Here is a 55956-nt window from a genome sequence, read left to right on the forward strand (position 1 = left end):
GGCACCGCTGCAAGCATTACTGGATAAGGCCACAAGACTATGCCACCGACCAAAGCCTGCTCCAACGACTCGAAGACGTCTTAACCAACGTCGGCAAACAATACACGATTACTTTTGCATGACTACTTAAGTGCCGGTTGCGGGGAACAGAGCGGTGTAACCGGCTGGTGAGCGAGGCTCTACTGGCCCCGGCAAAGGAGCAGCTATGTTAGTCTGGTACACGCGCTGGGGAACGACCAGTCCATCAGATGTCATGAAGAACTTGGTTAGCAGCCCACTCAACCAGCTGGCCGCTTGATCGGGCTTTTGTAGCCACTGTTGCGTTTCAATTGGCGTAGTGACCATAAAGCGTTCCTGCAACTGTCGGATCCCGGGGTCAGCAGTAGAGGCATAATCGGCGGCGTACTTGTAGCGGGTGCTACGAGTCTGGTTACCGGAAATGGTCGTTTCCTGACTATACGGTTGATAGTGTGCACTGGAGCGGTAGAGCAGGCGCGTAGTCGTCGTGAAAGGGCGGCTACCTTCCTCGTAGCGGGTTTCTTCCGTTCGGGTCAGCGGCCACCAGCCAACGGTTGTAAAGTAGCCTTGTAGTACCGCCCCCCGGCAGGGTAGATAATAGGTTTGCGGTATTTCGCCTAAGCTTCCGCCGATGGACAGACCCGGAATCTTTTTATTCGGAATGGAATCGAGCCCGTATTCCTTTGTTAGCCGCCGTACTAGTCGGATATCAGCTGCCCGGAAGGGGTCGCCGCCATCCCGGACGACATAATCCAGGGTGAGCAGTTCCTGGCCATTTTGCTCGTGATAATCAGTAGAGATAAAGCCTTGATTTATATTTCCTTGATCACTTAGATCTATCTGCTGCGCAGCCAAGTTGTAGAAAACGGACGTCGTGCGGGTGGTTTGCTCAGCACTTCGCTGCACGACACTTACCGTGTCGTAGCCAACGGCGCTACCTTGAGCGCTGCCATTACCGGCCTCGATATCTTCCGCGAAATGCACGACGTAGTGGCACGTGTATTGACCGCCAATTCCACCATTCTGCAGCAGAAACGAACAGCCAGTACCACTACTTCCTACTTGGGGAAGAGTATTATATCTAAAAGTGGAGTGAAAGATGGGCTGATGAATAAGCTTGCCGGTGGAAACGGTATGGTCATCAGTATCATAGTAGTAGTGCTTTACTTGATCACGCCGGTGGTCGAGCCCATCGTATGTGCTGATACTTTTGATGCGGGTACCACCACCGCGCCACTTTCTGCCCGTGTACTGCCGGTGGGCGTAGCTGGCCGTAATATGGACTTGCAGGGAACGTTCCAGCGATGCGATGACCTGCAGCCGGTAACGCCCGGGAGCTAGTGAAATCCTGCGCGTTTCGGCTCCTGAAGCCTGTCCTGCCAAATACGGAATTCGGTCAATAAGCTTGCCCGTCGCGTCGAATAGGTCACCATAGCCGTCCAACTCAGTAGCGGGCCCATTATCGTCGTTAGGTAAGATAACCGATCTAAAGCTCACCTCCTGCTGGTGCGTTAGTTCGAAATCAATGGTTTCGGTTTGACTCCCGCAATCTGTGGCCCCGGCTGTCGCAACACAGGCCGTACGTTGAAGCTGGGTTTCCGTATAGGAGAGTTCATTCGCATTGCTGAAATCATGGGATTCAAACTCCAGCGTAGTCGTGCCCCCGGTTGGGTATTGAATTTGTTTAAGCAGGCCAAAAGTCACCGTAGCCGGATTCGTTTCCCGGGAGACGGCGGCCATCACCTGCCGGTTCTGATGATTATCCCGGGGGAAAGGAAACTGGTTGGGGGCGGCGTTGTAGTAGCCCCAACGATCGATAGCATGTGTTCCCCGCGCTGGGCCGGCGAAATCGATGACCGTATGATATGGTGGAACATAGCTCAGCCGGTACGGTGGCTCCGTTGTTTGGCGCCCATCGGTCTCCATGCCCAAACGCTGTACCTGATAAAGGAATAGCCGGTCTGCCGGCGCGGCGTAGTCCCCGTACTGAAAGCGCACTTCTTGGTAGCGGGCGCTGTCAAGCAGAGAATTGAAACGCACTGCCTCCAACCGGCGCATCCCAGGCTGGTCTGGCCGGTTAGAGGAACTGATTAGATCCACCCGATGCGTAGCAGAGACGATACGCCGTAAATATTTTCCTCTAATATGCGTAGTAGGACGATTAGCGGTTTGTTCATTAGGTCTGCACTCATCACACAGCAAAGGATGCTTACCCCCATCAATCACCGTCTGACTGCTCAGGGCAGGGACACCCAGGGGGTGGTTGGAATCTGTATAGAGATAGTTGATATGCGTAGTGTAATCATGGTAGAAAAAATCCACTATCTCATGTTGTGCGGTCGTTATGCGAGTCAAAAACCATGAGGAGGCACCGGACTTAGAGCCCGATGACTCACCATCATTGCCCAGGTTTGTGATCTCGCTAGCCGTGAAGGTATAGCGGGTACCATCGGGCGTAGTTAGTTCCCACCCGCCGGTAGCAGAAGTAAGCGGCGAGACAATTTTGAGCGGCTGCGATGGGGTTACGTGAGGCGTCCCGAACTGATCAAAGATGATCTTGCCGCTATAACCCATGAAGTTAAAGCTAAAAAGGTCAGGCTGCGTGTCCTGCCTGCCTTCAAACACTGCTTTCAGATATTCATAGTAGTTAAGCGGATCTTGCCCCGTCCCATCGGTCGCGTTGTTATAGCATTCCGCCCCAATGTGTATAGGCAGCGGGGCCGAATGCGTCGGATAGCCGAATGCGTCAAAGTCATCAATACCGCGGCAGGTACGGACAATGGCCCCCCCGGCGTTAAGCGTCCAGCCCATGCCCGTCCAGGGAGCTACTTGATCAGGGCGTACGCCACCACCATGGTACTGTAAAGACAGCGGCACCGAAACGTTGCGACCGGGCATGGTAAAGAGAGGAATGCTGATTGAAGGCACTCCAGTATAGAGGCTAACTGGCGTTTCACCATAACGACCCAGCGCCGCTGCTTCCGGGGAAGGGGGCAGCAGGTTGTGGTTTAACAGGTGTGGGGGCAAGGCGGCAGGCGCCACAGGCTGGGCAGCACTTACCATAGGCATCAAGCCAAGCAGACCGAGCACTGCGGCGAAGATGAGAAGGACGCGGGCACTGGTTACCCCACCGTAGAATCGGATTCCACGCTTGGCATTTCTGGGCATCATATGTGGGAGAGGAGAGGTATTAGTCAAATAATCAGCTATCAGTGAGACGGGAAGGTTGCTGGTAAGGAATGTTCAGCTTCTTTGGAACCATTGAGTTGGCGCGGCAATCACCTACCGCGTCCTGTAAGCGGAAGGGTAAGGCGCACCGGCATACCTGGTCAGGGCCCTGATTGTCGAAGGCGAGGCAATGGTCTTGTTGACTTTTGTGAATCGGCCGCTACTGATTTGTCAGTTAGCCAGTAATGCCGCGCACACACCTGGCAACAGAGCAACCGATAAGGCTGCTCGAAAACAGTGGGTTGCCGAAGCAAGCCTATTGGCAATAGAAGGGAGCGTTGGATAAGCTAATGCACAGTAGAAAACAGTTGCAGTAGCCCAAAGGCGCGGCTGAAGCGCAGTAGATAGACTGCCCGCCTAAAGCAAGCAGGAGGATAGGTAGACGTTATTGAGGTCAATATTAGAACATTGCTTTTAGTATAACAAACAAGCAAAGCAGATTTCCCGGGTGCTCTCATGGAGCTGCCTGAAGTTATTAGCGTTTAAGGCTGGCCCATAATTGCATGGTAAGGAATGTAGGGCGGGTGGTAATGCGAATGCCGCAGGAAAGCTTTCCACCGGTTTCCACTGGCTTCGGTAATGCTGTCGGGAATGGGCCGCTTATACAAGAAATCGTTGCCGTCGGGGCTGAAGGTTCCGTAACGCACTACGTACCGCTCCCCAGGTCGGGCTTTCCCATCCCAAATACTTCCTCTCGTATGCCGGACGCCTGCGACCTCATACCAGTAACCGATGTGCATTTCGCCTTTAACGCGGGTTAATTCTGTGACGTGGGCAATGCCGTAATCCCAATGGGCAAGTAGGCTGATTTCGTCCACACTGCACTTTACGAAAAAGCAGGCGAGGAATCCAATACAGAGAAGGCTCAGCAGATACTTCGTCCATTCGACCAGAGACTTGGTCGGTGGTGGCGAAAAAAAGGCCATGTCGGGGGGTAAGGCTTTGTTTTAATAGGTTGCCCTAAAGAAAAAGCATTCCACGAAAAGGGTCCGAAGGTACACGCTCTGTGTTTGAAACAGGAGGGTTTCGCGCCAAGGGCTTATTGGCACTCTTGAAAAGTAATCGCCCCGGTTTTAGCTAAGACCACACTACGGCCAGGGCCGGTGTTGCGGTGCAGGTAGAAATAGCAGGTCACCGGGCGTTGAAGGAGGTTGTTGCGCCGGATGGCGGACACGGGGTAGCTCAACGTGAGCGTGTCGTGGCGGGCCGTGATGGTGGCATAGCCTTGCAGGCCGTCGGAGAAGGTCATCCGCGGGTTGGTGCTTTGAAACTTGATGGAGACGGCAAAGCCGTGGACCGATCGCTCAGCGTCGGCCAAGCGGTAGGCCAGCTTGGCCCGAATCACCGACTGGGGAGTCAAGGTGGCGCAGGGGGGCTGGTTGAGCGTCAGCAGGGCAATGGCGTTGCCCTCGGGCGTTTGGGCGGCCAGCACGGACATAAGACTGGCCAAGGCCAGAGTGGTGCGCCCGGCACCGCGGTAGAAGCGTGTCATAAGGCGAGGCGGAGGCGTTGGGAAAGGGCGTGCGAACAACGCACGTGCAACAACCGGCGAAAGATACTCTTCCGACCGGATCCTGTTCACTGAAACAGTCCGAATAGAATAACGAGCGTAAGTTTAACATCCCTTTCTGACCCGTTTTTAGGGCGGGCTATCCTCTACATGAATGTTCTACGCCTGTTGCGGACAAAGTGGGTGCTTCGGGTGTGGCTGGCCTGCGCGGGACTCGTGGGCTTGACCCTGTTCACGCCCCTGGAGTTCGTGCCCCTGCCGCTGGAAAACGCACCCCGCTGGGGCCTTTGGGCCCTGGCTGTGCCCGCCTGTGGTCTGCTGCGGAGCCGTTGGCCCCGGCTGCGGGGGCTGTGGACGGCCGTGCCGTGGCTGTTGTGGGGACCGGTCGTGGCCGCTACCCTCCTCTGGGCGCTGGCAACGCCGGAGACACGGCCTTGGTCTCACCGCCTGCGGCCCGTGAAAACGCTCTTTGCCGACGACGGGGAGTGGCGCACGTCGCAGGTCGTGTTTCGCCGGGGGCGCCAACGCGTCGTCAACCAACGGCGCACCGCCCTGGACCAACCCGCCCCGCGTTCCTTGCCTTGGCAGACGCGGACCGTGCTGATTACGCAACTGGGCCCCGGCCTGCAGTGGGCCGGCTCCGACCCGGGCCCGCACGGGCTGGACGCGTCGTGGCGTGCGGCGGAACCCACCCAGCCCGGGGAATTTCTTCGTTGGGAGCTTTTCCGGCAGCAACTGGCCTTAAGCGGGGACTCGGCCGTGCACCGGCGCTTACGCGCCCGGCTGCAAGTCCATGCGCGCGCTGTTTGGCGGCGCCAGCGCGACGCGTGGCGGACCCGGGTGGACCCGCCGCGCCCGGACGCCCCGGAAACCGTGCCGGCCGCCTCGCACGCCGGGGCCAACACCCTGGGTTGCTGGGTCAGCGCTGACGGACCGGTCGCGACCGAGGGGGTGCGGTACCGGGCCGCCCCGCGCCGCGGGCACGACTGCCGGGCCGATTACCGCACCGATACGACGGCGACCGATGCTTCCCGGCACCGCTTGACGGTGGAAGCCACCTTGCTACTCAACGGGGTGGCCCACGAACTGCGCCTGAACTTGGCTGTTCCCTTACGGCGCGGCACGTATGCCCTGCAGGCATGCGCCGAACCCGCCAGTTGGAGTACCCTGCAGCTGTTTGACCCGTGGCACAATGTCTCCTATTGTTCCCAGTCGCAGCCCCGGGCCACGGTGGTGCTCAGCCACATCGATACCCTGCGGCGAATTGTGGCCGGCACCTTCGAAGGCGAGTTACAGACCAATGCCACACCGAGGCAGTACGTCGTGCTTCGGCAAGGACGATTTGATGTGCGCTATTAGTCACATATCTCTCTTTCGCTGCTCGTTCATTCAAAGGGTGGCAAGGTGAACGAGCGCCATTAAATCATAGGAGCATTATCACGAACTGAGCTAAGACTAGGGTTCAATGTAGAACGCGCCGCGGCTGTCGAACACGACGTATAGCCGTTGCTCAGCTGGTGCCCACACGTAGAGATAGGCCCCACCCGCGCCGTCCGTGTAGGTGGCGTACGCATTGCCGGAGTGGCTCAGGTACTCGTGGCGCGCAAATCGCCGGCTGCCGGGCCATCGCTCCAAGGCTGGGGACGTGGCCAGGCTCCGTGCCAGGGGGTGGACCGCTCCGCCGGTCGGCCGCCATCCCAGGCTATCTTTTCCCAAAACCGACCGGTCAGGTCCGGGGAACCGCAGGCGCGGCAGCGGGTTGCCCGCGCCCAGCGCCGCGTGCACTGGGGCCGTGGGCGTGTAGGCCCACAGCTCGTGGGTATCCATTAGGTCGAAGCCCAGCACGTTGTGCGACTCGACCACACGCAGGCGCAGGCCCGGTTGGCGGAAAACGGCCGCGCCGGCGCTCTCGTCCAAGGGCCGGTCGAACGCCCAGGCCCCATCAAGCGCCACGACAGCCGCGGCCACTGCGGCGAGGAGTAGAAGAGCAATGCCTAAACGTCGAAACCAGAACATGAGCGCAGGAGTCACAGAAAAAGCGAGGAGCCAAACTTACGTTCACGCAAACGGTGGGTCCGGCAAAAGGAGAGTATAATCTGATTAGGCACTCGTTTCTTTGGTGCGAAGGTGGGCCTGCAAGGTCAGGTTGAGTAAGCCCCCGACGACCAAAATAGCCCCGGCGACAAACGGAAAACCGGCTCCTACTAAGTCCGCTAGGTCGGCGGACCACAGAAAGGGGTAACAAAACAGCATCGCCGCGATGCCCACGGCCATTACTCCGTAGCTGCCCAGCCAGCTCAAGCGGAGGTGCAGGTTGGGCTGGTGGATGAGTTTCACTTCTTGGTACCGACTGAACAGACAGCTTCGAAGCTGCTGGAGTGATTGGTGCTGACACGCCTCAATGGTCAGGGTAGCAAGCGGCACACAGCGTTGTCCAGCATGATAATCTTGCCGAAACAAGCGCCAGTGCTGGGGCAAGAGCAGCAGCCCAAACAAAAAAATCAGGAAGCTGGGCAAGGTCCAGTTGCCGTTACCCAGCATAAAGGCTTGCATCCGAATTTCGCCTACCGGCTCCAACTCATACGCCAGCACCACGTGCTTTAAGTCATGGCTTTCAAAGCCGGGCACCAACGTCAAGTCCCGGGCCAGCAAGCACGCCGCCAATTCGCGGCCAACCGTGCCTTCGGGCAGTTGGCTCAACGTGGCCACCTGGCGATGGTAGCGCGCCATGTCGTGGCACTGCTCCAAACACCACACTGAAAAGAAAAAAGCGTGGCGAATGAGTTGCTCGGGGATGGAGTACTTCATAGCGAACCAAGGTCTCGTTTGGACACAACCTAGCACTATTTCAACCTTGCGGTACTAACGTGCTTGCTACCTGTTCAAATAAAGGTCAGACGGTAGACGAGGAACACCCTACACTTGTGCCTTGAACCGTCCGGTAATAGTAATGGTGTCTCCGCTTTGCATTTCTACAATGACGGCCTGCTCGGACACCGTCACGGTATTGACCGAACCACTCGGTCCCCACTCGAAATTTCTCGTTGCTGTTACAGCCGTTACTTCTCTCACCGTCAACCGAAAATCAGGGTTGTTACCGGTGCGCAGGTAAAATATAACTTCTCCATCTCCCCACGCCAGCTCAAGGCTCACCAGGGTAGCATCATGCAGGAAGGAAGAGTCAAACGGCACAGGCATTATCTCAGTGTTTACTAAAACGGTCCCAAGGTGAACGCGCTCTGTTCAATTGAAGAAGCGAATAAATCGCTGCTCATACATCGTTGGGAAGACTTACACTCGCTCGCACTACCTTCCGGCCATGCATCGTCACTTGCTGCTTTCCTTCGCCTCGTGCGGGCTGCTGTTTGCTTCCGCCTATTCGGTTCCGCCCCCCTTGCCCCAGTCGTTTGTATACGTCGGACAATTTGAGCCCTCTTTCCTGGATGACGCCACGTTTGTGGTCCGGTCCCAGCTGGGCACCGGGTGCTTGCGGTGGACCCGCTACCACCGGCCCGAACCGACGGACACGGTGCGCTACCCCGTGTTTACCGATAGCGTGGCCCTCACCCCCCAGGACCTGCAGGGTTTCTTCACGGCTTTGGACAGCGTTCCGCTGCTGAAGATGAGAACCCGGGAGCAGCTGATGACGGACGGCATTTGGGTGCACAATGCCGTCGCGCAAGACGGTGCGCGCAATGCGTTTAGTTTTCAATCGCCCCGCAAAGCCCGCGACCCGGCCGAGCACCGCTTGGTCGAGGCGGTCTTGGCCTTGGCCCGCCGCAAATACAAGACCTTGGCGCAGCGGGAATACTTCGAGCAGTTGGAAGGGTATTTCGATTTCGGGCTGCCCTGCGAAATCACCGCCACCGCGCCGTTCGAGGTGCGGGTGCACGGCGTGTTGTACGACAACTACGTGAACGATGGCTCCTTGCCCGCCTTTTTGCAGCAATTGCCCACTGGGCAACCCGTGTTGATGGACTTAACCAATTCCCAGGGCATTGCCTACGGCTGCTTCCCGACGCTACGACAGTTTCTCCGCGCTAACCCCCGTGTGTTTTGGGTGCCCTCTGCCGCCGCCGCTGAGGACTTGCAAGTTATGGGAGTGGAACGAGGGCACTTTGCCGCGACCGTAGCCCAGGGGCGGGTGTTGTGTCAGGCATCCCGCTGACGGGACTGCGTTTCGGGCCCCTACGCAGAGGCGCCGTGGTTTACTTAAACGGTCCGAAGGTAACCGCGGCCGTTTGGTGAAAGGACCTATTGGCTACATTGAAGGCTCAGTTGGCTACTTTCGACTTCATGAAGCCATCACGCACTGCCATTCAACAGGAGCCACTCACTGCTCTAAGCGTCAAGGTGATGTGCCAAACCTGACCTTTGCTTCGGTTTCTTTCTTAATGCTGCCTTGAGTGTAATATATGTTGGCAGTGCCACCAATGATGCAAGGATGAATCCTGTAAATAATGAAAAATTTCTCCCCGTGTCGTGTGTCAAATTCTTCGCTGCTTCTTCTTGTTCGATCGTAATTTCCTTGCCACTAAAGAAGCCATCTTCATCCAAATCGAAGCTATTCATCTCAATTTGATATTTTATGTCATCAAAGGTTGCTACGCCAACAATTAGCCCGTAAAGTGTAATAAACATTGCCAAGGCAATCCAAGTAGCTTTGCCATCTCGCTTCCCAAGTATCACTTTTCTCTTGGCAAATATCCATATAAGGATAAGAAAACTAAGAATTGCTGGAATAAATAGGTGAAGGGGAACAGTTACAGGACTCATAAAAACTGTTACAAAGTGTTCAAGGCAGCGGTGGCAAGGTAAACGCACTGTGTTCAGAATTGCGAGCATTACTCTGTCCTCGAGAGGAACCAGCACCAAGCTACGCGTTCCTTCAATGCATCGCCTTTATCTTCGGGCTGCGATGGAAGACCTATATCTGGACGAATTGGAGGCCGTTTGGGAAATCGAAACTGGTTTTCTCGGGTGCTTGCGCGGAGGGGTCTTTGACCATGCTCTCTACGGTGCGTTTGTGACCACCCTAATGCGGGTGCAGGTGGAGGAAGGCGCGTTGTTGCCTGCTCGTTTCGTGACGTTGCTCTGGTTTGTTCTGCCGTTTATGGAACAGCAGGCAGAACAAATAACGGCCACTTTTCCACGTGACGAGTACCAGCTCGCCCAAGCCCGCATACAGCAGCAGTTAGAGCGCATTTTGGGTTTTCCCTGAGCGTTCAAGAAAAGGGTCGTTTATGTGAACAATAAATTCCGTTGTAGCTCGGGGTTGGCTTCAGTGTTTACGCCAGTTGCCGATAGGCAAAACGTTGGTCGGACACTAAATACAACTGATGTAAGGCCGCTGGCAGAAATGCTCCGCCTGATCAACTCGTGTTAAGCTGTCTTATCCCTAGCCAAGCGTGCGAACATTCACATCCCCACTTTCTTGTTTCTCATCGATGCCGGTGCGCTACGGAACCGGCCAAAACTACTTTGCAGCTGTTAGCCATCCAATTCCAGCCACACATAGTATGACGAATTGGTGTGGGCAAAGAACTTATAGTAGTCCGCCTGCTTAGCCACTTACATCTCCTGCTCATAGTCGCGGGCGCGTTCCTGTTCACTCCGCACGTCCGTTATTTTGCTGGATGTTTTGAGTGCGCTGGCCAGCTGGTTTATCCGGCGCTCGATGGAGTCAACTGACGAGCCGACACTTGGATTCCGGGGCGGGCTCAGCCGCTCGCGGAGTCGATTGGTCAGTGGCGGCGGGGCCGGCTGTGGCTCCCAGTCTGTCAGCTGCGTACCCTTCTGCGCGCGGCCGGTTCTCAAATATTCGTAGGGCTCAATGGTGAGCTTACCAGCCTCGGCGTTACGCTCAATCAGTCCCAGCTTTCTATAAAAAACGTCGTCATATTTCCGCTCGCGGGCCACTTCTTTTACTTGCTCCACTTCGAGTTTGTAGCCGTCCGGGAGCTTACCGTTCACGCGGGCTACCAGCACGTTTAGCCGCGCATCCTTCTTGGCAATCTGCTCTGGGGTTAGCTCTTTTTTTGTCTTGGCGGCCCGCCCCTGAATGTCCTGGGCCCGCTCGCTTTCAAGTGCCTGGCGCCGGGCTTTTCCCTCCAGTCCGGTGCCGATGCTGACTCGCCCCACGGCCACTTCCATCTCGATTCCCACGGCGGCCTGGAAGGAAACCCGGTTGAATCGGTCGGCGGTACCCAGCGGGTTGAGCGTGATTTTCTGTTCGCGGTCCCGGGCACTAACGACGACGTGAATATGGGTTTGCAGGCCAGGTTTTTCTTCTCCCTGGCTCCCTTCATTGGTGCCTCGGTTCTTGCGCTCAGTGTGAATGGTAGCCGCCCGAATCAAATCCTTTTCGCCCGGCTCCCGCCCACCTTTTAGGTTGAAGTTGCCGGCGTATAGCTCCATCGCGGCGCGGGTAAACTCCTGCAACTTCTGCGGGGCGTTGCCCAGCAATGCCAGCTGCTCCTGGTCGGGACTGAGCACCAACGAGTGAAACTTTACGGCGTCTTTGCCCAGCCCTTTGTGGTTGTTGTCGAGTAGCTGCACTACGTCGTCGGCGCTGAGTTTGCCCGCCGCCTCGGTGCTAAAGAACTCGGCTCCGGGCTGGCCGGCCTGCTTGGCTTCCTGCTCCAGGTAGTTGGTAGCTCGGCGTACCGACCCAGTGTTGCCGTACACTTTTTTCCCGTTGGTGGCCGGGTTTAGAACCTTGGCGTAAAGCATGAGCTAGTGGAAGGGAATAAGAGAAAAACAGTCCGCCTCTCCGGCAAAAAGAAGTACCTAACTCAGCAGAAAACCCGTCGTTCCAGCGGCAAACCTCGGCTGGTGCTAGGTGATATTTTCGTCAGCACTGGTGGATAAGTTACGGATACGCCGGGGGCGTATCCGTTGCCGGCTTTTGCTTGGGTGGCGGCAGAGCCGAGGGCGGCGCGACTGTTACAGTTGGCCGCTTGGTTCTGACTCTCTCCGTCAGCTTTAGTCCTTCCAACAGTTCCCGCGATTGCTCTACAACTTTCCTGTCCAACATCTCCGTTAGCTCCTGATTAAATTCATTGCGAACGGAATAAGGCACCTTAGAATCCGGTACCAGTTCGCCCATAAGTTTCAGTAACTCGGCCGTCATTCTGCGGCCAATCAGTCCATTTCCCGCCCCCGCCAGCACGCGCTCCATCAGCGGCCAAAGCAGCTGCGACTCGGTGGCGGCCAACTTGCCCAGCAGGTTTTCTTCGATGGCTTCCAGGTACAAATTCGTAGCTGATTGCTGCGTGGCCAGGTGCGTGTACAGGTTCTTTTCGAGCGTGCGCCACATACCCACCACCCGGTTGCCAATGTCGGCACTTTGCTTGCGGGCCGTCTCCTGCATCCCGTCCACTTTTATCGAAAGAGACGCCAGCTTTTCCGTAACCTCCGCCAGCCCTGGAGCCTGCTCTTGCGTCGGGTCTAGGCCTTTCTCAGCGAAGTAGTGGACGGCTGCAACGACATAGGCACTCTTGCTTTTTCCGAGATTCATAGCTGCATTAGCTACCATCTGGTTGGTTTCTTCATCCACCCAAATAGCAGTTCCGCTACCGTGATTTTTCTTTCTTACTACTGCCGCATCAGCTCGCCGCTTAGCCGGCCTCTTAGAGTTTTCAGGCATCTGCATCTGTGCTATACTAAGGGTGAATGATTTGTAAATCAGTTGTCTAAGTCAATTTCTAAGGTTATATTGTAACTACATGATAAATATGATTATTTAAGACCTTTATAAATGCCTATTCTAAGGGCAAATAATTTGATAGCCAATAACTTAATATCTATTCTAATGCACTGACTCTGTTAGTGCCTGGTAATCAGCGCGGTAGCGCAGGCGGTAGCCCCTCCTCCTGCTAACTACTACTACTGCTTCGTGAATCCGGTACTAGGCTGCTACCCACCTTGATTCGTAAGGTATGGTATCGGGTCGGAATCGTTGCTATGTTGCCCGTTGTTTTGCTTCTGGGACTGCTGGGCTACTTCGGCTACTCTCTGCCCCCTCAACTTCTCTCCTACCGCTTCGTTTGCCGGCTCTCCTATCGCTGGCTATCCTCCGCACCTCTATACCAGCCTTGCCTGCTTCCAGCTACCTCTATTCGCCTGCCTACCCTTCGCCTGACCTTGCCCTCACCGTACACGTCTTAGGCTTCTGCTGCTCCTGTTTGTGGCTGCTGACTTTGACCTGACCCTACTATCCCAACCGGCCATCATCACCGACTCTCCCGCCCGGTTTCCAATCAGCAAAACGCCGGCCTGCTTTCACATTTCCTCTACTAAACTCCGCTCATCTTCCAGTTGCACAACTCACACCCAGTCGACAACCACGCGCCTTGTTTTTCAGCCTGCCTTTAAGCTCTGTCCCTCACGTTGGTTCAGGAAAATCACATGGCCAGCAGGGTAAAAAGCACCTGATTCCCACGCCTCTGATTGCGTAAAGATTGTCCTTGCCGCCCTGGCTTCTATCGAACTCTTAGGTCCAACCTCTAGCTTCTTTATGCGAAAGGATTACCTCGCCCACCTTTCGTTTTTTCACTCCCGGATAGACGTACCCAACCCGAAAATCAGCGCCGAAAATCCTGATACGGAATTCGTGATCCTGCAAAAAGTAAATCATCACAAGTGGCTGACGTTGCTTACGCTTTACCCAACTAGGCAACGCGTTTGCTGAGTTGGGTTGAAGTAGCAGAAGCATCTAAAGCCAATTGATTTCGCCCCACCTGTTAGCTCGTCCAGCCGTCAGCACACCACGCGCTCACCCCAAAGAAAGTCATCCGTAAACGATGCACCCGCCCTCGGCTGGCCGCCTGGACCAAGGCAGGAAAAATCAGGAAGTATGAGGTCAATAAGCGACTGCCCCCTCCCTCTTTTCTTGCGCCCCTCAACCACCCCAGCTACCTTCCCGACGCTGCGTAACCCCTGCTCCAACGGCGGCTGGTTATTGTCTGCTTGCCCTTCCGTGGGGAAGCACGAAGCATCGTCCACTGCCCTTTCTTTTCCCGCTCATGTAGATATACCCGACTTCTACCTTAACGTCGAACAGCTCGGTGTAGCCCTTCCGGCCCAAAACAAACGTGAGCCGCCGAAAGGGTACTTGCTTGCTACCACGTGCCCAACAAAGAGCGCAGTTCGCGCTACCTTTCTGCCCGGATGATTCGCACTCAGCGCAACCGTATTTCTGTTCATCCCTTCGTTCGCCCGGCCGTTATAACCCAACCCAACAGGCTGGATAAGCTCGCGCAATATAAGCTCGCGCAATCACTGCGCCGACCCGTCTCACTACCGGTTCTTTTCCACCACCGTATGCCCCTTTGCCCTGAGCTAGCGTAGCAGTCGCCTCCCCAAAAAGTAAAGGGGGGATGCTACTATTTCAGGCTCCCACCGCCAGCAAAGCCGCCCACCCTAAGGCAGCTGAGGCTTCCGCCCCAGCTTCGCTAAGCGCCCCCCTACGCGCGTCTGGGTTGCGCTGGTAGTTGCTTCGCTTTCTGGCTCCACCCCGCAACCGGCTAACTCTGTTTTCTCGTGGCCCGCTTCTACGGACGGCGCGCCAGGTGGCGCTGTTTGCTGGCTCACTGCCCGACTACTCACCGCGCCGACTTCAGCCATCGGCACGATTGGAGCGAGGGCGACGTTCGGCCCCACTAACGCTCCTCCGTCTGTCCAGGTCGGGTAGCTACACGACTTTGCTCAGGCACTTGAGTCTTGATAAGCGGGTTCAGCACAGGAGTCGGACAAGTGACCAAAGGTCCTGCTCTTTTTCACAAACCCGGGCACTTCGCCCCGCTCGTTCTTGCCGTGCTGAAATGGCTCGCGGCCTTCTGCCAGCCGCTACGCAAGGCGCTCAAGCTTTCGCACGGCTTACCCCTCTCACGCGGTCGCAATGGTCACGCCGCGTAGGCTACTCCGCGCTCGGCCAAGCACCTGCTTGACGACCTGGCGTTTGGCCTCCCCCGCCTGCTCGGCGACGCGTTCAATCAGCAGAATGGCTCCCGGTTCGAGCCTACAGACCACCGCTTTCTTTGGGTTATGCTCTTTGTATGGCGTGGTGCTATGCGCACAGCGCGCTTTTCTTTTTGTGCGTCGCGGGTCAATCTGAGTACGGGTTATTGCACCAACTACTGGTTCATTGCTTGGCTTTCTGCGTGGCTGCTGTCGGTCTTTTATCCCATCCGTTCTGCTAAACGCCACGTGGGCTGCACGAGACGACGGACGAGGGGAAGTGCCTGGTCGTCTCATCGGCTGCCCCACCCTTTCGTCAGGTGGCTGCTTCTCAAGCAGGGGCAGGCGGGCACTGCTTAGAACAGGACTGCAAGCAGCTCCAGCAGCGGCACCAGGCGGCCTGATGCCATGGCCCCACCCAGGCCCAGCGCATCGGCCGCGCGCAAACAAGCAAGCGAGCCCGCGTAGCGTGCCCATCAGGACCAGGGCCCGCCCGGTATCAGGCAGGCGGGTAGCGGCGTAGGTCAGGTACGCCCCGAGGCTACCCACCACACGGGCTATCACCAACTAAGTAGCGGTTCGCGCTCCCGCCTCTAATAGGCCCTCGAACAGGCCCGCTAACCTGGTAAAACGAGGCGTGGGCATGGCGGCGGGTTCAGTAATAGAGGAATCGCGCTACTCGCTGACGGGCTTCTCCCCGACCGACCAGCTCTTACTGCCTTGGCAATGGCTAATGGCCGGCTGCTTTGCCTGCCCTGCTGGCGGCTCATCAGATGGGGGGCATGGCAACGGTGACGCAACCTGTTAACCCGCCCTGAAAAGTATTTTTTCGGATGACTACCGGTGGGCTTCTGCTTCCCTGGTACGGATTGTTGCCTTCCTGCTGCTGCTCGCTACTCTTCGCTGCCTGGATGTGAGCGCAGCAGTAGTAGCCTTAGCTGAAAGGGCGGTCCACACGGCGCTTGCAGCCCATATACGCGCTTCCAAACTGGGCAATGAGGGCCGAAAACAGCTTTTCTGGCTTATCAGCGAGCGTATCGTTCGCTCAGCCGCTGATGTAGCCAGCAAGCAGTACCCGGAATGCTTCCCCCACTCACCGGACCGTTTAGGCTCTTCTACTGGCTTTCCGGTACGCAAGGGGAACCGACCAACTCTTACATGCGCCGGTTGGACCGACCTGTTAACCACCGCCCGTAAGCGAGCGCCCGCCTTATCGGCGCCTGGTTTTCAGCAGGCCCAGTTCGTTACGAAGGCTGACCTGATGAAAGATATCGGCGATGAGTTGATCAGGCGTTATGCCCAGCTTCTTGGCCAGCCCAAAAATGCTGGCCAGGGAGAGCAGCTCCGGCTTCGCCCTAGCCACCTTGATGGTTTCAGCAGCCATGCCCATGCTGCGCGCCAGTTCGCGCACGCGTACGCCCTGGCTGCCATCGGGTCGATCGAAGGAAGAGATCCATTCTTCTACCGTCCGGCCCGAAGGCTTTGGCGGGCGCTTCGTGTGGGCGACTTCGGTTGGTTTTGGGCGGTTGTCTGGGGGGATAGATGCAGAACTCATGTGGCTGAAGTGGGGAAGGTTGGCTGGTGGGTTTCGGCTGTTTGATTGGCTGTCAGGCAGTCTATGGCCCATGGGACGAACAGGGGTAGCTGCGTAAGCGGGCTGGGTAGCCGGGCATTGGCTATGGCCTGCCGGGCTACGCGGGGCCCCTGGCGGGCCGGGCAGTTTTGCCCGGCCCGCCAGGGGCCCCGCGTAGCCGGCAGATGCGGTCCATCACGGCGGGGGAGCCCGGCAGCAGCTCGACCGGCCGGGGTTCGACTCCGCTGTTCAGGGTCGCTATACTCTCCCCGAAGGCGGCCAACACGTCCTCCTCGGTCGGATGGCCGCTGGCCAGTCGGAAGATGAGCTCGCGCACCCGGCCACCGTAGGCCGTCGGCTGTTGCTCCAGCTCAGCCAGTGCCAGCACGGCCCAGCACGCATACTTAGCCAGGCGGCGGGCCATCAAGCCTGACGCCGCCGTGTGGATGGTCATTTCCAGGGGGGCCAGCTCTTCGGTGCAGGCCAGGCGCTGGAGCAGTTGCTGCAGGGCCAGTTGATCCAGCGTTACCTGTGGCGCGTCTTCGCCTTCCACCCACAACTGCGGCTGCAGGGCGTCCAGCGCCTTGGCCCAGCGCAACCACGGGAGAGTCGGAAAATAGGCGCTTAACTCCTGCTGCACGCTGACCAGGGCGCGTGAGCGTTGTGGGAACGTGGCGTCGGCATAGGCGACTGCACGACCCGGGCTGGCGGCAAAACTGGTGACGGACGGGTCCAGGTGGGGCTCACTACCCAGAGCAGATGAGCCAGCAACCACTTCTGCCTCCTCGAACAAGGCCGGAGGGAGGGCTGTTTGCGGCACCATGGCCTCGCTTGCTGCTTTGTCCGGGGACGGCCCAGGAGTAGCTGGGCGGGCACGCTGCTTGCGCGGTTTAGGGGCCGCGGGTGGGTGGGTGCTCTGGCGTTGCTGGCCGACCTGGTGAAAGACGTCGGCTACGAGTTGGCCGGGGGCTACGCCCATGCGGTTGGCCAACCCAAACAAGCTCGCCAGCGAAAGGCAATCAGGCTGAATTCGGGCCACCTTGAGCTTTTCAGTGCCGATGTGCAGGGCGGCGGTGAGCTCGCGTACGGGTAGTCCTGGTTCACCATCAGGGCGTATATGACTGGCGATTATCGCCTGTAGCGTGCGGCCCGTAGGCTTAGGCAGGCAGTGCAAAGGGACCTTTTTGCCCTCATTCTCATCGTTGTCTGGAGTCGAATTTGAACGCATATTCAAGTGTAGAATCAGGGCTCGTGGCCACGTTTTAGAGATTGTTTCTTCTAAAGAGTGGATGCTTAGGCAAGGGGATTTACAATCTTAAGGCTAAGATAATGACAAATATGTAATTGACAAGCAGACACAAGCCCCTGACCTTGCGAAAAGCATGGAGGAGGCCTCAAGTGACAGTGTTATTCGCACCTTAGTGCAACGCTTACAGCAATTAAGGTTGTCTCGTCACCTATCCCAACAAGAGGTTTACGATGCCACCGGAATACACATTGGTCGATTAGAAGCAAAGCCAGTAAACCTAACCATGCGGACACTCATCATTTTGTGCCGTTATTACGACGTACCATTGGCTCCATTATTTGCAGGTTTATAGTTCCTGCGTCAGATAGTTGGCTTTTTTAACATCCAACTGTCTGATACAAGTTTGTAGCTGTGTGTAGCCCCTTACTGTCATTTAATTTCTTCATAGAGAGGAAAAGCGCGGAATAATGTATGTACATGATTCCGCGCCTTAGTGCCAACTATACCAGAACGAGCAGTTTGGTAGCATCCAAGCTGAACTTGACACTCATTTGATCTTTACGGCTTGGATGTCCGATACTTGTCAAGGATACTCTTTGTCTTGCTGATACACTTGATAGCAATCTTTAAAAAAACTCAATTCTAAAAAAATGAATCCTATTCAATTATTAAACAATTGATCTATTAACAATTAAGGACGATTTAACTATTTGACTTTCAATAATTTACAAGCTCGAAACAGGCACGAAGTACCTTTGAGATAGGCACGAAGTACCTTTGAGATAATAATAAAAAATATCTCACATACTATCTCAAAATATCATACATTAGCGTCTGCTAAAACAGCTTGCTATGTCTGACAAACAGCTACCTGGTACTACCTTTGATAAGCGGCGTGGTAAATGGAAGGGACAGTACCGAAAGAACGGTAAGACCAAGAGCCTCGGGTACTTTGAGTCACAGCTTGATGCCTATGAGGCCGTGCGTAAGGCGAAAGCAGAGTCACAGATATCTAGTGAGGATAGTGAGATACTTTTAGAGGTACTTCCCTCCTATCTCAATAAACCTGCATCCTTGCGTCATGCTACTGATACTATTGCCCAAAGCAATGTGCTCATAGATAGCCCATGGGCAATGACACTGATGGAGGCCCGTCTCTTCGTGCTCATGTTGCGTGGACTACGGCGCGATGATCCTGGTACCAACCGTATCGTAGTACCGCTGGCCGATCTTGTTGGAGAACAACCCATCGGTGGCCGGGGCTACAAACTGCTGCATGCGGCTTTGGATGGGTTAGATGCCATTCGTATCGATTTGCCCATGCCTAACCGCCAGCAGGATTATCACAAGGTGCCGTTGGCGCATTCTTTACAGTTGGATAGTGGTGCCGGTACAGTATCGGGATACTTCTCGGCCGATGTAATGCCTTACCTGACCAGCTTGGTGGATAACTTCACACTAGGCCAGGTCGCCGACTTACTCAGTATCCGTAGTGTGAATACGCATCGCTATTACTGGCTTATGCAGATGTGGAAGTTCAAGAGTCCACATACGGTAGCAGTGGAAGAGTTGCGTCGGCTGACAACAGGTGGTTCCGCTTACCCGCAATACTCAGAGTACCGTAAAAATGTACTCAAACCTTCGTTGGCCGAACTTAACGAGCTGAACTTCGAAATATCCGTCGTGGAGAATAAGGTCGGTCGTAGCGTTGACTCTGTGGAGTTTCATATTAGCTACGTGGCTGCTAAGCTACAGTCGCGTCAGCTACAGTTGCCACTTGGTGAGCCTGCCCAGCAGTGTGAGCAACCTTCAATTACTCCGCAACACGAGCGTGTAGCCCAGCGCCTACGCAAGCTTAAGCTTACCGAGGCCCAGATCAAGCAAGTTATTCAAGTGTTGCCTACAGAAGCTGAACATCATAAGCTGTTGAAAGCCACTCACCCTTTGTTGGTGGAGTACGAAACTAAAAGTAAACCCTTCGATAATATTGGCGCTACAGCTGTTAATTTACTAAAAACGGTATTCCCCGAATATTATAAAGCAGTAAAATAGATTGTTTTCAAGAACCAGACTTCTTAGCGTAGTATATGGGGTAGCGCAAGAGTAAGAACAGAAATTCCCGTTAGGGCCGCCGGGTCGGATTCTGGCGAGTTGGGGGTGTCTCGAAAAACGGGCGTTTTTTCGGCCCAGTGACCTCGCTAGTTTGAAAGGCTCCTGAGGCTAGCAATAAATGTCTCATATGCTGTTCTCACGAATCAACGGCTCGCTATCTTTGCCCCCGTTGACTTCCTGAGAATACCGCCTATGATTTTCGGCTATGCCCGCGTCAGTACCTCTGACCAGCAGCTGCACCTGCAGACCGATGCTTTGCAGGCCTACGGGTGCGCCGAGGTGGCCCAGGAAAAAGTGTCGTCCGTGAAAGAGCGGCCAGCGCTTCAACACCTGTTGACCCGCCTGCGGCCGGGCGACACATTGGTGGTCTGGAAGCTGGACCGGTTGGGCCGCTCGCTCAAAGACTTGGTCACGTTGGTGACCGGTTTTCAGGACAAGGGCATCCACTTCGTCAGCTTGCAGGACCACCTGGACACGACCACGGCCCAGGGCCGGCTCATGTTTAATCTGTTTGCCTCGCTGGCTGAGTTTGAGCGCGACATCATCCGCGAACGGACGCGAGCAGGACTGACGGCCGCCCGCGCCCGCGGCCGGCAGGGGGGGCGGCCGAAGGGACTTTCCAAAGAGGCCTTGTCGAAAGCGCAGGCCGCGAAGACCCTTTATCTGCAGCAGGACAAGACGGTGGCCGAAATTGGGCAGCTGCTCGGCGTGGGCCGGGCCACCATTTACCGCTACCTCGCCTACCTGGGCGTCCCGACGGGCGGCAGTCCGGCCCGCCAGTAAGCGCCGCGTATGCCCGTCGAATTTCTCAGTGACGAACAAGCCGCCCGGTACAGTCAGTACCACGCCGACCCCAGCCCGGAGCAACTCACCCGGTTTTTCTACCTGAGTGCGGCCGATAAGCAGTTTCTGGCGGCGCGGCGTTTGCCGCACACCCGCCTGGGCTGCGCCGTGCAGCTGGGGACGCTGCGCTTTTTGGGCACCTTTCTGGTGGACCCGCTGCAGGTGCCCCCCGTGGTGGTGCAGACCCTGGCCAGCCAGCTCGGCCTGGCTCCCGAGCAGCTGCGGCCGTATCGGGACCGGTCCAACACCAGCTACGAGCACCAGCCGCTGATTCAGGCGTACCTGCAGTACCACTCGTTTGACGGCCGGCAGGCCTTTCGGCTTACCCGTTGGCTTTATGCCCAGGTGGCCACCAGCACCGTGCGGCCGAGCGTGCTCTTTGATTTGGCGACCGCGCACCTGGTGGCCCAGCGCGTGGTGCTGCCCGGCGTCACGGTGCTGGCCCGCCTGATTGCCCGGGTCCGCGAACGCACGGGCCGTCACCTTTACCGTCAATTGCGCGCCCGCCTGAGCCCGGTGCAGCAAGCGGCCCTCGAAGCGCTGCTGCAGGTGGGGCCGGGGGAGCGCCTCACCCAGCTGGAGGTGCTGCGCACGGGCCCCACCCGGGTGTCGGCCCCCGCGTTGGTGGCTGCCCTGCGCCGCCTGGACCAGATTCGAGCCCTGGGGGTGAGTGAAGTGCCCGTGCAGGATTTGCCCGAAGCCCGGCTGGCGCGCCTGGCCCGGCATGCCCAGTCCGCCTGGGCCCAGACCCTTTTGCGCATGAGCGAGGAGCGCCGCCAAGCCACACTGCTCGTGTTCGCGCAAACGCTCGAACGCACGGCCACCGATGACATCCTGGACCTGTTTGACGGGCTGATGGCCACGCTAGCCCTGAGCGGGGAAACGACCCGCCGTCGCGAGCGCCTGCGCTCGCTCAAGGACTTGGATCAAGCGGCCCTGGTGCTGGAACAAGCGGTGCGCCTGCTCCTCGACGAGGCCGTACCGGACGCCGAACTCCGCCAGCACGTGCTGGACCGTCTCAGCGCAGAAACGCTCCGCCAGGCGGCGGACGCCGTGCAGGAATTGGCTCGTAGCGCGGAGGACCCGTTGGTACAGGCCCTGAGCACGCGCTACGCCACGGTCCGTCGCTTTCTGCCGGCGCTGCTGCGCGGGGTGGTGTTTGAGGGCACGCCCGCGGCCAAGTCCCTGCTCGACGCCTGGCGCTTTTTGCAGGTGCAGGAAGCCGGCGGCCGGGGCTGCCCGAAGTGGACTGCTGCCCCGCGCACGGTCGTGCCGCCCCGGTGGGCGCGGCGGGTATTTCCGGCCAAAGGCCAAGTCCACCCGCCCGCCTACACGCTCTGCGTAGTCGAGCGCCTGCACCAGGCGCTGCGCCGCCGCGACGTATTCGTGCGCCGCAGCGAGCGCTACGGCGACCCGCGGGCCGAATTGCTGCGGGGCGAGGCCTGGGAGCAGGTCCGCGACTCGGTGGCCCGGGCCCTGGAGCGCTCCACCGACCCGCAGGTCGAGTTGGCCCGCTGGCAGCAGCAGCTGGCGGCGGCCTACACCGAAGTCCGCACGAACCTGCCCCGCAACACGGCCCTGCAGGTGCTTGAGCAAGACGGGCAGCCCTACGTAAGCGTCAGCGCGCTGGCGGCTCAAACCGAGTCGGAAGGCCTCCCTGCACTGCGGGCGCAGCTGGCCCAGCGCCTGCCCCAGGTGGAGCTGGCGGCCCTGCTGCTGGAAGTGGACGCCTTCACCGGCTTTGCCCGCGCTTTTACCCACGTCGCCGACGGCCAGACCAAAGCGGCCGATTTGCCCCTGAGTATCTGCGCCGTGCTGCTGGCCCAGGCTTGTAACATTGGCCTGAAGACCGTGGCCCGGGCCGACGTGCCGGCCCTGACGCTGCCGCACCTCTCGTGGGTGCAGCAAAACTACCTGCGGGTAGAAACGCTTACGGCCGCCAACGCCCGGCTGGTCGACGCCCAGGCGCAGCTGCCGCTGGCCCAGGCCTGGGGCGGTGGGGAAGTGGCCTCGGCCGACGGTATGCGCTTCGTCGTGCCCGTGCGGACGATTCACGCCGGCTGGAACCGCAAATACTTTGGCTCGGAACGCGGCGTGACCTACTACAACTTCACCAGCGACCAGTTCACCGGCTTTCACGGCATCGTCATTCCCGGCACCCTGCGCGATTCGCTCTTCATCCTGGCCGGGCTGTTGGAGCAGCAAACGAGCCTCGACCCCCGGGAAATCATGGCCGATACGCACGGCTACAGCGACGTGGTCTTTGGCCTGTTTTCGCTGCTGGGCTACCGCTTCAGTCCCCGGTTAGCCGACCTGCCGGACCAGCGTTTCTGGCGTCTCCAGAAAGAGGACGACTACGGCGAGCTCAACGAGTTGAGCCGCCACGTCATTAGTACCCGGCTCATCGCCGACCACTGGGACGACATGCTGCGGCTGGCCGGCTCGCTCAAACTGGGCAAGGTCAAGGCCACGGCCGTCATGCGCACGCTGCAACGGGCCGGCTCCCTCTCTGGGCTAGGGCGGGCCGTGGCCGAAGTCGGGCGGGTGGAGAAAACGCTCTACCTGCTGGCCTACGTGCAGGACGAGGCCTACCGCCGGCGCATCCTGGTCCAACTCAACCGGGGCGAGGGGCGGCACGCGGTGGCGCGGGCCGTCTTCCACGGCAAGAAAGGCGAATTGCGCCAGCGCTACCGCGAGGGCATGGAAGACCAGTTGGGCGCGCTGGGCCTGGTCCTCAACGCCCTGGTGCTGTGGAATACGCGCTATCTGCAACAAGCCTTGGAACAACACCAGGCCGTGGCCGAACCGCCGGAGCCGGGTGATGTGGCCCGGCTCTCGCCCTTGCTGCACGAACACATCAACATGTTAGGCCGCTACGACTTTACCTTGCCCGAGGGCATTGCCGCCGGGCAACTGCGCCCGCTACGCGACCCGACGAGCTTGGAAGAACAGCTCGCTCAACTGCCTTAACGGGAATTTCTGTTCCTACTCTTGCGCTACCCCATTTACTACAACGTCACGACCCGCACCGACAAGCAAACCGGTGAGGAAGAGAAAACGCCCTTTATCAAGTACTACACCGTCTTTTCCATCGATGACGTGGAAGGCGTGGACATCGTCCTGCCCGAGCAGCCCCGGGACCGCGCCCACGAGCCCCTGGCCGCCGCTGAAGCCCTGGTAGCCAACTGGGCCGGCTGCCCCCGCATCGAGCACGGCGGCGCCCAGGCCTACTACGCCCCCGGTCCCGACTTCGTGAGCGTACCCCGTCCGGAAACCTTCGTTAGCGGCGAAGCCTACTATTCGACCCTGTTTCACGAGCTGACCCACGCCACCGGCCACCCCAGCCGCCTGGACCGCCCCGACCTGGCCGAAGCCCTGCGCCCGAGCGGCCGCGCTAGCTACGCCCGCGAGGAGCTAACGGCCGAGATGGGTGCCGCCTTTCTGTGTGGTCACGCGGGGCTGGACCCCAGCGCGACGCTGGAAAATACCGCCGCCTACCTGCAGTTTTGGCTGGAGCAGCTGCGCGGGGATAAGAAGCTGGTGGTGCAGGCCGCCAGCCGCGCCCAGCGGGCCGCCGAGCTGATTCTCGGCAACGCAACCCCCGACGAAACCGAGCCCGACCCCATGCGCACGCCTCCCGCCGCCGCGGCGGAGGTCGTGGCCAGCGAGGAAGCGCAGCCAGCGCCCCGGGTGGAGGCTGGCGCCTTGTCGCCCCGCCCGGCGCTGCCCACGCTGCCGCCGGTGGTATTGGGGCAGGAAACCCTGCCTTCGCTGACCACGGTCGTCGTTGCCACGCAGCGCATTGAGCTGACCCGCCTGCTGGAACATCCCGCTTTTACCGAGGAGCAGCGCCGCACGGCCACGGGCCGGATTCTGGCCGAAACCGACCCCGCCCGCCTGGGCCGCTGGTTGACCAACATCATGCGGCAGATAACGGAGTGGGAGGAACGCACCTTGGCCGAGGAGGCGAAGCAGAACCCGCACTTCGCTGCCTTCGAGCAGGTGCCGGAGTAGCGCTTGACCTTGACCTTGACCTTGACCTTGTCGCCTCGTCCGGTTCCGGGCGGGGCCGGGGGCGGTGGGGTATCGTCCCGCAGCCCCCGACTTACTGCTTTACTCTCTTGCTGCCTATGCCTTCCCCTCCCCCACTGTCCCCCGATGACGCCACCAGGGCGCCGCGCCGCTTTACCGACTTGCTGCGCCACGGCCGCTTCACCTTCACCGAGCGCGAGCTGATGGAGCACCTGCGCATGACCTACCGCACCATTAAGCAGCGCGAGGCTGACCCCTCTACCCTCACCATTGCCGAGCTGCTGCGCGTGGCCGACCTGCTCGACGAGCCCGTGCACGACATTATCGCCGTGGTGCTGGCCGAAGTGCAAGGGGCCACTCAGCCACCCTCGAAAGGAACACCGGTCGGTTAAACGATGTCAAGTTTTTACATGTAAAAACTTGACATCGTTTCGTACTTCTGCCCCGCCACTTCCCGCGTTACCCATGTCCGAGTCCATTATGCAGCGCGTCCGCCAGCAGGTGCTGGCTTACCCGCCGGGCGAGCTGCTGACCTATGCCGACCTGGTGACAGAGCCGGCGCAGTTCGGTGCCGTCGCCGCGGCCCTGAGCCGGCTGAGCCGGGAAGGACTGCTGGCCCGCTACGCCAAAGGGCAGTACTACCGGCCGCAAACGGGACGCTTTGGCACGCTAAAGCCTTCTGAGGGCGCCGTGATGCGCACGCTGACGGCCCCGGCAGGCAAAGTGGCAGCCTATCCCACCGGCGTCGCGCTCTACAACCAACTGGGCCTAACCACCCAGGTGCCCGCTCAGCTCCAGGTTACCACTCCCAAGCCGCGCCGCACCAGGTCCCCGCGCATGGGGTTCGTGGTGCGCCCGGCCCCGGAGCAGGCCAGCGATGTGCCGCTGCTGCAGTGGCTGGAGGTGCTGCGCGACCTGCGCCGCATTCCTGACGCCCGGCCCGACGAGGTGCTCTCCCGGGTGCAGCGCTTTATCAAAGGCCTCTCCCCTGCCCGGCGCAGCCGCCTCGTGGAACTGGCCCTTGGCCAAGCCCCGCCCCGTGCCCGCGCCGTGCTGGGGGCCGTGCTGGAGCAACAGGCTGACCAAAAAGGCGCCGCCCGGCTGCGGGCCACGCTCAACCCCCTGACCACTTACCGGCTCGGCCTCAGCGCCGCCGCCCTGCCCAACTGCGCCGCATGGAACATCCGATAAATCCTGGCCGGCACTCAAGGGCATAGAAGGGGCCGACGCATGCCGGTGCCTGCAAACAGGCTTAAGAATTGAATACGCCTATGCTATTTTACCGTGCCAAACTGCCGTTAATCGAAAATAAAAGCCGAAATTGTCGCTTTAACAGTAAATAATTAACGCCATCAGCCTGCAGCGGCCTCTTAATGGAAAAAAATGTACAGTGGCCGTTGCTGGTGTTTGGCACGTCCGACCCGGCGCTAAACCGCCGGATTCGGCAGGCGCGCCAGCGGGAGGAGCTACGCGAAGTAGCGCCGCGTATCTACTCGCCGGATTTGACAACGCCCCCGGCCGTGTTAGTGCGCAAGAACTGGCTGCCCATTATCCAGCATCTTTTCCCAGGGGCCATTATCAGCCACCGCTCCCAGCTCGAAGGCCAGCCCACGGGCGATGGGCACTTGTTTCTGACGTACAAATACACGCGCAACGTTGAGTTGCCCGGCCTGACGGTGCACCTGCTCGAAGGGCCCGGGCCCCAGCCCGGCGATGCTCCCTTTGGGGGGGGCGACATCCTTTTCGCATCGGAGGCCCGGGGGCTGCTGGAAAACCTGCAGCCGGCCCGCGTCCGCAAGGGGGGCGTCAGCAAGGCCCTGCCCATCGAGACCGTGGAAGAGCGGCTGGAGATGGTGCTGCGCGTGCGGGGGGAAGCGGGCCTAAATGCCCTGCGCGACCAGGCCCGCGACGTGGCCACGGCCCTGAACTGGCCCGATGAGCTGGCCGCGCTGCAGCGCATTGTGGGCGCGCTGCTCACCACCCACTCGATTAAGGTGCTTTCCTCGCCGGTGGCGCGGGCCCGGGCCCTGGGACTGCCCTTTGATGCCGGCCGGGTGGCCTTGTTTACCACGCTCGCGGGGGCGCTGCGCACCACGGCCCTGCCGGAGCGCGTGGACCCGGCCCCCGTGGCCCCGGCGTATTACACGGTGGCGTTCTTCGAGGCATACTTCTCCAATTTCATCGAGGGCACGGTCTTCCAGGTCGACGAGGCGCACCGGATGGTGGAAACGGGCCAGGCGGTGGGCGGACGGCACGCTGATTCGCACGATGTGCTGAGCACGTATCAACTCTGCATCAACCCGGCCGAGATGCGCGTCGTGCCCCGCTCGGCGGAAGAGCTGCTGGCCCTGCTGCAGCGGCGCCACGGCCAGCTGATGCGGGCGCGGCCCGACAAGCGGCCCGGCCAGTGGAAAGAATACGCCAACCAGGCCGGCCTGACCAACTTCGTGGAGCCCGAGCTGGTGCGCGGCACTCTGCACGAAGGCTTTGCCCTGTGCCAGGGCCTGACGGACCCGCTGGCCCGGGCCATGTTCATGATGTTTTTAATCAGCGAGGTGCACCCCTTCGACGACGGCAACGGCCGCCTGGCCCGCCTGATGATGAACGCCGAGCTGGTCAGCGCCGGCCAGTGCCGGATTATCGTCACCACCCGGGCCCGGGAAGCCTACCTGGATGCGCTGCGCCGCCTGAGCCGGCAATCGGACCCGAGCCTGTACATCCGCATGCTAAGCGGTGCCCAGCAGTTTGTGGCCGCCCTGCGGGTAGGCACCTACGAAGAGGTAAAGCAGCAACTCGAAGCCCAGGACGCCTTTACTGAAGTGAACTCGCAGCTGCGCTGGTAGCGGGCCGCTTGCCGGTGCGCTCCCCCCCTCCCCTACCTGCCTTTGGCGGGCGGGCCGTGCTGCAAGTAATAGTTGACCGCCTCGTCGACCAGCTCTTTCAGGTACACCCGCCGGCTGTGGTGCATCAGCTCCTCGTGGATGTAAGCCAGGGCCGCCCGCTGGGTTTCTCCTTCCAAGCGAATCAGAGATGGCTGCAGCCCCGAGGAACTGCCTTCTACGGGAGCGGGGGCTTGCACTTTCGGGGGCCGGCCCCTCCCCTTCTTGGGCGCAGCGGCTACCGCGGCCGGCTGCGGTCTGGCGGGTGGCGCAGGCGCTAACACCGGTGCTGCAGCAGCTTCTGGAGCGGCTGCTACTGGCGGAGCAACTACCGTTGCTGGTTCCGGGGCCGCTACGGGCACCGGGGCGGCGGCCGCGGGCTCAGGCGCAGTTGGGGCGGCCGGCATGTGGCCGGGCTGCCCGCGCAGCATGGACATCTTTTCGTCCGTGGAGATTTTCAGGCGTTGAATCTTGGCCATTACGATATGAGTTCAGAGGTGAGTTGGGCGCGGGCAATCAGCTCATCGCACAGGGCGCGCACTTCGGCTTCCACGGAGGCATCGGCCCCCACCGCCCGCCGGTAGGCCGGGTTGAGGTAGCTGTAGCGGGTCGAGAGACGCTTGTAGCAGCCGAGCTGGCGCAGCGAAGCCTGCAGGCGCGGCAGGCCCAGCGCGTCGGTGAACTCGTCCATGTCCTTTTCCTCTTTCAGGTTGGTGCGGTGCGAGTGCACGCCGAAGAACTGGAAGTCCAGCCCCTGCTCCCGCGAAAGCCGGGAAATCTCCTGCAGCAGCTGCATAAAGGAAATCGTGGCCAGGCGCTCGGCATCGGAGGCCCCCACGGGCACGAGCACCACGTTGGCGCCGCTGAGCACGTCAATCATGGCCGTATCGTCCGAGCGGCCGGGCACGTCAATGAACACCACGTCGTAGTCGTCGCTAACTTCGTCGAGCCGGTCGTACACTTGGCCCATACCGACCGATTCCAGCGCGTAGGGAAAGGCCGGCTCGGCGAGCGTGCCGGCTTCGCGCTCCAGGTCCACGCTGGGCTGGTCGTTGGTGAGGCGCACCCCGGCCAGGGTTTGCTGGGAATCGGCATCGACCACGAGCACGCGGTAGCCATAGTCGGCCGAGAGGGCACCGGCCAGCACGGTGATGAGGGTACTCTTACCAATGCCGCCCTTCTGGTTGGCAACGCAGATGATTTTCATAAAGCAGGGAACTAACGGGTAAAGCCACGACGGGCGCAAGCAGCTTGCAAATAAAGCAGCTTGTTTCTCAATTTTCAAAGCTACTCGGAAACTTGTTTTTTTATTTCCTAGAAAATAAGCTTTCAAACTTACTTGTAAACAAGTCATTTTGTTTTCAAGATTACTTATTTCTGATTTTCTGAGAAATATCATTTACAATTTTCTCAGTAAACATTTAACAAAAGCTCTCAAGAAACTTATTTCTTAAAATACTAAGAAACAAAGCGTCATACGGGGCGTACTGTCGGGAGGATGCTAGGTTTTTAACCTTCCTGTTTTACTTGTTTCTCAGGAAATAAAAAATGGTTCACACTCCCATTGAATTGCCTTCTGAACGCATGGGGATGCGTTTTGCTGGTCAGCAGTCTTTCATAAGGGAAGCAAAACCACATTCAAAAACACTTTTCCGATTACGATTTGCCCAGGCAGCTTACCGGGGATGGGAAAAGCCAGGCCTGGTATCACTTACGGCTCACCGGGCACGCGCTCAACATGCCCCTAATAGGGTAGTTAGCAAGAAGACTACCAATTGCCCGCGCTAACGCGCTGGCTAAATGGTAGTTGGATGTCAACAGCGTTGATATTGCTTAACCTAACCCGGTAACAGATTGACATAGAGTAAGTAAGAGTTAAAACCCGCATTATGCCGGACCAGAAACAGAAAATAGGCCCTCAGCCCACGAATGGCTCAGCCGTCAAGCACCTCACAGTTAGCGGGCCGGCGCACCGGCTGGTGGGCGCAGAGGCCGCCCGGCTGGGGCTGACCCGCACGGAGTACGCCGACGCGGCCATCCGCTACTTCGCCGAGCGGAGCCTGAACCCGGTGGAAGCCCAGGCCCGGGAAGGCCAGCTTATCATGGCCGAGGTGAAGCGGCTGGGAGACCGGGTGTTCTCGTACCTACAGGAGCAGGAGCGGGGCGTACTGCTGGAAATGCTGCGCTTTCAGCTTCAGCAGCAGGCCGTGCAGCAGCAAACGCTGCGGGTGGTAGAGAATTTATTGGCTCCGGAAGGCGGGGAGGCGCTGCACAAAATCCAGCAGAAAAACCAGGAGCGTATTGCCGAAGCAACGGCGGCCGGGCTGGCAGCTCTGGATATAAAGGCGCTAAATAAACCGCGCAAAAACGGTAATTGACGCGATGCACGCCAAGCTGATTAACCCAAAAGCCCACGGCAAAAAGGCCTATAATAATCAGGGTAGCGCCGCGCAGACCCTGAATTACCTGACCCAAGAGGCCCGAAAGAACGGCCTGGAGGCTCGCTTTTTTGACGGGCAGCAGGACGCGCTGGACCGGGATTCTGTGCTGGCAGCCCTGGACAACAACGTGAAAGGGCTGCGGGCTAATGAGGCCAAGTTCTACTCCCTGGTGCTGAGCCCCAGTCCGGAGGAGCTGGCCCACGTCGGGGGCGGCGAGGAAGAGAAGCTGCGCACGTTTACCCGGGAGGTAATGGCCGCCTATGCAGCGGGGTTTCGCCTCAAAGACGGAGGGGCTGTGGGGAAGGATGAGCTGGTGTGGGGCGCCATCATTCACCAGGAGCGCACCCACCGGGGCACCGACGCGGCCGTGAAAGAAGGGGAGGCCCAGGCCGGGCAGCCTCGGCCCGGCTTGCAGGCCCACATCCACGTGGTCGTATCGGCCCGGGACCGAAGCCAGCGCGTCACGCTCAACCCCGGCGGGCGCGTGAGCCGGTTCAGTTTGCGCGACTGGCAGGAGGAGGCCCGGCTCGTATTTGAGCGGCAGTTTCAGTACCAGGGCCCTGCGCCTAAACGAAAGGACGCCCCCGCCATTTCAGCACCGAACCCCAAGCGCAACGCGCGGATTGCCGAACGGGTCGGGCAGCTGAACCGGCAGGCCGCGCCCAGCCAGCGCCTGGATGCCGAGCGGGTGCAGCGCATTGCGCAGGGGCGGGGCTATGACCGCATTTTCTACGACCGGCTGCGACGGGTGGAAGACCGTGCCCGGCAGGGGCGGCCCCTCGACAATGCCAATCACTTGCTGGCCACGGGCCGCGAGGAACCCGCCCGACCCAATACCGGGCACCGGGTACGCCAGGCCCTGCACAGCCTGCAGCAGACCCTGCGAGCTACCAGCGGGCCGGAGCACGTCGCCACCCAGGACATTGGGGAGCAGCGCCGGCGCGGGCAGTGGGAGGCCGAATTGTAATACCAAGTACTGCACGCTTAAAATAACCCGACTATGAGCATGATGAGTGCCCCCCGGCAGCCGAGCAGCCACCGCCTGACTGGCCTGTACATCGCCCTGGGATTCCTGCTGGCGTTGCTGGCCGGCGGTGAGTATTACCTACTTTCTCACCCCTCCTTCCTGGCCGGGGCCGTAACCCCTGCTGCCCCGAATGCAGGCTTGGGGGCTTCCGTTACCACCCGCCTGCTGCTGGGCACGGCCACGTTTTACCAGCGCTTTGGCTTACTCATTCGCGCGGGGATTCTGGTAGCAGGGGGCCTGCTGGCCGTGCTGCTCAAAGCCCCGCCCGCGCGGCCCGGGCAGCGGCGCTGGCAGCCCACGCAGCTGCAGCTGCGGCGCGTACAGCTGGGCGCCGCCGGGGTGGGCCTACTCACCGGGGCGCTGCTGCTGGCCATGGCCACGTTTTCAGCCGGTGTGGTAGCCTGGCTATACCCCACCGCGGCCCTGCTGGCGTTGGGCGCGGGCTTGGCTGCCGGCATTGCGCGGGCCCTGCACAAGACCGAGCGGTTCGGGCTGCGCACCGAGCGCCGGCAGCAGCTCACCGAGTACGGGTTTAGTCTGGCCACGACGGACGGGGGCTGGATTAACATTCCCAACCCGTTTCGGGGCACGCTGGTGCTGGGCGGGGCGGGAGCGGGCAAGTCGTATTCGATTGGCGAGCCCCTGATTGAGCAGTTCACTGAGAAGGGGTTTGCGGGCCTTATCTATGACTTTAAGTTTCCGGTGCTGGCCGAAGCCGCGCAGAAGGCCTTTGTGCTGGCTGATGCCAAAGCCCGGGCGGCGGGGGAGGAGCCAGCTCATGTGCAGCTGCACATCATCAACTTTAAAGACCTGGAACGCAGCGAGCGGGTGAACCCGCTGCGGGCCGACAAGATGCCGGTGGTGGCCTACGCCAACGAGTACGCCCGCGCCATCATGGCCAACCTGAACCCGGAGAGCATCAAAAAGATGGACTTCTTCGACACCAGCGCCAACGCCTTTCTGACGGCCATCATCTGGTTTTACAAGAAGAACTTCCCCGCCTTCTGCACCCTGCCCCACGTGGTGAACACGGCCCTGCACCCGGACTTTACCCACGTGCTGAGCATGCTCGACACCGACCCCGAGTGCGGTGATATGGTGCGAAGTATCACGACGGCTGTCAAGCAGCGGGCCGAGAAGCAGGTGGCCGGCGTAATTGCCTCGCTGCAGATTGTGCTCACGCGCATCAACTCCCCGGAAATAGCCTGGGTGCTCACGCCCGACGAGGCGAGAGGGGAGGGGTTCAGCCTGGATTTAAATGATAAGCAAGCGCCCAAGGTCTTGGTGGTGGGCAACGACCCCACGCTGAAGGAAACCTTCTCCCCGGTTATCAGCTGCATCGTGGCCGTGGCCCTGAAGCTGATGAACCAGCAACACAAGCACCCGAGCTACGTGTTTCTCGACGAGGCCGCCACCATCTACGTGCCGAACCTGGAGGTGATACCAGCCACGGCCCGCAGCAACAAGGTGGCCATGATTTACATGACCCAGGATTTGAGCCAGATGATTGACGCCTACGGCCGCGACAAGATGCAGGTGATGGTCAGCAACCTCAACAACCAGTTTTTCGGCAAGGTCAACTCCCTGGAAACGGCCAAGTTCGTCTCGGAGCTGGTGGGCAAAGAGGACCGGGAGATGGTGTCGGCCAGTTTGGGCCGCAGCCAGAGCGGCGGCAGCCGGGGCGCCGGCAGCAGCACCAACCAGAGCGTGAGCTGGCAGGAGCGCAACCTGGTGCGCCTGCAGGATACCATTACCCTCGAAACCGGCGAGTTCATCGGCCAGACCGTGGAAACCGAGCAGCCCTTTTTCCAGGGCAAGGTGGAGCGCCAGGCGGCGCCCGGCACGTACCCGCTGCACCCGCTGGCCACCTTTGAGAGTGGTCCGGCCCCAGTGCTGGCCGAGGCACCGGCAGGGGAGGGGCGGGAGCAGGATTGGCTGAGCCAGCGACGGGCCGCCCGGCAGGCGGGGAGTCAGTCCCCCGCGGAGCCGGTCAGTGCGCTGCAGGCGGTTATTCAGGCCAACTTTGAGCTGATTCGGGAGGATGTGGCCAGCATTGTCGGGCAGTACGCCAACACCCTCAAGCCCGGTCAGATGCCGGACAATGAACCCATGCTATAAAGGGTGTTTGGGGCACCTTAGCCGCCGGAATGGTGTTTTATAAATGCCCGTCGTTTATCCCTTTTACGTAGTTTGCATGATGGAAACGCCTGCTTATCCTACCCCCCAGTTTGGCCCCCGCGAGCAAACCCGCGAGCAGCGGCAGTTCATCATCAGTCAGTCGGTGGGCATCACCCGCAGCCAGGGCCCGTACGAAGTACCGGACTGGCAGGCCAAGCTGCACGAACAGTACGTGGAGGGACTGGTCGACCTGGATTACGTGGGGGCCCGCCACGACGAGTACCGCGCCCAGCTCATTGCCAGCCAGCAGCCAGCTCCGGCGGTAGCCAAGTAGTTCGCTTTCGTGACACCCCAGCCCGGCTACCCGTGCCGCGCTGTTTTGCTCCGGCGTTTTTCGGTGACGAATCGCCGGGTACGCTAGGCCCATGACCGACCGCTTCACCAACCCCGACACCGGCGTTTTCTATAACCAGCTCGGCCTTACCGATGCCGAGGAGCTGGACCGGGAAACCAAGCGCCTGTCCCTGCGCCGGCTCACGGAACTGGCGGCGGGCCGCGGCCCGCAGGGTGAGCGCTTCGACGCCGCGCGGCTGCGGGCTACCCACCAGTACCTGTTTCAGGACGCATTTGAGTGGGCCGGCCAGACCCGCCGCGAAGGCAGTTTCCAGGGCGTCAAAGCCGCTGACCTGCCCGGTATCGAGCGGCCCATGCACTTCGCGTCCTACGAGCGCATTGACGAGCGCCTGAACGCGCTGGGCGAGCAGCTCAAGCTTGAGAATAACCTCAAGGGCCTTCCTACGCCCGAAGCCTTTGCCGAGCGGGCGGCCTACTACTTCGACCACTACAACCACGTGCACGCTTTCCGGGAAGGCAACGGCCGCACCCTGCAGGCCGCGTTCAGCGAGCTGGCCCAACAGGCGGGCTACCGGATGGACTTTGAACGGGAGCACGAAAAGCTAAATCCCGCCCGCGACCAGGGCATCGTGAGCCTGCACGGCGCGCCGCACAAAAAGCGGGACCTGCAGGCCCTGCGGGACTTATTTGCCCGCAACACCACGGCCCTGCCCGGAGCAGCAGCCGAAGCAGCCCGGCACCCCAGCCAGGCGCGTCCCCTGACGGATGGACCCACGCCCACCGTGCGGCAGATAGAGCAGCTACGAGACCTGGTTGCGGCAGCCCCGGCCATGCAGCAATTGGTAGCCGGCGTGGACTACCGGCGCACGCAACGAGCGGACGCGCTGCTTGCGCAAGTACTCGACATCGACCGCAACCCTCAGCAGGGCCTGCCTAAGCATGGTGCGGGCCTCCAGCAGCTGGTGCAGGAGGTGATGCAGGACAAACGCTTCCAGGACCCTGTTTCTCAGCGAGAGGCCGCCCGGTTTGGGGCCGCACTGGCCGTTCTGCAACCACCCGCACACGCGCGAGCCGTCGATGTAGTGCCGGCTGTAACGCCTCCCCCGTCCCACCCTTCTGCAACAACTGCGTTTGTGCAGGCGGCTAGGCAGCTGGTCGAAGGTTTAGAGGAGCAGGGCTACCCGGGCCCGGCGGATTCCTTGTCGCGGGCAGCAAAAGCCGTGGAGAAATCTGCTTACCTGGGCGGCGCGAACCTGCAGGCAGTCACGGAGGCCTTGTCGAGGGCCGAGAAGATACCGGCATTGGCCGACGATGCCGCCGCCCTGCGGGGGGCTGGGCGCAGTTTGCAGGAAGCGCAGCGCAACCTCGCGCCATCAAACCCGGCCCAGGAAAAGGAAGGCGTAGAACGGTAAGCACCCGGCATCTGCGCACGTAACGCCAAACCAGACCCATGAATTTATACATAGAAGCCGAGTACGAAGCGGCCAGCTGGGAGCTGGAGCAATTGCTGGACCAGTGGCCCCGGAACGCGGAGCGCACGCTCACGCTGCTGGCAGCAATCGAAGAATTCTTTCGGCAGGGCGCTTGCCACTGGCCCGCGCCAGTGCCCCCGCGCCTACCCGAAGGGCCAATTGAAGCAGCGCGTCGGGCCAGGGCATGGGCCCACCGCGAAAATCCCGCGCTGGCCCGGCAGTACCTTTTCAACGTAACCCAGGCCAAAGCGGCCTTAGCCGCCCGGGAAAACCAGGCGAAGAATGAGTGAGGCTCAATTGACCGCCGCTAACTGCTACCTTGCGACCCATGAAGGGCGATGAATTAGAATTCCTGCAGGAGCAGCTGGAGGCGACTGAGTTGCTGCCCTGTGCCACCTGCCGGCAGGAAACGCTACATGTCCACGTGGAGGTGCTGGAGCGCTATGCGCACGCCACGGAGCTGTTGATGGAATGCACCGCCTGTGGAACTCGCCGTACCTGGATGCAACTCGAAACGCCTAATTAGCAATCAGGCCGGCAGCAACGCCTGTCGCCCCATTCCACTCTTAACACCCGTGCTTTTTCAGATGGTACCCGGATAGTGTTAACCCCACTTCCAGCAAAGTCACTGTAAGTGTTGGGTTATTGTCCCAGTTACTATCTGGTCAATATTTCAATGAGCTGAGCCGGTCAATACAGGACAGGCATGTACTCATTGAGGGCCTGCTGGGGCTAGTGTATTTTAGCGTTTGCTTAAATAAGAAAACATTACCTTTGGGAAAATTTAAGATATGTCCTCTTCCTCTTGCATCCGGGTTTTCGCTGACACGGCCCACATTGAACAGAGCAAGCACCGCTTGGCCGCTGCCGAGCCGGAGCTGCAGTCACTGGCGGCCGTGTTGGCACTGGCCGGCAACGAGGTACGCCTGAAAATGCTGTTTCTGCTGCTGGACAAGCAGCAGTTATGCGTGTGCGACCTGGCCGACGTGCTGCAGATGAACGTGTCGGCCATCTCCCAGCACCTGCGCAAGCTCAAGGACGGCGGGTTGATACAGGCCCGCAAAGTCGGGCAAACGGTATTTTACTCGCTATCGTCGGCGCATTTGTCTGTGCTGCAGCCGCTGCTGACTCCGGCATCCACCTCTGCTTCCCTCACACTCGCCTAATGAATTCCACGCCCGCTACCCCCACCAAGTCCCTGGCCGGCACGGGCCTGCTGGCCGCCCTCGCCGCTTCGCTGTGCTGCATTACGCCTTTGCTGGCCATTGTCGGCGGGCTGGGGGGCGTGGCCAGCACGTTTGCCTGGCTGGAGCCGCTGCGTCCCTATCTGATAGCCTTGACCGTGGGCGTTCTGGGGTTTGCCTGGTACCAGCACCTGCGACCCGCGCCCGCGGCAGCCGATGACTGCGGCTGCCCCGTGCCATCCAAGCCGTCGCTGATGCAGTCGCGGGGCTTTCTGGCCACGGTCACCGTGCTGGCCGTGCTGCTGCTGGCCTTTCCCTACTACGGAGCGCGGTTCTACCCGGCAGCAGCTCCCAAGCCCGTGGTGGCCACCAGCACGGCCCCGGTGCTGCAAACCAGCTCCTACCGCATCGGCGGCATGACCTGCGAGGCCTGTGCCCGTCACGTCGAGCACGACGTGCAGCAGCTGCCGGGCGTGCAAAGCGTACAGGTGTCCTATGAAAAGGGCACGGCCCAGGTCCGCTTCAATGCCGCCATCACGCCCGTGGCCCAGGTAGAAGCCGCCATCAACGGCACCGGCTACTCGGTGCTGAACCCTTCCGCTACCCGTTAATTTCTCAGTTATGATTTCCCTCACGCCAGCTACCCCCACGCCGCCAGTAACGCTGACCTCGGTCCTTACCTGCCCGGTCTGCCAGCACGCGCAGGCCGAGCAGATGCCGACCGATGCCTGCCAGTGGTTTTACGAGTGCACCAGCTGCCACACCGTGCTCAAGCCCCTGGCCGGCGACTGCTGCGTGTACTGCTCGTACGGCACCGTGCCCTGCCCGCCCATCCAGGAGCAGGGTAAAGGTGCCTGTGGCTGCTGCTAGTTATTCTCTTGTTGCTTTTCACTTTTTGCTCCCCACCTCATGAAAAACCTCCTGCTTGCCCTGACCCTGCTGGCCACCATCGGCAGTGCTACCGCCAACGACGACAAACCCGGCAAAAAGAACAAAAAGGCGACCAAGGAAGCCGCCATGCAATGCTCCAAGGAAGAGAAGCCCGGCGCCAGCTGCTGCGCCAAGAAGCCAGCCACGGCTGCTGCGGTAACGCCGGCTACAACGGAGGCTGTCAAGAAATAAGCACTTTACCAAGTAACTAGCCAGCTGCTCGTCATGTTAAAAAGCGCCGGACTCTCGTAGTCCGGCGCTTTTTTCGTTGTATCAGGTTGCCACCAAGTCGGGATTGGTCTGGGCTGTGGGTACCGGCCAGGCCGGCGCCAGCGTCCACCCCGTATCCAGCAGCTTCACGCTGGCGCACGCTGGCCCGCCATCCCCAGCCCGGCCCAGGATGCGCGCCTGCAGCGTCAAGTCCGGCCGGGCCAGGGCCTGTTCTACCAGTTCCCGGGTCAGCGCCGGCAGGGGCACCTTGGCCCGGCGGGCCCAGCCGGAATCAGCTTGACCGGCATACGTGCCGGCGTTCACGTAGAGAAAGCGCCCCTGCACCGGGCCGTGGACGGCGGGCCCACCTAAGCGGGGCGCCGCTTCATCTTTGGGAAAGGCTACCGTTGCCTGAAGCTCAAAAAGCAACAGGCCCACGGAAGCAGCGACCGGTGGAACCAGCTCATGGGTGCCGCGTTGCAGCCTCAGCGCAACACCGGTCGGGGCATCGAGGACCTGCAGTTGCAGGCGCAGCAGCTGTTTCATAACGGAAAAATACGGGTCTGGCGCAACATCCACCGCCAGCCAGCGGTGCGCATTCAGTGGTTAGCCACCCTTGGCATCTGCCTCGGCAAGCAAGGCTTGCAGGTCCGCTGGAATGGGCATCGCCTGCTCAGGGGAGACGTTGGCCCCGCCAGTGTTGCCGGTGGGCACGCGGCCGAATAAGGACATGAAAAACCCAAACACGATGCGCGGCATCTGCCCCAGCACCTCGCGACCGTTTTGCATGCGCCAGCCGTGGCGCAGCATGAGCACGTGGGTGTGGGTATGGGGCAGGGCCCAGCGCTGGCCCAGGATGTGGGCCCGCTCCAAATGATGAAACGCACCGGCCTCATCCTGCCGGGCATAGGCCGCCCGGGCGGCGCCTAGCTCCTGGTAATAGTGGGACTGCAGGAAAGACGGAAGAAAGAGGGTCTTCATAGCTTAAAATTTCATGCGTTGGATGCGCACGGCGTTGAGAATGGCCAGCAAGGCCACACCCACGTCGGCAAACACGGCCTCCCACATGGTGGCCACGCCGCCCGCCCCCAGGGCCAGCACCACTGCTTTCACCCCGAAGGCCAGCCAGATGTTCTGCCACACCACCGAATGGGTGGCACGGGCAATGCGTCGCGCCGTGGCAATCTTGCTGGGGTGGTCGGTTTGAATCACCACGTCGGCCGTTTCAATTGTCGCGTCCGAGCCCAGCCCGCCCATGGCAATGCCCACGTCGGCCAGCGCTACCACGGGGGCGTCGTTCACCCCATCGCCCACGAAGGCCAGCTTGTGCCCCGCGTCCAGGTACTGCTGTACGTAGCGGGCCTTGTCCTCCGGCAGCAGCCCGCCGTGCGCTTCATCAATGCCCAACTCCTTCGCCACGCGCTGGGTGATGCTGTCCTTGTCGCCGGAGAGCATTACAATCTTGGTGATGCCATCGGCCCGCAGTTCGCGCACGGTCTGCTTGGCGTCGGCCTTGGGCGCGTCGGCTACGGTCAGGTAGCCGGCGTAATTCCCGTCCACGGCCGCTACCACGATGCTGTCCACCACCTGGTCCACCTCGGCCGGATAAGCCACCCCGTACTTGACGAGCAGCTTGGTGTTGCCGGCGAGTACCTCGCGGCCCTCGACCCGGCCCCGCAGGCCGTGTCCGGCAATTTCTTCCACGCTGTCCACCGCTACGCCGGCGCTGGCCGCGCCCGCGTGCTGCACTACGGCCTTGGCAATGGGGTGCGTGGACTTGGTTTCCAAGGCACCCAAGAGGCGCAGTAGGGCCGCCGGCTCGGTGCCGGGCACCACCACGACCTGCTGCACCGCAAACACGCCCTGGGTGAGCGTGCCGGTCTTGTCCATGACCACCGTGTCGATTTCGCGCAGCACGTCCAGGAAGTTGGAGCCCTTGAGCAGGATGCCTGCCCGGGAAGCCGCCCCGATGCCGCCGAAGTAACCCAGCGGAATGCTCACCACCAGCGCGCAGGGGCAGGAAATGACCAGGAACACCAGCGCCCGGTACAGCCAGGTGCGAAACACGTAGTCGTCGACCACGAAGTAGGGCACTACGATGAGCAGGGTGGCCAGCAGCACCACGATGGGCGTGTAGGTCTTGGCAAACTTGGTGATGAACAGCTGCGTTTTGGCCTTGCGGCCCACCGCGTCCTGCACCATGGCCAGGATTTTGGCCAGCTTGGTATCCTGGTAGGTGGCCGTGACCAGTACCCGCACCAGTGACTCCTGATTTATCATGCCGGCCAGTACCACCTCGCCGGTCTGTTTGGTTTGCGGGGCCGACTCGCCCGTGAGCGCGGCCGTGTTGAAAGAGGCCGGGCCTTGGGTCAAGGTGCCGTCCAGGGCCACTTTCTCGCCCGGCTTTACCTCAATCGTGTCACCGAGCTGCACCTGCTTGGGGTCAAGTACCATGGATTGCCCGGCGCGCACCACCGTGACTTCGGTGGCTTGAATCTCCAGCAAGGCCCGAATGCTGCGCTTGGCCCGGTTCACGGCCGCGTCTTGAAACAGCTCGCCCACGGTGTAAAACAGCATCACGGCCACGCCCTCCGGGTACTCGCCGATGGCAAACGCCCCGAGGGTGGCCAGGCTCATGAGCAGAAACTCATTAAACACGTTGCCCGAGGGGATGCTTTGCACCGCCGAACGAATGACTTTCCAGCCCACGAGCAGAAAGGCCACGCCGTACCAGGCCAGGCGCACGGGACCGGTGAAGAAGGCGACGCGGTAGTAATCAAGCGCCAGGCCGGCCAGCAGCAGGACCAAACTCACGACGGGCCAGCGATAGGGGCTCGACCCGGCCGATTCGTCGCCGTGGGTGTGGTCGGCAGTCGCGATGACGGGCTGGCCCACCAGGTTCACGACCGATTTGCCGGCCGGCCGGTGGGGCGCTCCGTGGTCGTGGCCGGGCACGTCGTGGCCCTCGGGCTCGGCAGCGGCTTCGGGCGTAAGTTGCTCGCGGGTCAGGGCGCCCACGTTTTCGAGCTTCACCTGCTTGGCGGTGTTGAGCTCTTCGTCGGTATTGGGGGAAGTTGGGTCGGGCATGGGAAGTAAAACAGGAGGGGAGGCCGACAGGCGGCGCTACCGATTGGGAGAGCAAACCACGGGTCTGCGGCAATGCAATGCTATTGCATTGTTTTAGGCCGCCCCGGCGCACCGTGGGCACAGGCCCTTCATCACCAGGCTGGTTTCCTGCACCTGATACGCGCCGGGCAAGGGAATGACGGGCACGGGCACTGCAGGCAAGCAACTGGTTTCACGACACTGCGTGCAGAAAAAGTGCACGTGCAGGTCGTGGTGCTGCGTGGGGGTGCAGGTCGGCTCGCACAAGGCGTACTTCACCGCGCCGCTGCCGTCCTCCACGCGGTGCACCAGGCCTTTATCGGTAAATGTTTTCAGGGTGCGGTGCACGGTGATGCGGTCGGCGTGCTTGAGCAGCGCTTCCACATCGGCCAGGCTCAGCGCCGCCGGGTGTTTAATGAGCACGTCGAGCACCAGCAGGCGCATGGCCGTGGGGGCAATTTGCTTGGCAATGAGCGTGTCTTCGAGGGGATGGGCCATGGTCGTAAGGAGCTGAATGGGTTGCGGCTACGCAGTAACTAGGACTTCAGCACCCGGCCTACAGGAACAATTTGATGCCGCCGTTGACCACCGCGCCCTCCAGCGGGGCCCACACCTCGCGGAACGACGGGCGCTCTGTCGGGGGCAGTACCACCGCCTGGTACCGGTCCTGCCGGATGTTGAGCAGGTTTTCAAAATTGACAAACAGGCTGAAGTGCTTCCAGCGCCGCTCGCCCATCAGACCCATGAGCCAGTAGGAGCGCGACTGCTCCCCAGTCGAGAGCGGCTTGCGCCCGATGTAGTAGGCCTCCACGCCCACCCGGCACTTGCCTTCCTGCTCGTACACGCCCACCAGGTTCACCCGGTGCTTGGCCGTGAGCGGGATTGGGCTGTTGAACGTCTCGCCCGTGTAACGGCGGCGCGTGTCCACTAAGCTGTAGCCAGCGTAGAGCTTGAAATCCTCGTAGCCCACCCGCACGTTGGTTTCCAGGCCCCGGCTGGCAATCGGCCCGTCGGCGTTGGCAAACCGGTACACGGCACCGAACGGGCCGGGCGTGATGATGGCCGGAATGTCCAGCACCAGCGCGTGCCGGAGCTGCGTGTAGAAAAACAGTTGGTTCACCGACACGTCCAGCACGTCAAACAGGGTCGTGCGGTAGTTCACGTCGAAGTTGGCGCCCACCGAGGTTTCGGCCCGGGCGTTGTCCTGGTCGATGGCCAGCACGTTGCGGAAGCCCAGGCTCTCGGCTTCCTCAGTGAAAATGGTCGGGGCCTTGTAGCCCAGGCCGCCGCTCAGCCGGGAGGTCAGTTTTTCCGACAAGCGCAGCAACGCCGACACCCGGGGCAGCACAAAGAGCCCGTAGCGGTTGTGGTAGTCCGTTCGCAGCCCAGTTTCCACCGTCAGCCAGTCAGCGGCCTTGTAGTTGTTCTGCAAAAAGGCCCCGGCGGTGACGTGCTCGTAGTTGCGGCCCAGCGCCGCGCCGTTTTCCGTGAACCGCTCCGTCCAGAGGTTGCCGCCGGCTATCCATTCGGCTCGCTCGCTGGTGTGGGTGTAGCTAACCTCGGTGAAGCTGGCCAGCTGCCGCCCGGCAAAGCGGTAGTCAGGCTGCGTGAGCACGCGGTTGAAGGTGCTGACGCTGTTTTTAAGGGTCAGTATCGAGCGGGCAAAGCGTTTATCGAACTGCAGCTGCGAGGCCAGCCGGTCCGAGCGGTTGCGCTCGAAGTAGCGGTGGTTATCGTCAGCCTTGCCGTCGAGCACCCGCATGTCGCCGCCAATGCGGGTTTCCCAGTTGCCCATGCCGCCCACCGAGAGCGTGGCCGTGGGCGTGAGGTAGAAGTAAAGCTTGGGGTTGACAGTGTACCGCTCATAGCGGGGCAGGGCCGAAAAGCGGGTGTCGCCGGGGTCGTATTCCTGCTGCGTGTTGCGGGCGGCAAACAGGGTGACGCCTACTTTCTCACTTTTCTGCCCCCAAAACCCGCTCAAATCCAGGCCCCGCGCCGAGGTGCCGTTGGCCATAAAGCTCAGCTCCGGCTCTTCGCCGGGCCGCTTGGTGATGAGGTTGACCAGACCCGCGATGGCCCCACCGCCGTAGAGCGTGGAGGCCGAGCCCTTGATGACTTCCACCTGCCGCAGGTTCAGCGGCGGAATCTGCAGGATGCTCAGGCCAGCCGCGAAGCCCGAGTACAGCGGAAAGCCGTCCTGCAGCAGTTGGGTGTAGCGCCCGTCCAGCCCCTGAATGCGAATGTTGGCGTTGGCCGACACCGGCGAGGTCTGCTGCACCTGGATGCCGGTGCTCTCATTGAGCTGCATCCGAATGTCGCCTGGCCGCATGTTGGCCTTCTCCTCCAGCTCCTCGCCGGTAATGGCTTCAATGCGGGTCGGAATGTCGTCGATGCTGCGGTTGCTGCGGGTCGAGGACACGACCACTTCTTCCAGCAATTCCCCCTCGACCGCGGCCAAGCGAATGGTGAGCGTGTCGCCCGGGGCGGGCAGCGTTAGACTGTCGGTTTGGCTTTGGTAGCCGATGTACGATGACGTGAGGGCGTAGCGGCCCGGGGCGGGAACGTCCAGCACCAACCGGCCGGCCGTGTCGGCGGCCGCGCCGGTGTTGCCCGGCAGCAGCCGAACCGTGGCCCCGATGAGCGGTTTGCCCGTGGCCGCGTCGCGCACGCTGACCTGCAGGCGCTGCTGGCCCCAGGCCGTGGGCACGGCAAAAAGTGTCACTCCCAGTGACAACAATAGAAATTTCATGAAGTAGGAAAGATTGGCGTAGTCAATAGCAGCCCAGGCGCTTATAGCGGCCGGACAGCAACCAGAAAGGGACTAGGCCAACCGGGGCGGCTGCCAGATGCGCGCCGCTACTTCGAGCGTGTGCGGCGTGCGGTACTGCGGCACACCAACTGCGGTAAGGGTTGGCACTGATGGCGCAGGGCACCAAACCGGCACGGGGGCCGGCAGCGTGAAGCCCGGGCACGCCGCGCAGATGCTCAATGGCGAACAGTTTTTGCAGTCATCCTGCTCAGCCGGTGTGCCGTTGTGCTGCGCTGCAGCGGTGGCAGGTTCGTCCTGGCACAAGGCTTCGCAGGGTACCCCGGAGAGCACCAGCACATACATCGCCAATAGCAGGACCCAGAACCGCATGGGGCAAAAGTACGAACATCGCCCTTCCCGTAGGTAATTCGGAGGTGCTGTACTAGCAGGCCTTGTACCAGGACGGTGCGGGACCTTTTCCTGTGAGGTCGCCCCGCTGGGGCCTGGCACAGCTGCATAACGTCATAAGCCTGGTTTAGGTCACGGTGATGCTGGCCAGATGGCTATAGTCCCGGGCAGTACCCTCTGGGCTCTGGGTCTGCACATGTACGTAGTATTCCAGCACCGTGCCGGGGGCAAACACGTCTTCGTCCAGGAAAGGGGAGGGGGCATTCACCGCCACCCGTTGCCACGGGGCTTTTTCCCCACCGACGCGGCGAAAGATGTGGGCGCGCGCTGTGCCATGGCTGCCGAAGCTCAGGCGCCGGGCCGCACGCAGCAGGGTAAGCTCACAAGGGGCAGCAGGCATGGGCAGAAGCATTCAGCGGTGAGAACGCACGGATTCTCCAAGGGGATAGGTGAAAGCAGCCACAGGAGCAAGCAGCCCCGAGGGGCGCAAGCGAAAAGAGCCAGGACAAGGTGCCCAACGCCGGCTCGCTAGCGCAGGCCCTGCATTTTCAAAAACAGGCCGCCCGGATTCTTGGTGGCCTTGATTTTATCGGTCTTCAGCTTGTAAATGAAGGCAAACAGCGCATCCACGTGCTTGGGCGACTGGAGAATGTCCTGCACCAGCTTGGGCTCGGCAATGCCCAGCGCTTCCAGGTGCTTGCGGGCCAGCTGCACCTTGGCATCATCGGCCTCCAGCTCGAAAGGAATGGGGAGCTGCTGCGGGACCTGGGTGTTGACGTAGAACTTGATGCTCTGGTAGGAGCGGCCTTTCTTGAGCAGCTCGTACTTGATGCGCAGGTCGGTGTGCTCGTTGATTTGATTGGTGGCCACGTCGAGCACGTACTTCTGCAGGGCCGAAATCTGGGAGTACTGCTCGGGTTCCTTGCCAGCCGGGTCCTTGAGCTTGAGCATACCCTTGAACTCGTCCAGGGAGTAGGTCTTGGTTTCCCCGATGTCCTTCCACTGCGAGGCCAGCTGGTAGATGCGCTTGGCGTATTTGCTCGACAAGCTAAAGGCGGCCTGCAGGCGGTAGGAGGTGAAGTTGCTCTTCAGGTCAATCAGGAAGGGCCGCATGCGCTCAGATATCTCCAGCTCAATCGTGCCCTCGCCCTTGCGGTACAGCGCCGAGGCCAGCAAACTCACCTGCAGCAGGGTTTTGCCGTTCTCGATGTGGTAGACACGGCTGTTGAGGTTCTCGGTGGATTCGAGCAGCTGCTTGTAGTTCCAGGTGCGGCCGGTCATCTCCATCAGCTCCTGCACCCGGATTTCGTAGATGGTGCCGGCCTTGTCCTGCTTGGTAAGCTTGGAGAGCAGCGAGAAGAAGATGTCCATCTCGCAGGCGCTCATCTCGTAGCGGGCCGTCGTCAGCGCGTTGTGCTGCCGGATTTCAATCGGGACGGTGGATTCGGGCGCGGCCATACGCAGCTACTGGGGTGATACAAAGCAAACATACGGCTTAAATCGGAAACTAATAGAGCCAAATCCTGAATCTATGAGCAAGGAACAGGCGCGGGACCGAGGCGGCTTATAAAAGCTATTAGTTAGACTTATGAAACCTATTAGTTAGCGCGGCGCGAGCTTTCCGCGAGACTTATAAAAGCTATTAGTTCAGCGCCGTCAGGGTAGGGCTGCTACCGAGTCCACACCCGGAGTGACTTATAAAATCTATTAGTTGGGCCCAGGCATCGAATTAATAGCCTATGAGAGGATGTTCTATTAATCAGCTTATGAAAGCTATTAGCTGGGCTTATAAAACCTATTAGTCCGCTTATAAAACCTATTACTTGGCTTATAAAACCTATTAGCTCGCTTATAAAACCTATTACTGAAGCGGCTTAAGTTGCTGTAGTACAAAAAGTTGTGGCCCCTGCAAATACCTTAAATACTTAAAATACTCACAAGCTTGTTGAAGCTGGAGTACAAAAGCTTTTAAAGTGGTGGTTTAGGCCGATACCCGAACGAAAACAACAAAAAAGTGAGTCTAAATAAGCACAAAATGGGATTGCACTTTTTAAAGATTTTTTTACCTTTTTCTACTATTTAGAACATTCCTATTAACTCCAAAGGTACTTGAAAACTACGCTGAAAGCTCACCAAGGCCTCATTAATAGATTTTATAAGTCTCGCAGGTTTGCTTCGCCAGCATCTTCAGCGGCTGCTGCAGCAGGCCAGTAGGGAGCCCCTAACCATGAAAATGGTGCCCACAAGAACCCCAGGGCTTATAAAATCTATTTTTTAGCAGACCTACCAGCCTACAGTCGAGCTAAGCGTTTTCGTGAACTAATAGGTTTTATAAGCCGGAAAGCGAAGTAGTAGCACCTGATGGGCGGTTATTGAACGCTATGCAAGGCCTTACGGAGGAGTTAACCCGCCGGCCCTAACCATAGCAGGTGTAGTGGTAAGGGCTAAAAAAGGGCTCCTGCATACCCGAAAAGGGCATTAGGCCGTAGGTAGCATCGATTTGACCTGTTTCCTTTGCCTTAGAATTACCCTCTGTCCCCGTCCTGGCCAGTTGCTTACGCGCCTTTTACTGCGGATGCCCGGGGCCGGCTATCAAATCGAAGCTTCCTTTCTGCCGCATGCTCATCGACCTTGACGCCCTGTACACCCTGCCCGATGTCATTCATGCCCTGCCGTTTTACCTCTACGATGATGTAAAGCGCCAGCCGGCCCGCTGCGAGCTGGTGGTACACCCGGCCCACGGCTGGACCGTGGCCACGGAGCTGGAGCTGGGAGCCGTCGGCAGCCTGATGCAATGCCCGGTCACGCTCGCGGCCAAGGTGTGCCAGCAGTATGGCATTGCGCCCGGCGCGCTCTCGCTCTTTACCCGCTACGCCTATTCCTCGAATTACGAAAACGTGTACGCCGTGCGCTTTGGCCACGGCGAGCGGGACTTGTTCAACGACGTGAGCTTCCTGGCCCCGCGGCGGGACATGCTCAGCCCCGAGGACGTCGCGGCCCTGGTGCAGGCCCTGCAGCAAGGCAAGGCACCGGCCCCTAACTGGCGGGCACTGGCCACACCAGCTTCGTAGAGCAGCCCCGTATTACTCAGTAGCCTTAAAATCATCCACGCCAGACGAGGATTAACCTGGCTCAGCACCTTTACAATGGCTCCTGAACTCAGCAGGGCAGGGCCATAACCAACACCTACCACCCATGAATGAAAAAGAAGAAGTAACGAGCCTGGTCGAAGCAGCTCCGCTGCCCTTTCCGGACCTGAGTTTGACCGTTTCCTACGCCGATGCACTGCTGTATGCACAGGGCAGGCTGAAAATGCTGGGCAGCGGGGAATTGAAGCCGTTTTGTGAGACGCACCAGCTTACCTACACCAACATTGTCAACCTGAAAAACGGCAAGCTTAAGCGCGAGGAGCCCCGCCTCGTGCAGCGCGTGCTCGTTAGCCTGGGCATACCTGCGCAGCAGTTGCGCTTTCCCCTGACAAGTAAGACCACGTGGTTTGTGTTGCCGGATGCTGAGGCGCTGGCCTCCTTTCAGGCGCAGCTCCATTTTCTCACGGCATCGAAGGCTTAAGGAACCGCGGGTGGTTGGTGAGAGGAACACACTGCAACTAACACCACAGCACATGAACCACGTATTAAACCGCCGGGCTACGGCAACTCAACTGGTCCAGGTTGCCGTAACACCCATACATCGTGCGTGACAGCCACTATGGCTTCACCTCGTTGCGTCATGCCTGCCATCGCCAGTAAATAGCCGAACCGATTATGACCTTCGATTAACTGGTGAGGCACTACCAACTCTTTATCCGGTGGCAACGGGCCTATCGAGGTTACATCCAGCACTACGGGTGGGGTGCGCCATGTGCCATGTTCCTTCCAGTGGACTAGGTCCCGGTTAGTGCAGCAAAACTCCTCGAAGTCTTGGCACCGCTCTCGGGTCTGGACACAATCTCGATATTCTTCCACTACGTACAAGCTCAGCAGAGCCTGCGTCGGCCACTGCTCCAAGCTAAAGAGTAAGTGGTCGAAATCCAGCCAAGCATAGTTTCGTAGCGTAACGTATTCGCCCTGCAGCCCATGAATCCACTGCTTTAGCACCGCTCTGGGTACGTTGGGCACCAAGGGATGAACACGCTGATAGTATGCGTCAAACTCCCACATCGTCCGTTCATCCGGCAAAGCAGTCAAGCGTTTCCAGGAAGGGGAGAAATCAGCTGGTTGTTTCATCTAGGCTTTCTACAGATTACGAAGGAAGTCTACTTCAGATAGAATTTCCAACCCAGCGCCTTTCTCGATGAGCTTAACGGCTTTCTCCTGTTTGCTACTCATGCCGTCATCACCGACAATGCGGTAATCCTGCTGCCCAACCACCAGAAAGCAGGTGTCCTTAGTGACGCCGTTACTGTTAATTCCACCAATGTTGGCAATGAGCTGCTGCGCACTGGCACGCTGCATGGAAGAGAGGGTACCGGTGAATACCACACTGCGGCCGTAGAACAGGTTGTCAGGTTTATGCTTGGCTGGGTCCCCCTTAATCAGGCTCGGATCTTTAGACAGGTAAATACGCCGCGTTATGCAGGGGTTGTAGCCATCTGGACGCAGCTGACCTATGTTAGTTAGCAGCCTTTCAGCAAAGTCGTCCTGACACGTGACGCCAGCATGGGCAAAGGTTTTCAACGCCAACTGCGCGCAAGCTTGCGCATCACTAGCCGCGCGGTGGTGCTGCAGCGGGATGCCGTGAAATTTGCAGAGAGTATGCAAATCGTAGGCGGGAAGCCCAGTCCATACTTTCTTCGAGAAAATATAACTGCAGACGTACTGCAAAGAAGGGAAAGGCAACTCATACGCTTCTAACGTCCGGCGCAACACGCTGAAATCGAAGCCAGCATTGTGAGCTACTAATAACTGACCTTCCAGCAGTGGCTGCAATTCTGGCCACAGTTCGGCCCAGGTAGGCTGGTCAGCTACGTCGGAGGGATAAATGCCGTGAATGGAGATGTTAAACGGGTCGAAGTAAGGATAGGAAGGGGGCTTTACCAACCAGGATTTGGTGCCGGTAATCTGACCGTCTTCCACGAAAGCCAAGCCTATTTCGCAGGCACTGTCGCGGTCGGCCGTAGCAGTTTCAAAATCAATAGCAATAAACTTCATAAGCAGCCGAGAATAGTAAGGTTAAAGTGTGGAAGTGAAGCAAATACAAGGTAAATATGCGGGGTTAACCGTTGCTTCCACAAGCAAGATGATTGCAAATTCACCAATTCCACACGGCTAGGATGCCCTCGATGTTTTGGACAATCTAGTGAGATGCTGCTTTTCCCATACAGGCCCTATTGCTTGACTTCTTTCAAGGCCGAATAACTCAATGGCAGCCGGTTCAACTGCTGCCCATGGAAGCGACGGGTCCACAATGCCATGGCGCGCAAGCAACAGTATTTCCCCGCGATTCAGAGTCGGTACCTTCAGCAAGGGGAGCGCCGAGGCTGGTAAGCCAACCTCCAGACGAGTGGTTAACAAATTCAGAGCCTCATCTTCCAAGAGCAACATAGGGTGCAAAGCTTGGACAATGGGAACAACTGAGCGGAAATGATAGCGTGTTGCATCTGCAATACGACGCACATCCCCGTAGCTTACCGGCACGAATGAGGAATTGGTGTACGCCTGCTCCAGACTTTCCAAAGAATCGCCCTCAAGCCAAGCTTCTACCAAGAGGGCCCGTTTAGCTCGGCGTAAATAGGCTAGCTGGTCGGGAAGGGAACGTTGGTAGAGTTGCACCAGGTCGTTGCCGACTTTTTGAGCCGCGTGATATGGCCACGTCTTCTCCTTGTTGCCGTTTTTAAAGAGTGGCGTGTAGGTCTCATCCAGCTCCGGCAGCGCCTGCGTCAGAGCCATCAGCCGCTCAAGTGTAATGGTGGTTGGGTTCAACAATTTCAGAAAGTGCAGTAGGCGCAGGATAGATTCAAAAGACAGCGAAGAATTGGCGCAGGCAAACCCTATCAAGGTCAACTGGAGCATGGAGCCCTCCTGCTCGGCGATGCCAGCCCGAATCAATGATAGGGGTAGCGCAAGAGTTGGAACAGAAATTCCCGTTAAGCCCATTTGCTTACCAAAAAAAGGCTGATTTGTCTCAATAAGTCAACTATCCAAGCTGCAAGGAGCCTTTGATAGGTGAGATGACCAAAAGCTACAAGCCAGCCTAGCCGGAACGGGTTGTTCTCAAAAATAGCCTCGGTAGCGCTAAAACGCCCGTATTCTGAGACGCCCGGCCCCCGCCAAAATTCGACCAACCGGCCTTAGCGTTGTTTTCCGTTCCTACTCTAGTGCGACCCCTTAGTGTACAGCTTTTCCTCCGCTCTTTTCCCGTCACAGCATGTGGCCTGCGCTGAAACCAGCACCAATGATGAGTAGGGGCTCGGAATTGTGATGCCAGGGGCACTGGCCAGCAGTTGTACCTTGCCAGTCTATGAACTGCGAAGGCTCAACCAGCGACAAGCCCGACAACTCACCCAATGCGGCATGGCCCTGGTCAAAAAAGCGTAGCCACCACCCGGGAATGAATAATCCTTCGCCTGACAAGGCATTCTCAGGGCGCTAAGACCTGCCCTGCGCGGCGGTTGCTCTGAGGGCATCGGCCAGACAAACCACGCCTACCCCTTGCTACGAAATGGACTGCCTGCTGAAGTTCTTCTTCCAGTCAATCCGCTCTTCCGTCCTCATTACTCGACTACCTCAAGGCCCAGTAGCTTCCGCACCCCGTTGTACAAGCGACGAATACGGGAGTTCCGGTAGCACTCCTGGCAGTGGCTGAAGTTCCACAAGCAGTCCACCGTATCCGTGAACATGTGGAAAAGCAAGCCCACAGCGACAATTTGCGTTGCCGGCCACAGGAGCAGCAGCGCATACACCGGTATGATATGAAAGGAGTGCAGCGGATGGTACCCCACGCTGCAGCGCAGCGGGTCGAAGATGGGTTTGGCCAGCAGGTGGTCCAGGTCAATGGCCATGGTGGCCAACATAACCAGGTAAGCGGTCTGCCACACCAAGGGAAAAAACACCAGCGCCAACACGAGCGGAAAAACAAAGTGCAGGCCATAATGGACCAGCGTTTGGGCGCTAAAGAGCTTGGGTGAGGCATACTGGCCGGGCCCGGGTGGGGCCATCGGCCGGATGGCGCTGCTGACGGTATCTGTGGGCGTTGCTTTAGCGTGCCTGCTGCCCGGCCTGACTGCCGGTTCCTTCTTCTTAGCCACGCGGTCGCGCGTGCCGGAGGACGTAGCGCGCTCTTCCGCCTTTACCCGTCCCTGCTGGGTAATGGGCTGCTCCCGGGCAGGGGTGACTGCCGCTGTATCACCGCGCTGGGCCTGTGGCGGGTGGTGGTACCCGGGGGCGGCCGAAAACGTAGGGACGACAGCCGATGACCGGCAACCGGCTAAGACCACACCGGTTGCCAAGACTAGAATGAGGCAGAAAGCAGGTAATGCGAGCATGGGGGTTGTTAGGGCCACGTAGCGGGCGACGGTGGCCACCTCGGCCGGTAGCGGACTCAGGCCGCCGGATAGTGCTCTTGGCCGCCCACCGTACCCTAAAAGCAAAAAGGCAGCTCCGCGAGAGCTGCCTTTTTTGTGGCTAAGCCAAGACCTAGCGGTTGCGCGTGAGCCAGTTCCGCAGCGTAGCAATCTCCTGACGCTGGTCGGCAATAATTGCCTGCGCCAGCTGGCGCATCGTGGCGTTGCGGCCGTGCTGGAGCAGCGCTTCCGAGTTGTCGATAGCCGCCTGGTGGTGGTCAATCATCATCTCGGCGTAGTCCACGTCCGTGCGCATGGTCATGGTACGCGCGTCGGTGGCGGCCATCATGCGGTCCATGTTGGTTTTCTGGATTTGGTTGAACTGCGGTACCAGCGGCTGCGTGGGCTGGTGGCTGCTCAGGAACGAGTTGAACTGCGTGATTTCGGCGCGTTGCTTGGTGATGACGTCCTGGGCGATGGTTTTCATCTCCTGGTTGCTGCCCGCGCGGAGTTCTTCCTCGCTCATCTTGATGGCCGCGTCGTGGTGCAGCACCATCTGGGCGGCAAAGTCGTGGTCCGGGTCCTGGGTCTTGGCCTGCGCGTCCATCTGCGTCATCATGTCCATCATGATTTTCATCAGCGGAGTGTCGTGCTTCATGTCGTCCATGTCGTGGCCTTTTTTACAGGCCGAAAACAGGGAAACCAGCACAAGCAGAGACAAAATAGGCAAACGGAATAAGCGGTTCATGTGCACGGTCGGTGGGGTCTGGTGGTGAACAATATAAACGCCCTGGCTACCCGCCCGGTTTTTACACCGTTGGCCTTTTTGCTTGCATAATTTCCGAGGCTACAGCAGCGAGTCCAGGCTGCGCCGGGCGTGGCTGGCGGGTCCGAGCCGTTGAAATTCCGAGGGCGTCAGGCCCGTCACCTGCCCAAACTGCCGCGAGAGGTGGGCCGGGGAGCTGTAGCCCAGCTGCCCCGCCACCTGGGCAATGGTCAGCTCGCCGTAGCCGATGAGCTCCTTGGCGCGCTCCACCTTCTGGCGGATGATGAACTTCTCAATGGTCAGGCCTTCCTCGGAGGAGAACAGGTGCGACAGGTAATGGTAGTCGCGCCCCAGGTGCTGGACCAGGTAATCCGAGTAGGTAAGCAGGCGGGGGCCCGGCTCGGGATAATGAATGAGCGTCACCAGCAGGGTCTTAATTTGCTCCATCAGTTGGGCCCGCGGGTCTTCGAGCAGGGCAAAGCCCGCCGCCAGCAGGGTGTTACGCACGGGCTCCAGGTCCGGCGCCTGGCCGTCGGCGGTGGTCACGTCGGCCTCGCCCAGCACCACCCGCTGCACCTGCAAACCCAGGGCCGTCAGGTCTTCCGTCACCACCCGGATGCATTGGGGGCAGACCATGTTCTTAATCAGCAGCCGGTGGGTGCCGGGGGCAGGCAGCGTGAAGCCGGAGCGGAGTTGGGAGTTCATGAGCGGCATCTATTTTACGACCAGGCTACCGCGCAGCATGCCCATGCCGCAGGTAAACGTAAAGGTACCGGCCTGCTGGGGCAGCAGCTCCACCAGCGTCGTCTTGAAAGCCGGCAGGTCGCGGCGGATGCTGAAGTCGGGCATGAGCAGCTCCTCCGAGCAGCTGTTCTCCTCGTCCCGGTAAAAGCTCAGCTGCACGGGCTTCCCGCGCTCCACTTCAATCACGTCGGGCGAGTAGCCGCCCTTGACGGTGATGTCCACTTCCTGCACCCCGCTGGAGGTAGAAACGGCTGCAGCCGTCTGGCGGGCGGAAAAGAAGAAGTACCAAATGACAAAAGCCGATAGGGCCAGGCCCGTCAGCGTCACGATGATTTCGGCGGTATCCATGGCTTAGTTCTTAGCGGGGGAGAAGCTGCGCAGGCGCAGCGAGTTGGTGAGCACCGACACCGAGCTCAGGGCCATGGCCCCGGCCGCGAGCATGGGCGAGAGCAAAATGCCGAAGAAGGGGTAGAGTAGCCCCGCCGCCACCGGAATGCCCAGCGTGTTGTAGATGAAGGCGAAGAACAGGTTCTGCTTAATGGTGCGGATGGTTTGGCGCGAGAGCTCAGTGGCCGTGACCACGCCCTGCAAATCCGAGCGCATGAGCGTGATGCCGGCCGCCTCCATGGCCACGTCGGTGCCGCCGCCCATGGCCAAACCGATGTCGGCCTGGGCCAGGGCCGGCGCGTCGTTGATGCCGTCGCCCACCATGGCCACGATGCGGCCCTCAGCCTGCAGCTCCTTGACTTTACCGGCCTTGCCACTAGGCAGCACCTCGGCGAAATAGCGCTTGATGCCCACCTGCGCGGCTACCTGAGCCGCCGTCTGGGGGTTGTCGCCAGTCATCATCACCACCTCGATGCCCATGGCCTGCAGGCGCTTGATGGCGGCGGCCGACGTCTCGCGCACGGTGTCGGCCACCCCGATGAGGCCCACGGCCTGCTGGTTAACGGCGACATACAGTACGGTCTTGGCCTGGGCCAGCAGCTCATCGGCTTGCCGGCGCACGGCGGGCGAGAGGCTGATGCCGGCCTCGTCGAGCAGGCGGAAGTTGCCGATGAGCACGGCCTGCCCGTTGACGGACGCCTGCGCGCCTTTGCCTTCGATGGCCTGAAAACCGGTGGCCGGAATGGCCGGGGCCTGCTGGGCATCGGCGTAACGCACCACGGCTTCGGCCAGCGGGTGCTCGCTCTGCCGCTCCACGGCGGCCACTACCTGCAGCAGTTGGGCCGCGTCCTGTCCCTCGGCGGGCACAAAGTCCGTCACGGCCGGTTCGCCGCGGGTGATGGTGCCGGTCTTGTCGAGCAGCACGGTATTTACCTGGTGGGCTTTTTCCAGGGCCTCGGCGTTGCGAATCAGCACGCCGTGCTCGGCGCCCTTGCCGGTGCTGACCATGATAGCCGTGGGCGTGGCCAAACCTAAAGCACAAGGACAAGCAATGATGAGCACTGCCACAAAGTTGACCAAGGCCAGCGGCAGGCGGGCTTCCACCGGGGCCAGGTCAAACCAGAGCACAAACGTGAGAATGGCAATGACCACCACCGTGGGCACGAAAATGGCGCTGACCTTATCGGCCAGGCGCTGGATGGGGGCACGGCTGCCCTGGGCGTCCTCCACCAGCTTCACAATCTGCGAGAGCATGGTATCAGCCCCCACCTTGGTCACCCGGAAGCGGAAAGAGCCCGTCTTGTTGAGCGTGGCGCCGAATACCGGGTCCCCGGTCTTCTTTTCCACCGGCAGGCTTTCGCCCGTGAGCATGGCCTCGTCCACGGCAGAAGTACCTTCTTCAATAACGCCGTCGGTGGCCACTTTTTCGCCGGGGCGCACCACGACAAGGTCGCCCAGCTGCACCTGCTCGATGGGCACGTCCACCTCCTGGCCGTCGGGCCGCACCACTCGGGCCGTTTTGGCCTGCAAGCCCATCAGCGCCTTGATAGCGGCCGAGGTTTGCGTCTTGGCCCGCAGCTCCAGCACCTTGCCCAGCAGAATCAGGGCAATGATGGTGGCCGTCGTATCATAGTACACCTCGGGCATAAGGCCCCGGCGCATAAACCAGCCCGGCACCACGGTGGCCGCCAGGCTGTACAGAAAGGCAGCCCCGGTGCCCACGGCAATCAGCGTGTCCATGTTGGCGGCGCGGTGCTTGAAGCCGTTCCAGGCCGAGGTAAAGAATTCGCGCCCGCTGTAGAACAGCACCGGCAGGGTGAGCACCAGGAGGCCGTAGTTCAGCCAGTGCATATTCACACGGGCCATCATCGCGGGCCAGAGCATAAGCATGCTCAGGGGCATGATGAGTATGGCCAGCACCGTGGCTACCCAGAAGCGGCGCTTGAGCTTGACGTAGGCGAGGGCCTTCTGTTGGTCGATTTCCGCTTGCCGGTCGGCGGCGCTGGTGTCTGGCGCGCGCTCGGTTACGCCGTAGCCGGCCTTGACCACGGCCTCTTTTAAGGTGGCCGGGGTGGCCTGGGCGGGCAGGTATTCAATCGTCGCTTTTTCGGTAGCGAAGTTGACCATGGCCCGCTGCACCCCGGGCGTGCGGGTCAGGGACTTCTCAACGAAGGACGCGCACGAGGCGCAGGTCATGCCTTCAATGTCGAGGGTTTCGGTCTTGGTCGTTGGTTCCATAGAAATAAGCAGCCGTAGTGCTGCATTGGGCCGGGAAACCCAAGGCTCCCTAGGCTAGAAAGTACAGTACAAAGGAACGGCGCCCCCGCGGCGGGGTTAGTACGGAATCTCACCCGAAACTTGCATAATTTGCACGTTGCAGGCGGGCAAGGGATTTACATAATCCGGCCGAAGGCTTGCATAATTTTGCGCTGCTTGCCGGGGGCTTTTTTCCCTGACTGCCGCCTAAAACAGCCTGGTGGCCATTTGCGGTCCTTTTTCGCGGGTTAAGCGGCCACCCACAGGAACGGCCCGGAAACTCTTTATTTAGAAATGGGGTAGATAAGCGGTACCGCCTTTTCGTGGAGAAGTCTACTTTTGCGGTTGCTTAGCGCCTGTCATGTTCCGTAGCCTGTCCCCTTTCCGCCGTTTGCTGGCGACGAGCTTCCTGCTCGTCTTCGTCAACGTGTTCGTGGGCCAGTGCTACTGCGCCACGCTTAACCCAGTGCAAGCGGCCCCGGTGGCCAAGGTCACCCCGCCGCAGAAGCCTTCACACCCTGGCTGCCACGGTCACGACAATGCCACGGCAAAGCAGCAACCCACCAAGACCAAGCAGGACAATGCCCAGCACAACTCCAAGCCCGCGGGCAAGGATGACTGCTGCCAGGACAACTCGGCTGCTATCCTTAAGTCGCTCACCACGCCGGCTGAAAAGCAGCTGATGACGCCCGCGCCGGCTTTGCTGCCGGCCAGCAGCGACTTCTTTTTCCGGCCCGCTGCCGGGCAGTGGGACCGCACCCACTCGGTCGTTCTGGTGCTCCGCGAGCACCTGCCCCCCAAAATACCCGACATCCGCATCTTTATTCAGTCCCTGACGGTCTGATTGATTTGACGCGCCCAAGGCTCGCCCTGGCATAGCTCTGCTATGTCCGGGGCGGG

Annotated in this window: 54 protein-coding genes; 25 read left to right on the top strand and 29 right to left on the bottom strand. The window is 60.0% G+C overall.

What is annotated here, in order from left to right; genetic code table 11:
• Positions 1-126: 126 nt before the first annotated feature.
• The 3 genes from J7E24_RS15755 to J7E24_RS15765 all read right to left on the bottom strand — a co-directional run bounded on the left by J7E24_RS15755 (position 127) and on the right by J7E24_RS15765 (position 4738).
• Entirely contained in the window at positions 127-3108 is a 2982-nt protein-coding gene (locus J7E24_RS15755) for a hypothetical protein (RefSeq protein WP_215139086.1), read from the bottom strand.
• A 620-nt stretch (positions 3109-3728) separates the two neighbouring features.
• Positions 3729-4172 carry a hypothetical protein gene (locus J7E24_RS15760; RefSeq protein WP_215139087.1) on the bottom strand — a complete coding sequence of 148 codons (444 nt, stop codon included), beginning with the start codon at positions 4170-4172 and terminating at the stop codon, positions 3729-3731.
• Between the two features lie 113 nt (positions 4173-4285).
• On the bottom strand, positions 4286-4738 hold the full coding sequence (locus J7E24_RS15765) for a hypothetical protein (RefSeq protein ID WP_215139088.1): 453 nt from the start codon (positions 4736-4738) through the stop codon (positions 4286-4288).
• Positions 4739-5212: 474 nt separating this feature from the next.
• Between J7E24_RS15765 and J7E24_RS15770 the strand changes: the two genes are divergently transcribed.
• Positions 5213-6115 carry a hypothetical protein gene (locus tag J7E24_RS15770; RefSeq protein WP_215139089.1) on the top strand — a complete coding sequence of 301 codons (903 nt, stop codon included), beginning with the start codon at positions 5213-5215 and terminating at the stop codon, positions 6113-6115.
• 96 nt (positions 6116-6211) lie between these two features.
• On the opposite strand, the gene J7E24_RS15775 is transcribed toward J7E24_RS15770, so the two are convergent.
• From J7E24_RS15775 to J7E24_RS15785, 3 genes are all read right to left on the bottom strand, one after another.
• The gene (locus J7E24_RS15775; RefSeq protein ID WP_215139090.1) at positions 6212-6772 is read right to left on the bottom strand and encodes a hypothetical protein; all 561 of its coding nucleotides are present in this window, start codon (positions 6770-6772) and stop codon (positions 6212-6214) included.
• Positions 6773-6856: 84 nt separating this feature from the next.
• Positions 6857-7564 carry a hypothetical protein gene (locus J7E24_RS15780; protein ID WP_215139091.1) on the bottom strand — a complete coding sequence of 236 codons (708 nt, stop codon included), beginning with the start codon at positions 7562-7564 and terminating at the stop codon, positions 6857-6859.
• A gap of 108 nt (positions 7565-7672) precedes the next feature.
• Complete coding sequence (locus J7E24_RS15785; protein ID WP_215139092.1) at positions 7673-7954, bottom strand: hypothetical protein; 282 nt, start codon at positions 7952-7954, stop codon at positions 7673-7675.
• 121 nt (positions 7955-8075) lie between these two features.
• Here J7E24_RS15785 and J7E24_RS15790 point away from each other — a divergent pair, with 121 nt between their 5' ends.
• Positions 8076-8924 (top strand): hypothetical protein, encoded by an 849-nt coding sequence (locus J7E24_RS15790; protein ID WP_215139093.1) that lies wholly within the window; start codon positions 8076-8078, stop codon positions 8922-8924.
• 173 nt (positions 8925-9097) lie between these two features.
• On the opposite strand, the gene J7E24_RS15795 is transcribed toward J7E24_RS15790, so the two are convergent.
• Positions 9098-9532: a hypothetical protein gene (locus J7E24_RS15795; RefSeq protein WP_215139094.1), complete on the bottom strand. Its 435-nt coding sequence runs from the start codon at positions 9530-9532 to the stop codon at positions 9098-9100.
• A gap of 142 nt (positions 9533-9674) precedes the next feature.
• On the opposite strand from J7E24_RS15795, the gene J7E24_RS15800 reads away from it, so the two are divergent.
• Positions 9675-9977, top strand: a complete 303-nt coding sequence (locus J7E24_RS15800) for a hypothetical protein (RefSeq protein ID WP_215139095.1) — start codon at positions 9675-9677, stop codon at positions 9975-9977.
• Positions 9978-10327: 350 nt separating this feature from the next.
• Here the strand turns inward: J7E24_RS15800 and J7E24_RS17705 are convergent, their stop codons facing one another.
• The 4 genes from J7E24_RS17705 to J7E24_RS15820 all read right to left on the bottom strand — a co-directional run bounded on the left by J7E24_RS17705 (position 10328) and on the right by J7E24_RS15820 (position 17517).
• The gene (locus tag J7E24_RS17705; protein ID WP_251047234.1) at positions 10328-11488 is read right to left on the bottom strand and encodes a DUF5712 family protein; all 1161 of its coding nucleotides are present in this window, start codon (positions 11486-11488) and stop codon (positions 10328-10330) included.
• 139 nt (positions 11489-11627) lie between these two features.
• Positions 11628-12404, bottom strand: coding sequence for a hypothetical protein (locus tag J7E24_RS15810; RefSeq protein WP_215139096.1), 777 nt, complete (start codon positions 12402-12404; stop codon positions 11628-11630).
• 3522 nt (positions 12405-15926) lie between these two features.
• Positions 15927-16271, bottom strand: coding sequence for a hypothetical protein (locus J7E24_RS15815; protein ID WP_215139097.1), 345 nt, complete (start codon positions 16269-16271; stop codon positions 15927-15929).
• A gap of 136 nt (positions 16272-16407) precedes the next feature.
• Entirely contained in the window at positions 16408-17517 is a 1110-nt protein-coding gene (locus J7E24_RS15820) for a hypothetical protein (protein ID WP_215139098.1), read from the bottom strand.
• Positions 17518-17671: 154 nt separating this feature from the next.
• Between J7E24_RS15820 and J7E24_RS18030 the strand changes: the two genes are divergently transcribed.
• The 8 genes from J7E24_RS18030 (at position 17672) to J7E24_RS15860 (ending at position 27368) form a co-directional block, all read left to right on the top strand.
• Positions 17672-17890, top strand: a complete 219-nt coding sequence (locus J7E24_RS18030; protein ID WP_215139099.1) for a helix-turn-helix domain-containing protein — start codon at positions 17672-17674, stop codon at positions 17888-17890.
• Positions 17891-18390: 500 nt separating this feature from the next.
• A complete protein-coding gene (locus J7E24_RS15830) occupies positions 18391-19590 on the top strand; it encodes a replication initiation protein (protein WP_215139100.1) in 1200 nt (399 codons plus the stop codon).
• A 252-nt stretch (positions 19591-19842) separates the two neighbouring features.
• Positions 19843-20433 (top strand): recombinase family protein, encoded by a 591-nt coding sequence (locus J7E24_RS15835; protein ID WP_092744068.1) that lies wholly within the window; start codon positions 19843-19845, stop codon positions 20431-20433.
• A 9-nt stretch (positions 20434-20442) separates the two neighbouring features.
• Positions 20443-23463, top strand: a complete 3021-nt coding sequence (locus J7E24_RS15840) for a Tn3 family transposase (RefSeq protein ID WP_215139101.1) — start codon at positions 20443-20445, stop codon at positions 23461-23463.
• 21 nt (positions 23464-23484) lie between these two features.
• Complete coding sequence (locus tag J7E24_RS15845) at positions 23485-24507, top strand: zincin-like metallopeptidase domain-containing protein (RefSeq protein WP_215139102.1); 1023 nt, start codon at positions 23485-23487, stop codon at positions 24505-24507.
• Positions 24508-24623: 116 nt separating this feature from the next.
• Positions 24624-24917 carry a hypothetical protein gene (locus tag J7E24_RS15850; RefSeq protein WP_190786163.1) on the top strand — a complete coding sequence of 98 codons (294 nt, stop codon included), beginning with the start codon at positions 24624-24626 and terminating at the stop codon, positions 24915-24917.
• A gap of 73 nt (positions 24918-24990) precedes the next feature.
• Positions 24991-25716 carry a DUF6088 family protein gene (locus J7E24_RS15855; RefSeq protein ID WP_111480584.1) on the top strand — a complete coding sequence of 242 codons (726 nt, stop codon included), beginning with the start codon at positions 24991-24993 and terminating at the stop codon, positions 25714-25716.
• Positions 25717-25898: 182 nt separating this feature from the next.
• Positions 25899-27368, top strand: a complete 1470-nt coding sequence (locus tag J7E24_RS15860; RefSeq protein ID WP_215139103.1) for a Fic family protein — start codon at positions 25899-25901, stop codon at positions 27366-27368.
• A gap of 32 nt (positions 27369-27400) precedes the next feature.
• Here J7E24_RS15860 and J7E24_RS15865 read toward each other — a convergent pair whose 3' ends face one another.
• Complete coding sequence (locus J7E24_RS15865; RefSeq protein WP_190786164.1) at positions 27401-27883, bottom strand: hypothetical protein; 483 nt, start codon at positions 27881-27883, stop codon at positions 27401-27403.
• Positions 27883-28611, bottom strand: coding sequence for a ParA family protein (locus tag J7E24_RS15870; protein WP_165822274.1), 729 nt, complete (start codon positions 28609-28611; stop codon positions 27883-27885). The genes J7E24_RS15865 and J7E24_RS15870 overlap by 1 nt, the downstream gene beginning before the upstream one ends.
• Before the next feature lie 682 nt (positions 28612-29293).
• On the opposite strand from J7E24_RS15870, the gene J7E24_RS15875 reads away from it, so the two are divergent.
• The 11 genes from J7E24_RS15875 (at position 29294) to J7E24_RS15925 (ending at position 37122) form a co-directional block, all read left to right on the top strand.
• Complete coding sequence (locus tag J7E24_RS15875; RefSeq protein WP_215139104.1) at positions 29294-29782, top strand: hypothetical protein; 489 nt, start codon at positions 29294-29296, stop codon at positions 29780-29782.
• A 4-nt stretch (positions 29783-29786) separates the two neighbouring features.
• Positions 29787-30812, top strand: coding sequence for a DUF5712 family protein (locus tag J7E24_RS15880; RefSeq protein WP_215139105.1), 1026 nt, complete (start codon positions 29787-29789; stop codon positions 30810-30812).
• Between the two features lie 33 nt (positions 30813-30845).
• On the top strand, positions 30846-32990 hold the full coding sequence (locus J7E24_RS15885; RefSeq protein ID WP_215139106.1) for a type IV secretory system conjugative DNA transfer family protein: 2145 nt from the start codon (positions 30846-30848) through the stop codon (positions 32988-32990).
• A gap of 79 nt (positions 32991-33069) precedes the next feature.
• Positions 33070-33324 (top strand): hypothetical protein, encoded by a 255-nt coding sequence (locus J7E24_RS15890; RefSeq protein ID WP_215139107.1) that lies wholly within the window; start codon positions 33070-33072, stop codon positions 33322-33324.
• A 91-nt stretch (positions 33325-33415) separates the two neighbouring features.
• The gene (locus tag J7E24_RS15895; RefSeq protein ID WP_215139108.1) at positions 33416-34756 is read left to right on the top strand and encodes a Fic/DOC family protein; all 1341 of its coding nucleotides are present in this window, start codon (positions 33416-33418) and stop codon (positions 34754-34756) included.
• A gap of 38 nt (positions 34757-34794) precedes the next feature.
• Positions 34795-35106: a hypothetical protein gene (locus J7E24_RS15900; protein WP_215139109.1), complete on the top strand. Its 312-nt coding sequence runs from the start codon at positions 34795-34797 to the stop codon at positions 35104-35106.
• 38 nt (positions 35107-35144) lie between these two features.
• On the top strand, positions 35145-35342 hold the full coding sequence (locus tag J7E24_RS15905) for a hypothetical protein (protein ID WP_215139110.1): 198 nt from the start codon (positions 35145-35147) through the stop codon (positions 35340-35342).
• A 265-nt stretch (positions 35343-35607) separates the two neighbouring features.
• On the top strand, positions 35608-35982 hold the full coding sequence (locus J7E24_RS15910; protein WP_215139111.1) for an ArsR/SmtB family transcription factor: 375 nt from the start codon (positions 35608-35610) through the stop codon (positions 35980-35982).
• A complete protein-coding gene (gene merTP / locus J7E24_RS15915) occupies positions 35982-36611 on the top strand; it encodes a mercuric transport protein MerTP (protein ID WP_215139112.1) in 630 nt (209 codons plus the stop codon). Before J7E24_RS15910 ends, merTP begins: the two co-directional genes overlap by 1 nt.
• Before the next feature lie 10 nt (positions 36612-36621).
• On the top strand, positions 36622-36870 hold the full coding sequence (locus tag J7E24_RS15920; RefSeq protein ID WP_111480572.1) for a GDCCVxC domain-containing (seleno)protein: 249 nt from the start codon (positions 36622-36624) through the stop codon (positions 36868-36870).
• Positions 36871-36909: 39 nt separating this feature from the next.
• Positions 36910-37122: a hypothetical protein gene (locus J7E24_RS15925; protein ID WP_215139113.1), complete on the top strand. Its 213-nt coding sequence runs from the start codon at positions 36910-36912 to the stop codon at positions 37120-37122.
• Between the two features lie 81 nt (positions 37123-37203).
• On the opposite strand, the gene J7E24_RS15930 is transcribed toward J7E24_RS15925, so the two are convergent.
• The 8 genes from J7E24_RS15930 to J7E24_RS15965 form a co-directional block, all read right to left on the bottom strand.
• Positions 37204-37686 (bottom strand): DUF5990 family protein, encoded by a 483-nt coding sequence (locus J7E24_RS15930; RefSeq protein WP_215139114.1) that lies wholly within the window; start codon positions 37684-37686, stop codon positions 37204-37206.
• A 60-nt stretch (positions 37687-37746) separates the two neighbouring features.
• Positions 37747-38121: a DUF3703 domain-containing protein gene (locus J7E24_RS15935; protein ID WP_215139115.1), complete on the bottom strand. Its 375-nt coding sequence runs from the start codon at positions 38119-38121 to the stop codon at positions 37747-37749.
• A 3-nt stretch (positions 38122-38124) separates the two neighbouring features.
• The gene (locus J7E24_RS15940) at positions 38125-40227 is read right to left on the bottom strand and encodes a heavy metal translocating P-type ATPase (RefSeq protein WP_215139116.1); all 2103 of its coding nucleotides are present in this window, start codon (positions 40225-40227) and stop codon (positions 38125-38127) included.
• Between the two features lie 93 nt (positions 40228-40320).
• Positions 40321-40743 (bottom strand): Fur family transcriptional regulator, encoded by a 423-nt coding sequence (locus tag J7E24_RS15945; protein ID WP_215139117.1) that lies wholly within the window; start codon positions 40741-40743, stop codon positions 40321-40323.
• Between the two features lie 58 nt (positions 40744-40801).
• On the bottom strand, positions 40802-42994 hold the full coding sequence (locus J7E24_RS15950) for a TonB-dependent receptor (RefSeq protein ID WP_215139118.1): 2193 nt from the start codon (positions 42992-42994) through the stop codon (positions 40802-40804).
• Positions 42995-43066: 72 nt separating this feature from the next.
• Complete coding sequence (locus J7E24_RS15955) at positions 43067-43384, bottom strand: hypothetical protein (RefSeq protein ID WP_215139119.1); 318 nt, start codon at positions 43382-43384, stop codon at positions 43067-43069.
• A 145-nt stretch (positions 43385-43529) separates the two neighbouring features.
• On the bottom strand, positions 43530-43802 hold the full coding sequence (locus J7E24_RS15960; protein ID WP_215139120.1) for a hypothetical protein: 273 nt from the start codon (positions 43800-43802) through the stop codon (positions 43530-43532).
• A gap of 128 nt (positions 43803-43930) precedes the next feature.
• Positions 43931-44860: a replication initiation protein gene (locus J7E24_RS15965; RefSeq protein WP_215139121.1), complete on the bottom strand. Its 930-nt coding sequence runs from the start codon at positions 44858-44860 to the stop codon at positions 43931-43933.
• Positions 44861-46020: 1160 nt separating this feature from the next.
• Between J7E24_RS15965 and J7E24_RS15970 the strand changes: the two genes are divergently transcribed.
• Together J7E24_RS15970 and J7E24_RS15975 are read left to right on the top strand one after the other, a co-directional pair.
• Positions 46021-46473 (top strand): hypothetical protein, encoded by a 453-nt coding sequence (locus tag J7E24_RS15970; protein ID WP_215139122.1) that lies wholly within the window; start codon positions 46021-46023, stop codon positions 46471-46473.
• A 124-nt stretch (positions 46474-46597) separates the two neighbouring features.
• On the top strand, positions 46598-46972 hold the full coding sequence (locus J7E24_RS15975; protein ID WP_215139123.1) for a hypothetical protein: 375 nt from the start codon (positions 46598-46600) through the stop codon (positions 46970-46972).
• 77 nt (positions 46973-47049) lie between these two features.
• On the opposite strand, the gene J7E24_RS15980 is transcribed toward J7E24_RS15975, so the two are convergent.
• The 8 genes from J7E24_RS15980 to J7E24_RS16015 form a co-directional block, all read right to left on the bottom strand.
• Positions 47050-47628, bottom strand: coding sequence for a hypothetical protein (locus tag J7E24_RS15980; protein ID WP_215139124.1), 579 nt, complete (start codon positions 47626-47628; stop codon positions 47050-47052).
• Between the two features lie 9 nt (positions 47629-47637).
• The gene (locus J7E24_RS15985) at positions 47638-48552 is read right to left on the bottom strand and encodes an exonuclease domain-containing protein (RefSeq protein WP_215139125.1); all 915 of its coding nucleotides are present in this window, start codon (positions 48550-48552) and stop codon (positions 47638-47640) included.
• 117 nt (positions 48553-48669) lie between these two features.
• Positions 48670-49413 carry a hypothetical protein gene (locus tag J7E24_RS15990; RefSeq protein ID WP_215139126.1) on the bottom strand — a complete coding sequence of 248 codons (744 nt, stop codon included), beginning with the start codon at positions 49411-49413 and terminating at the stop codon, positions 48670-48672.
• Positions 49414-50114: 701 nt separating this feature from the next.
• Entirely contained in the window at positions 50115-50558 is a 444-nt protein-coding gene (locus J7E24_RS15995) for a DUF6122 family protein (RefSeq protein WP_251047235.1), read from the bottom strand.
• 478 nt (positions 50559-51036) lie between these two features.
• A complete protein-coding gene (locus J7E24_RS16000) occupies positions 51037-51612 on the bottom strand; it encodes a DUF305 domain-containing protein (RefSeq protein ID WP_215139127.1) in 576 nt (191 codons plus the stop codon).
• Between the two features lie 138 nt (positions 51613-51750).
• A complete protein-coding gene (locus tag J7E24_RS16005) occupies positions 51751-52374 on the bottom strand; it encodes a helix-turn-helix domain-containing protein (protein WP_215139128.1) in 624 nt (207 codons plus the stop codon).
• A 9-nt stretch (positions 52375-52383) separates the two neighbouring features.
• Entirely contained in the window at positions 52384-52761 is a 378-nt protein-coding gene (locus J7E24_RS16010; protein WP_215139129.1) for a cupredoxin domain-containing protein, read from the bottom strand.
• A gap of 3 nt (positions 52762-52764) precedes the next feature.
• Positions 52765-55038, bottom strand: coding sequence for a heavy metal translocating P-type ATPase (locus J7E24_RS16015; protein WP_215139130.1), 2274 nt, complete (start codon positions 55036-55038; stop codon positions 52765-52767).
• A gap of 379 nt (positions 55039-55417) precedes the next feature.
• Here J7E24_RS16015 and J7E24_RS16020 point away from each other — a divergent pair, with 379 nt between their 5' ends.
• Positions 55418-55900: a hypothetical protein gene (locus J7E24_RS16020; RefSeq protein ID WP_215139131.1), complete on the top strand. Its 483-nt coding sequence runs from the start codon at positions 55418-55420 to the stop codon at positions 55898-55900.
• Positions 55901-55956 lie beyond the last annotated feature (56 nt).

It is taken from the genome of Hymenobacter sp. ISL-91 (assembly GCF_018613725.1).
Classification (GTDB): domain Bacteria; phylum Bacteroidota; class Bacteroidia; order Cytophagales; family Hymenobacteraceae; genus Hymenobacter.

Bases quoted from the DNA above. Each gene is read 5' to 3' on its own strand.
- J7E24_RS15840 (WP_215139101.1), top strand. From the start codon at position 20,443: ATGCCCGTCGAATTTCTCAGTGACGAACAAGCCGCCCGGTACAGTCAG.
- J7E24_RS15970 (WP_215139122.1), top strand. From the start codon at position 46,021: ATGCTCATCGACCTTGACGCCCTGTACACCCTGCCCGATGTCATTCAT.
- J7E24_RS15985 (WP_215139125.1), bottom strand. From the start codon at position 48,552: ATGAAGTTTATTGCTATTGATTTTGAAACTGCTACGGCCGACCGCGAC.
- J7E24_RS16020 (WP_215139131.1), top strand. From the start codon at position 55,418: ATGTTCCGTAGCCTGTCCCCTTTCCGCCGTTTGCTGGCGACGAGCTTC.
- J7E24_RS15945 (WP_215139117.1), bottom strand. From the start codon at position 40,743: ATGGCCCATCCCCTCGAAGACACGCTCATTGCCAAGCAAATTGCCCCC.
- merTP (WP_215139112.1), top strand. From the start codon at position 35,982: ATGAATTCCACGCCCGCTACCCCCACCAAGTCCCTGGCCGGCACGGGC.
- J7E24_RS15950 (WP_215139118.1), bottom strand. From the start codon at position 42,994: ATGAAATTTCTATTGTTGTCACTGGGAGTGACACTTTTTGCCGTGCCC.
- J7E24_RS15850 (WP_190786163.1), top strand. From the start codon at position 24,624: ATGCCTTCCCCTCCCCCACTGTCCCCCGATGACGCCACCAGGGCGCCG.
- J7E24_RS15990 (WP_215139126.1), bottom strand. From the start codon at position 49,413: ATGCTCCAGTTGACCTTGATAGGGTTTGCCTGCGCCAATTCTTCGCTG.
- J7E24_RS17705 (WP_251047234.1), bottom strand. From the start codon at position 11,488: ATGCTTTACGCCAAGGTTCTAAACCCGGCCACCAACGGGAAAAAAGTG.
- J7E24_RS15975 (WP_215139123.1), top strand. From the start codon at position 46,598: ATGAATGAAAAAGAAGAAGTAACGAGCCTGGTCGAAGCAGCTCCGCTG.
- J7E24_RS15870 (WP_165822274.1), bottom strand. From the start codon at position 28,611: ATGAAAATCATCTGCGTTGCCAACCAGAAGGGCGGCATTGGTAAGAGT.
- J7E24_RS16015 (WP_215139130.1), bottom strand. From the start codon at position 55,038: ATGGAACCAACGACCAAGACCGAAACCCTCGACATTGAAGGCATGACC.
- J7E24_RS15815 (WP_215139097.1), bottom strand. From the start codon at position 16,271: ATGAGTTCTGCATCTATCCCCCCAGACAACCGCCCAAAACCAACCGAA.
- J7E24_RS15800 (WP_215139095.1), top strand. From the start codon at position 9,675: ATGGAAGACCTATATCTGGACGAATTGGAGGCCGTTTGGGAAATCGAA.
- J7E24_RS15820 (WP_215139098.1), bottom strand. From the start codon at position 17,517: ATGCGTTCAAATTCGACTCCAGACAACGATGAGAATGAGGGCAAAAAG.
- J7E24_RS15890 (WP_215139107.1), top strand. From the start codon at position 33,070: ATGGAAACGCCTGCTTATCCTACCCCCCAGTTTGGCCCCCGCGAGCAA.
- J7E24_RS15935 (WP_215139115.1), bottom strand. From the start codon at position 38,121: ATGAAGACCCTCTTTCTTCCGTCTTTCCTGCAGTCCCACTATTACCAG.
- J7E24_RS15955 (WP_215139119.1), bottom strand. From the start codon at position 43,384: ATGCGGTTCTGGGTCCTGCTATTGGCGATGTATGTGCTGGTGCTCTCC.
- J7E24_RS15785 (WP_215139092.1), bottom strand. From the start codon at position 7,954: ATGCCTGTGCCGTTTGACTCTTCCTTCCTGCATGATGCTACCCTGGTG.
- J7E24_RS15980 (WP_215139124.1), bottom strand. From the start codon at position 47,628: ATGAAACAACCAGCTGATTTCTCCCCTTCCTGGAAACGCTTGACTGCT.
- J7E24_RS15760 (WP_215139087.1), bottom strand. From the start codon at position 4,172: ATGGCCTTTTTTTCGCCACCACCGACCAAGTCTCTGGTCGAATGGACG.
- J7E24_RS15865 (WP_190786164.1), bottom strand. From the start codon at position 27,883: ATGGCCAAGATTCAACGCCTGAAAATCTCCACGGACGAAAAGATGTCC.
- J7E24_RS15855 (WP_111480584.1), top strand. From the start codon at position 24,991: ATGTCCGAGTCCATTATGCAGCGCGTCCGCCAGCAGGTGCTGGCTTAC.
- J7E24_RS15960 (WP_215139120.1), bottom strand. From the start codon at position 43,802: ATGCCTGCTGCCCCTTGTGAGCTTACCCTGCTGCGTGCGGCCCGGCGC.
- J7E24_RS15910 (WP_215139111.1), top strand. From the start codon at position 35,608: ATGTCCTCTTCCTCTTGCATCCGGGTTTTCGCTGACACGGCCCACATT.
- J7E24_RS15940 (WP_215139116.1), bottom strand. From the start codon at position 40,227: ATGCCCGACCCAACTTCCCCCAATACCGACGAAGAGCTCAACACCGCC.
- J7E24_RS18030 (WP_215139099.1), top strand. From the start codon at position 17,672: ATGGAGGAGGCCTCAAGTGACAGTGTTATTCGCACCTTAGTGCAACGC.
- J7E24_RS15790 (WP_215139093.1), top strand. From the start codon at position 8,076: ATGCATCGTCACTTGCTGCTTTCCTTCGCCTCGTGCGGGCTGCTGTTT.
- J7E24_RS15780 (WP_215139091.1), bottom strand. From the start codon at position 7,564: ATGAAGTACTCCATCCCCGAGCAACTCATTCGCCACGCTTTTTTCTTT.
- J7E24_RS15885 (WP_215139106.1), top strand. From the start codon at position 30,846: ATGAGCATGATGAGTGCCCCCCGGCAGCCGAGCAGCCACCGCCTGACT.
- J7E24_RS15835 (WP_092744068.1), top strand. From the start codon at position 19,843: ATGATTTTCGGCTATGCCCGCGTCAGTACCTCTGACCAGCAGCTGCAC.
- J7E24_RS15995 (WP_251047235.1), bottom strand. From the start codon at position 50,558: ATGGCCCCACCCGGGCCCGGCCAGTATGCCTCACCCAAGCTCTTTAGC.
- J7E24_RS15765 (WP_215139088.1), bottom strand. From the start codon at position 4,738: ATGACACGCTTCTACCGCGGTGCCGGGCGCACCACTCTGGCCTTGGCC.
- J7E24_RS16010 (WP_215139129.1), bottom strand. From the start codon at position 52,761: ATGGATACCGCCGAAATCATCGTGACGCTGACGGGCCTGGCCCTATCG.
- J7E24_RS15920 (WP_111480572.1), top strand. From the start codon at position 36,622: ATGATTTCCCTCACGCCAGCTACCCCCACGCCGCCAGTAACGCTGACC.
- J7E24_RS15895 (WP_215139108.1), top strand. From the start codon at position 33,416: ATGACCGACCGCTTCACCAACCCCGACACCGGCGTTTTCTATAACCAG.
- J7E24_RS15830 (WP_215139100.1), top strand. From the start codon at position 18,391: ATGTCTGACAAACAGCTACCTGGTACTACCTTTGATAAGCGGCGTGGT.
- J7E24_RS15810 (WP_215139096.1), bottom strand. From the start codon at position 12,404: ATGCCTGAAAACTCTAAGAGGCCGGCTAAGCGGCGAGCTGATGCGGCA.
- J7E24_RS15880 (WP_215139105.1), top strand. From the start codon at position 29,787: ATGCACGCCAAGCTGATTAACCCAAAAGCCCACGGCAAAAAGGCCTAT.
- J7E24_RS15775 (WP_215139090.1), bottom strand. From the start codon at position 6,772: ATGTTCTGGTTTCGACGTTTAGGCATTGCTCTTCTACTCCTCGCCGCA.
- J7E24_RS15875 (WP_215139104.1), top strand. From the start codon at position 29,294: ATGCCGGACCAGAAACAGAAAATAGGCCCTCAGCCCACGAATGGCTCA.
- J7E24_RS15860 (WP_215139103.1), top strand. From the start codon at position 25,899: ATGGAAAAAAATGTACAGTGGCCGTTGCTGGTGTTTGGCACGTCCGAC.
- J7E24_RS15795 (WP_215139094.1), bottom strand. From the start codon at position 9,532: ATGAGTCCTGTAACTGTTCCCCTTCACCTATTTATTCCAGCAATTCTT.
- J7E24_RS15925 (WP_215139113.1), top strand. From the start codon at position 36,910: ATGAAAAACCTCCTGCTTGCCCTGACCCTGCTGGCCACCATCGGCAGT.
- J7E24_RS15905 (WP_215139110.1), top strand. From the start codon at position 35,145: ATGAAGGGCGATGAATTAGAATTCCTGCAGGAGCAGCTGGAGGCGACT.
- J7E24_RS16005 (WP_215139128.1), bottom strand. From the start codon at position 52,374: ATGAACTCCCAACTCCGCTCCGGCTTCACGCTGCCTGCCCCCGGCACC.
- J7E24_RS15965 (WP_215139121.1), bottom strand. From the start codon at position 44,860: ATGGCCGCGCCCGAATCCACCGTCCCGATTGAAATCCGGCAGCACAAC.
- J7E24_RS15900 (WP_215139109.1), top strand. From the start codon at position 34,795: ATGAATTTATACATAGAAGCCGAGTACGAAGCGGCCAGCTGGGAGCTG.
- J7E24_RS15930 (WP_215139114.1), bottom strand. From the start codon at position 37,686: ATGAAACAGCTGCTGCGCCTGCAACTGCAGGTCCTCGATGCCCCGACC.